The following is a 52,771-nucleotide window of genomic DNA, read 5'->3' on the forward strand; positions in this document are numbered from 1 at the left end:
GGTCGTCCCCCTCGCGCACGCTGAGACTACTGGGGCCGCAGGGCCCCGGGATCATCAGGCCGTGCCGACCCATTTTTTGGCAGGTATGTTTAGCCGTGGGAGTTGACCCGTTTCCATCCCGAACACGGTTGTCCCCCTCACGTACGCTGAGACTACTGGGGCCGCAGGGCCCTGGCATTATCGGGCCATGCCCGCCCGTCATTTCACGCCCGCTCCTCACGAGCGGGTTCTTCTTATGCCGTTGCCGATATTACGTACACGTAATATAATAATACCAAATCGAAACAAGGAGAATCGGATGAGCCGCGTAGACTTTCCATTGAATACGTTGCCGCTGCCCGCTGAGGATATTGTGGGGCGGGAAGATGTTCTAAACAACATGGTGGACCGCATGCTTCATCAGCAAAGCATCCTTATTCCCGGCCCACGGCGCACCGGAAAGACTGCCGTCGCACTGGAACTCTTGCGGCGTTTGCGTGATCAGCATCAGATGCTGGTGGCGAGCGTGGACCTGTTTGAGTGCGCGGACGGACGTGATTTGTCCCGAAAAATTGTGACCGCCTGTCTTGAGAATATTGATGCCAAATGGACGCGGTTTCGAAGCGTGGTGGATCGTGATCTGGCCGTCGGAATCCGCGAATCGTCGCTGACCATTCGAATCTTGGGCGTCGACCTGATTAAATGGGCCTACCATTTGGAAAAACTTGAGACGGGGGAACTGTTGGATCGCGCCCTCGATTTTCCCGAAGCCATGGCGCAACGGCTCGGCCGCCCCATGGCGTTGGTGTTTGACGAGTTCCAAGAGGCATCAGGGTTGGGCGGCGAAGCCTTGATGAAGCGGATGCGGGCCCATTGGCAGCGCCAGCGCCGAACCTCGTATTGCTTCCTCGGCAGTCAAGGCGGCGTCATGCGGGATCTGTTTGGTCAAAGTCGACAGCCCCTGTATCGCTTTGCCGATATCCTCCCCCTTCCGCCTATTCCAGTGGCGGATTGGATCGTCTATGCGCGCTCTAAATTTGAAGCTCAGGGAATCACGGTGCGGGAGGCATCATTGGAGGAGTTGGTGGTGCGGACCGGCGGACATCCGTTCGATACCATGAAGGTTCTGCAACATTTAGCTCGCATTCAGGATCGGGAAACTGCCCCCGTGATTACCCGCGATCTCTGTTGGTTGGCCCATCAGGAAGCCGCCGAGGAATTAGCCCGCTATTTCGAAGCCGAAATCGCCGGCCTGCAACTCCCTTATGCGAGGGCCATGCTTTTGCGGCTGGCTCGGGGAGAAGGCCTCTATGTGCCGGGCATTAATCCTGGTCAAAATAAGCGGACGGTGGATGGCTTGGTGCGCGCGGGTGTTTTGCGACGGGTCGCCCCTCGCCGCTATCAATTTGAGGAGCCCATGCTGGCCGAATTTTTGGCGCAACATTGACGGCTACATATTTAACAGATTTTTGCCCACGCTATAGACAGCGCTGGTTGTTATGCTATAATCAGGAAAGACAAAGTAAGTCAAAGACAAAGCGAGTGAGATTGAATGGCAAGCATGGCCGACGAAATTGAGGCCTACCTTCGAGCCCTGATACAAAATTCGCCGGATGGGGCGATCGTCATCCAACGGACGCAGATTGCTGAACGGTTCGATTGCGTTCCGTCTCAAATTAGCTATGTGCTGATGACGCGGTTTACTCCCGACCGCGGCTATGTCGTCGAAGGCCGACGCGGCGGCGGGGGGAATATTCGAGTTCGGAAGCTGGAGGCAGAGCAGCAAGAGTTGGTGGCGCTCCTGCACAAAGTGGAAGCGATCGACCAGGCTCGGGCGTTCGGCTTGATTGTCCGGGTGATGGAAGCCGGACTCATTTCAGAGCGCGAAGCCGGTGTCATGCAATCCGCCTTGAAGCGGGACGTGTTGCAAATTGATCTGCCGGAACGCGACCGCGTCCGTGCCCGGCTATTGCGGGCAATGCTGACTGCCGCGTTTGGCGAGTAGGGGGGAGACCAATGGGCGAGGAACTGATGATGTGTCAACGGTGTCATGAAAAGCCGGCCCAAGTGCACTTCAGCAAGGTGGTCAACGGCGAAAAGTCTGATCGCTTCTTGTGCGAGGACTGTGCGCGCGAGGAGGGCGCCTTTCATTTCATGTTGGGTCCGCAGTTCACGGTCCAGCAGGTGCTGGGCAGTCTCATTGGACAGGCTGGGGTGCCCGCCAATCGCACCGTCCCGGAGGGCCGGTCATGTCCCCATTGCGGCTACACATATCGCCAATTTGCGGAAAGTGGGCGATTAGGGTGCGATCGCTGCTATGAAGCCTTTAAAGAGGAGTTGGGCCCCCTAGTGCTAAGGCTCCATGGGAGGGCGGAGCACCGCGGAAAGCTTCCCAGACGGGGGGCCAAGCATCTTGCGGCAGTGCGTGAGTTGGAGCGTCTGCGGCAGAAAATGGCTGACGCCATTCAACGTGAGGCGTTTGAAGAGGCGGCCGAGATTCGCGACCAGATTCGTCGCTTGACGGGAGGTGAGGCTCAATGACCCCGGGGTTTAGTCAGTGGATGAATGGCCATGGACCCGAAGGCGAGATTGTATTGTCGAGCCGCATCCGTCTGGCGCGAAATTTGGCCGGCGTGCCGTTCCCGCATCGGATGGATGATCAACAAGGCCAACACATGCTGGAGCAAGTCGAGCACGCTGTGGGCCAGGTAGAGCCGGGCTGGGGCATTCGCTTTCGCCAATTGGATAGTCTGACGCCGCTGGAACGCCAGTTGCTCATGGAAAAGCATCTGGTGAGCCCTCTCTTGATTCAAAACCCGATTCGCTATGAGAGTGTGGCCTTGGACGAGCGGGAAAGCATTAGCATCATGGTGAATGAAGAGGATCATTTGCGCATCCAAGTGCTCTTGCCGGGACTACAGCTGGATGAGGCATGGCAGGCGGCCAACCGGTTGGATGATGCCCTGGAGCAGCATTTGGACTTCGCCTATGACGAAAGCCGCGGATATTTGACGGCATGGCCCACAAACTTGGGCACTGGCCTTCGAGCGTCGGTAATGTTGCACCTGCCGGGATTGGTCATGACGCGGCAAGCGTCTCAGGTATTCACGACCTTGGCTCAGGTGGGGATCGTGGTTCGGGGGCTATACGGGGAAGGTTCGGAAGCACTCGGCAACATCTTTCAAATCTCTAATCAGGTGTCCTTGGGATTAACCGAAGAAGAGTTGGTGCACAATCTCACGGTTGTTGCCCAGCAAATTGTAGGCCGTGAACGGAATGCCCGTCAGCACTTAATGTCCAGCGCGGGTCTCGCCTTGGCGGACCGCGTGGGCCGTTCCTGGGGCATCTTGACCAACGCACGGGTGATGACCTCCGATGAGGCCTTAAAGCTCTTGTCGGACGTGCAGTTAGGGAGTGACCTCAACCTCTTGGAAGGGCCACTGCCGTGCACTTTTTCTCAGTTGACCCTGATGACCCGGCCGGCCTACTTGCAAATTGAGGCGGGCCGTGAACTGAGCCCCGTCGAGCGGGATCAAATTCGGGCCCAGACGCTGAGACGCCATCTTTTGGGGAAAGATTAGGGGGACCGGGCTCTGCATGAGTTGTGACTTTCAACGTATTGTGAAGGGAAAGAGGGATAGCATGTTTGGACAGTTTACTGAAAAGGCACGCCGCGTGGTCATCCACGCGCAGGATGAAGCGCGCCGCATGGGCCACAACTTCGTCGGCACCGAGCATTTGCTCTTGGGACTTATTCGTGAAAGCAACTCGCTTCCCGCGAAAATTCTCCAATCTATCGGATTAGATTTGGAGACGGTTCGAGCAGAGGTGCTGAAGGCTACTGGGCGTGGTCCGGCCATCGGACCCAATGAGGAAGTCACCTTCACGCCACGGGCAAAAAAGGTGGTTTTGGAGTTGGCGGGAGAAGAGGCACGGGCCTTGAATCAGAACTATATCGGACCGGAACATCTTCTTTTGGGTCTCATTCGCGAAGGCGAAGGGGTGGCGGCACAGGTGCTTTTGGCTGCTGGTGCCGACCTAAACAAGGTCCGCCACCAGCTGATGCATGCAAATAGCAATGTTGGCACCAATGCTGCCTCGAGCGAGTCGCCGCAGCAAGTCAACACGCCCACGCTTGACCTATACGGACGAGACCTGACGCAAATGGCCCGGGACGGCAAGCTGGATCCAGTGATTGGCCGGGATAAGGAAGCGGAGCGCGTGATTCAGATTCTCAGTCGACGGACGAAGAACAATCCGGTGTTGATTGGGGAGCCAGGCGTCGGCAAGACGGCCGTGGTGGAAGGACTGGCGGAGCGCATTGTGGAGAACAAGGTGCCGGAAATCCTTAAAGACCGACGGGTCGTGGCTTTGGATCTGGGCGCCATGCTAGCGGGTTCCAAATACCGCGGCGAGTTCGAGGATCGCTTGAAGCGGGCGATGAACGAAATTCGCGAAGCCAAGAACGTGATTCTTTTCATTGACGAGATGCACACTATCGTGGGTGCCGGCGCGGCTGAAGGGGCCATTGATGCGGCCAATATTCTCAAGCCGGCCTTGGCCCGGGGAGAGCTTCAGGCTATCGGCGCCACGACTCTCGACGAGTATCGAAAATATGTGGAGCGCGATCCGGCGCTGGAGCGGCGATTCCAGCCAATCATGGTTGAAGAGCCGTCTACCGAGGAAGCAGTGCAGATCTTGATGGGGTTGCGCGACCGCTATGAGGCGCATCATCGCGTCAACATTACGCCCGACGCCATCGAAGCCGCGGTGCGCCTGTCCGACCGCTATGTATCGGACCGTTACCTGCCCGACAAGGCGATCGATTTGATTGATGAGGCCGCGTCGCGGGTTCGTCTGACAAGCTATGTGGCCCCGCCGGATTTGAAGGATCTGGCTGGAAAGTTGGAGGAAGTCCGCAAGGAAAAGGAAGCGGCGGTACAGGCGCAGGAATTTGAAAAGGCCGCGCAGATGCGGGACGAGGAGCAAAAGCTGCGCGAACAATTGGACCACGAGACTCAAGAATGGCACAACCGCCAGCGGGTGGAGACCATCAATGTCACTCCCGACGATATCGCCCATATTGTGTCGTCTTGGACCGGCATCCCCGTCGAGCGGCTGGCTGGCGAGGAATCGGAACGCCTGTTGCACCTGGAAGAGGAATTGCATCAGCGTGTGGTCGGACAGGATGAGGCGGTGCACGCGATTAGCCGAGCGATTCGGCGGGCGCGAGCGGGACTCAAGAATCCGCGGCGTCCCATTGGGTCCTTCCTGTTTTTGGGCCCGACCGGTGTAGGCAAGTCGGAGTTGGCCAAGGCATTGGCCGCCTCCCTATTCGGCGATGAAGATGCCATGGTTACCATCGACATGTCGGAATATATGGAGCGGCACGCCGTCTCCCGTTTGATGGGGGCTCCGCCCGGATATGTTGGCTACGAGGAAGGCGGTCAGTTGACGGAGGCCGTACGACGCCATCCGTACTCGGTGGTCCTGTTGGACGAGATTGAGAAGGCCCATCCGGAAGTGTTCAATGTGCTGCTGCAAGTGCTGGAAGAAGGCCGGTTGACCGAAGCCAAGGGCCGGACGGTGGACTTCCGCAATACGGTGATCATCATGACCTCCAACGTGGGAGCCGACGTCATCAAGCGCCAAGGCACCATTGGCTTCCGCAAGGACAGTGAAGACACCGCCTATCGCGACATGAAGGATCGCTTGATGGATGAGGTCAAGCACACGTTCCGGCCGGAGTTCATCAACCGTGTGGACGAAATTATTGTCTTCCATGAGCTCTCCGAACAACATCTGTCGGAGATAGTAGGAATTATGTTGAAGGAGGTCGAAGAGCGTATTGGGCAAAACGGGTACCATCTGAGCGTCACCGACGATGCCAAGGCGGTGATCGCCAAGGAAGGATTCGACCCCGTCTTTGGGGCGCGCCCACTACGCCGTGCCATTCAGCATCTGGTGGAGGACGAGTTGGCCGAACAGATTCTGGCTGGCAAGTTCCAAGAAGGTGCGCATATCCTGGTTGATGCGAAGGATGGTCGCCTGGTGTTCACCCAAATGGAAGAGAGCAAGCCACGGGCTGCCGCTTCCAAGAAAGGATCGTGACACTCATCCGGGAACGTACGCGCTATAGCTGCCAAGTGTGCGGCACCGGCAGCGCCCGATGGTTGGGGCGCTGCCCGGGCTGCGGTGGCTATAATACCATGGTTGAGGAGACTGTCGAGGATGACCGTCATTCTCGTTCGGCTAAAAATAGCGCCCGCGATCCCGTCCTCTTGAGCCACGTGTCAACCGACCCCATTGCCCGGCAAAGTACAGGCATTGCAGAGGTTGATCGGGTTCTTGGTGGCGGGATTGTTCCGGGTGCTTTTGTGTTGTTGGGGGGTGACCCGGGCATCGGCAAGTCAACCCTCTTGCTGCAAATCGCGGCCCACGTTAGCCAAGAGGGCCCGGTTCTCTATGTGACCGCCGAGGAATCGGAGGCTCAGACACGGATCCGTGCGGAGCGGCTCGGCGTTCAAAGCGACAACTTGTTCCTTTTGGCAGAGGGCGATATCGGCGTCGTGATTCAGGCCATTCAGTCGCGTCCTTGGTTGATGGCAGTGGTCGACTCATTACAAACCACCTTTAACCCCGAATTGGAGTCGGCGCCGGGCTCGGTGGCGCAGGTGCGCGATGTCGCGTCTCAGGTGATGCGGGCGGCGAAAAAAGGATGTCCGGTCTTTTTGGTCGGACATGTGAACAAGGAAGGGTCAATGCGGCCCGCAGCTTAAGGCAACTTAGGCTGAAGCACTGGGCTATATGCATGAAACGCCCAATGAGCCAAGCACGAGAGTCCTTGGCTGGGGCCAATATGCAGGAAACAAGGAGGGGCCTTGGATCCTCAGAGACAATATGCCCAGCTCCTGACCCTATGGTCGGAGGGCTCCAAGCTTTTTCGCCGGCAGAAGCATTATCGCAGCCGCAAAGACGATCGCTGGGATGGATGGTGGCGGTTGGGACGGCGTATGGTGGAACGGGGGCTTTCGGTTTTGCCGGTACCACTCGCATCACCGATGCTGGTGGCGGCGGTTGGGGAGCGCTGGTTTACCATTGCCGGGCTTTCCGACGTGGAGAAAGGTATTGCGCGGGATCCCGTCATTATTCTGAGACACCGGGCCGAGGCCGCCCTGCACTGGGACGGTCGTTGGTCTCTTCATCACGATTTAGCACTGCGGCTGGGACCCAAAGGCTGGCGCATGCTGCTCGAATGGCCCCGTCCGGGGTGCTGTGAGATCTTGACGGTTTCGAGCGTGGAGGCGTCCTTAACTCTTATCGGCGCTGTGGGACGGCACCCAGCCATGTTTAAGGAGCTGCCGCTGGCTGACTGGGAATTGGCCTCGCAAATGCTGCGCCACCCCGGTCGGCGGTTCCCTGCGTCGCACCCGCTACCCGTTGAGCTGGGATTTCGGTTTGATCGTCACCGTGAAGAAGCTTGGTACCAAGGTCAGGATGAAGACAGTGTCCAATGCGCTAGCAGGTCCTCGGGTGGTGGAACACCTGGTGGACGTGGTATTAATGTTTGAAGGCGATCGACAGCACGTGTTCCGCATGCTGCGGGGCATCAAGAATCGATTTGGCTCGACCAGCGAACTCGGATTGTTTGCCATGGAGGGTGACGGGTTGGTTCCCGTTGAGGACCCATCCCGGGCTCTTTTGGCGGAACGGCCGGAGGATGTGCCGGGGTCAGCCGTCGTGGCCGCCGTTGAGGGCAGTCGGCCGCTATTGGTGGAGGTCCAGGCGCTGCTGGTCCGTTCGTATGGGACGCCGCGCCGGGTGGTGTCCGGCATGGATCCGCACCGCGTCGCGCTGGTGCTGGCAGTCATTGAGCGGCATCTTGGCCTTCGGGTATCAGAAATGGATGCCTTCTTCAAGCTTACGGGTGGGGTATCGCTCGATGATCCGGCGCTGGATCTCGGCATCATGGCGGCAGCCGTCAGCAGTGTCACCGGCCATCCGGTGCCGACCGACTGGGTTGTGGCGGGCGAGATTGGATTGACAGGCGAATTGCGGCGGGTTAGCCGTATGGGTGAGCGTCTTAACGAGGCGCAAAACCTCGGGTTTCGCCGGGCCCTCATTCCTGGCCGCCTGTCCGAAATTCAACCCGGCCTCACAGTGGTGTCGGCGGACAAGGTGGATGTTGCCATGGCGCGTCTCGGCTTAAACGAGCGGGACTAGACGAGGGGAGGGGAAGTATGGACGGGATGTTCAAGCAAGTAGCCAAGGTGGCTCCGGGAACCCCGCTTCGGGATGCCATTGACCGCATTATTCGAGCGCGCACCGGAGCGATGATTGTTATCGGCGGGGAGCCGGATATTGATGAGGATTGCCAAGGAGGCTTTCGCTTGGACGTTCCGGTCCATCCGTCCCTCGTCTATGAGTTGGCCAAAATGGACGGTGCAATTTTGCTGGATAGTACCATGAGCCGCATTCGCATGGCCAATGTGGAGATGGTGCCGCATCTCGCTGCATCGACCACAGAGACCGGCATCCGTCATCGCACGGCCGACCGCGTTGCAAAAACACGCAACGCCTTGGTGGTGGCCATTTCAGAACGTCGCGGCACGGTTTCCCTCTACTTCCAAGGCGAACGCTTTGTGTTGCACGATTTGAGCTACATCTTGACCAAGGCACAAGGGGCGGTAAACTCGCTCTCGCGTTACGACCGGCTATTTCGGGGCGCAAGCCGCCGGTTGGCGGAGGCGGAATTATACGCCGGGGTGATGTTGGAAGATGTTGTGGAAGTGCTCCGCCGTGGGTTGGTTGCGCATGAAATCCGCCAAGAGCTCGAAGGCTACATTGTGGAGTTGGGAAAGGATGGCCATCTTATCGACTTGCAAATGGAGGAGTTTCCCGACATACTCCGTGAATGGCATTGGATTTGGCATGACTATCAGGCGGAAGACGGCGCGCCGATCAACCTGCGCGACAATGCCTCCCAATTGACCGATGATGACTGGTATCAAGCCCTTGGATACAGCAAAAGGTCTGGCGAGCGGCTCCTAATTCCTCGCGGATATCGGGTGCTGCATCAGGTGCCGCGGTTGCCGGATGGCATCATTCAACAATTGATCAAGCGCTATCAAGACGTTCGGGCGCTGGCATCGGCCAGCATCGCCGATTTGGATGAAGTCGAAGGCGTCGGTCCTCAGCGCGCCTCGCTCATCTACCGCGCATTGCATCCGCAGGACAACAATTAGCGTTTTGGGACCATTCTGCATGGGTCTGTGCCCAGAGGGCATTCTATCCTCATTCTTAGGCTAAAGGATGAGGGACATGCATATTCTCAGGCTGCTGCTGGCGTTCTGGCTCATGGCCCAGGGCGTGGTTGCGCCAGCGGCTTCAACGGCCTCCATACCCACTGTCGTCAACCAGTTAGTGCAGAAGCAGGACTCAGCCACGCTAACCGATAACCGTAGGATGTTGGAGCAAGTATATTGGCCCCAGAGCGACCAGGCCCACCGTGTTTATGAGAAAGCGTTGCAACGTGCCGCCTACCTGAAAGACTGGTCTCGAGCCCGACAAATTCAATTTGATGGGGTCTTGGTTCACGTGCGTACGGGCAAAATCCGATGGCTCGGCCCTGACGAGGTCCGCGTGTACGGTGCCGATCAGGCGCAGTACCGGTATCATCATAAGGTAGGCAACACGGCGGAGAGTCGGTTTGGCATTGGCGTGTACCATTGGTATATTCTCGCTCAGAAGGATGGCGTCTGGTACATCAAGGATGACGATTTTATCGATCCGCTAAATCAAGACACCCGTCTCAAGGGCGCGGCGGCTCCCGCCGTCATTCAGGTAAAGCCCGAGCATCGCCGTCAGGAACCGCTCTCCCAAGGCGCGAAGGATGCTATTCACTATGCTGAACGGTACTGTGGTGCTGCGCCTGGATGCGGCAATGACAATCGCTACCATCCGGAGTATGCCGACTATAACTGGAACGGCGGCGACTGCACGAACTTTATTTCGCAAGTGCTGCACGCGGGGGGATTTCCGGAAAACGGCGAATGGAATGGGCGTTACGGCGGAACGCCGGCCTGGATCAATGCCACCCGCTTTGCCCAATATCTTCGTCGATCCGGCCGCGCTACCGTGTTTGCCAGCGGGACGCTCCCAAGCTTAATACAGCCCGGGCCCGATGGTCGTTCGGCGCTCGACGACCTTAATCCCGGGGATATCATCGCCTATTTTGAAACCGGGCGGGTGGTACACAATGCGATCGTAGTCGGCTTTGACCCCGACGGCTATCCGGTGGTGATTAGCCATTCCGCCGACCGTTATCGGGTTCCATGGGACCTTGGCTGGGACCGTACTACCCGCTACCTTTTCTACCACGTGCATTATCCAGCCGTGGGCGCTAATAAAGACCAGGCCAGTCCCAACAGCACCGCGAGTCCCGTCATGATGAGCGTCGGATGCGAGAGATGAACGGTGAGAAGCGCGAGACCAGCCAGGGCCATGAGCGGCGGGAGAGGCCAGAGCGGGAGGCGATACGGCGCGGGGCTTCGGTCCCAGCGGCTTTTGAGGCTGGCAGCGACGACGCCGGCATAAATGATGATGATGAGGCTTCCGCCGAGCATAACCAGCATGTCGACTCCAGAGAGCGCGAGTACGGCAAGATTGAGCAACCCCAGAAGGCTGAGAGCCCCCATGGGCACGCCTCGGGCACTGATCCAGCCCGCCCAGCGATTCAAGAGGGGTGGCCATTGCTGATCGCGGGCGATCGCGAAGAAAATCCGGCTGTAGCTCATTAAGGTGGAGAGCCCGGTATCGAATAGGGCCACCACAATGCCGATCAACAGAAGGAGCCGCGCCCAGGGCCAGGACAAATTGCGGGTAACCAATGAGGCCAAGGGTAGGGACCCTGCGTCTAAATGCAGGGTGGGCAGGGCCAAGGTGGCGACAATCACCATGCTTAGTTCCACGCCGATGGTTGCGAGCGCCGACCCCCAAATGACGCGGCCCAATTGTCGGGGGCGAGTCGTGCTCTCTTCACTGTAATAGAGCGAGGCCTGTGGTCCATTGAGTCCGTAGAGGGCCGCCACCGCCGCCTCCATCCAACTGCCGGACAGGATGGGACCTGATGCGGTTTGGGGGCGGATGAGCACGGATGCCGGTTGATGGAGGTGGGAGAGAGCGGTCACCAAGAACAAGAGGAAAACAGCACATTCCACGGTAACCATGATCGATACCACGGCACTGGATGTCCGAATGTCGCGGCTCCCCAACAGCATCCAGAGGAGGAGCGCGGCCGCGGCGCCTAGTCCCGTGGGGAGATGAGGCCATGCTTGACGGGCATAGGTGGCCGTCGAGAGCGCCAGTAGGGCCGGGATGGCCAGCCCCTTGATGAAAAACAACACGGCGTAGACACTGCCTGCACTCCGCCCCAACGACCGGGCGGCGAGGGCGTAATCTCCCCCGGCTTCCGGGTATCGACTGCCCACTTCCGCGTACGAGAGCATGACCAACAGATTCATCATCGCACCCGCCGCGTAACCAAGCACAATCCCGGTACCGGCCGTCCGGTAGGCGGTGGAATAGGTGAGGAAGACCGAGGAGGCTGGGGCAATCAGGGCAAAGGTGAGACCGAGCAAGCGCCCCAGGCCGATGACCGGCCGAAGCCCGGAACTGGACATCCTGATCGCCTCCCAAAGGACATCCTATGCGGACGGCACGACCATTAGGATGCCTCGTCGTGGACGCAAAAGGAGGTTCTCGGAACGAATTATGTCGTATAAATCTTTGCTCCGAGGGCTGTTCTGGCAACAAATTGGGCGCCTCGGACGTTGATCGGTTTGGTATGATATGATCCTCCTGAGGCGCAAAAGAAAGACCCTGCACTTGTTAATTTTTAGTATTTTATGCGCGCCTCCGGGAAGACTAAAAAATGGGTTGCTTGGAAAGAACGACCCGAATAGTCGCATGAGGAGGTGGTCGATATGGACAGGATTTTGCGGCAAGTTTTAACGGCCGTGGGAGCGCTCGTTGGGCTCGGCGTCGTATTGCGCAACCATACCGCGTGGTCGGCATGGCCGATGCTACACGCGATTGGGCATGCCCGTGAAGGAGTTCTCATTGCGGCAGGCCTGGTAGCCGGGGGACTTGTCGGTTATCTGGTGGGCCCAATTTTGGTAGCCTGGGCCACTCGGGCTGTGGTGTGGGTGGAATCTCGCTTGCAACATACGCCGACCCAGGATTTGCTTTCCGGATCGATCGGGCTCATTGTCGGGTTGGTCATCGCCTTTTTGGTTGGGACCGACCTCAGTGGTCTTGGACCCTTTGGCACGATTCTACGTGTAGCCATCACCATCGGTTTTGGTTACGTGGGACTGCGCGTGTCGATTCGGCGGAAGGACGATATCATGCGGCCGCAGTCATGGCTGCCGGCCCGGATGAAGCACCGCAACGGGCCTGAGTCTATCAAGCCTAAAATTTTGGACACCTCCGTGATTATCGACGGACGGATTGCCGACATTTGCCAGTCGGGTTTCTTGGAGGGTCCGTTGGTGATTCCAGCTTTTGTGCTGGAGGAACTCCGCCACATTGCGGATTCCGCGGACGTGCTGAAGCGCAACCGTGGCCGACGTGGACTTGATATTCTCAATCGGATTCAAAAGGAGCAGAATTCCGTCCAGATCTATGAGCGGGAGGTCGACCCCAATATGGAGGTGGATTCCAAGCTCTTGAAGTTGGCCAAGATATTGGACGGCAAAGTGGTGACCAACGACTTCAATCTCAATAAGGTGGCAGAACTCCAAGGTGTTCCGGTACTGAACATCAATGAACTGGCCAATGCTGTCAAGCCGGTGGTGCTGCCCGGGGAAGAAATGGTGGTCCACATCATTAAAGACGGCAAGGAATCGGGACAGGGAATCGGGTACTTGGATGATGGTACCATGATTGTGGTAGATGGCGGTCGCAAGTTCATTGGACAGACGGTGGCAGTACTGGTAACGTCGGTATTGCAAACTGCGGCTGGGCGCATGATTTTTGCCAAGCTGAAGTCCCAAGCTGGAGTGGAAGCGGAAGCCCGCTAACCGGGTATTGGGTCCGCAATAGGGTGGATGGAAAGCAGGGTCCGGGTGAATTCCGGACCCTGCTTCTTGTAGAATGGAGGCGGAGGCGAGGGTCACGGACGCACAGGCCATCATTGTTGCTGCGGGACAGAGCCGTCGGATGGGCGGGACCAAGAAGATTTGGATGTCATTTGACTCGAGAACGGTGCTCGAGTGGACTCTTATGCGGTTCAAAGAGGCCGGGGTGTTAAATGGCGTAGTGGTGACCCGAGACGAGGATGTAAGGCGCGTCCAGGACCTGTTGGCGGCCTTACACCTTGCGTATGCGGTAACGCCCGGGGGCGAGGAACGCTTTCTGTCGGTTCAAGCGGGGCTTCGGGCGCTGCCCAACGTATCGCCTACAACCGTGGTGCTAGTTCACGATGCGGCTCGTTTTTTGGTTCCCGCCGAGCTTATCCGCCAGGTGGCGGAGGCGGCTCGACATCATGGCGCGGCTTTGCCCGTGCTAGAAGTCCCTGATACGGTGAAACGGGTCGATTCAGAAGGGTGGGTTGCCGCGACGGTGCCCCGGAACACCCTGCGGCTTGCACAAACACCCCAAGGGTTTCATAAGGCCGTCATTGAGGCAGCCTATAGCCGTCTTTTGGGGCAAGATGTTCCCACCGATGACGCGGAGGTCGTAGAGAGGGCAGGGTTTCCTGTGATGACGATTCCGGGCGATCCCATCAATCAGAAATTGACGCGGCCCCAAGACGTGGTCTTGATGACTGCCTTGTTGAATCAAGGGGGTGAACCCGATGCGCATCGGGCAGGGGTTTGATGCCCATCCCTTCGTGGGGGGCCGGCCTTTAATTTTGGGTGGGGTATTGGTGGCGCATCCCAAAGGATTGGACGGAGACAGCGATGGGGATGTGCTGACGCATGCCATCATGGATGCTTTGCTGGGGGCCTTAGCCTTGGGGGATTTAGGCACCTGGTTTCGGGCCGACGACCCGACGGTGCACGGCGCCCGCTCAACCGACTTGCTTATGCGTGTTATGGCAATGGTGCGTGAGCGAGGATATAGCGTGGCGCAAGTGGATACCACCGTCATTGGCGAGAAGCCCAAGGTTCGTCCGTTGGTCCCGAGCATACGCGATGCGCTGTCCCCGATTTTAATGGCGGCTCCGGAGGATATTTCCATCAAGGCTACGACCACGGATCAAATGGGTTGGCTAGGGCGAGAAGAAGGGCTGGCCGCATTAGCGCTAGTGCAGTTGCAGAATCATAACGACTGATGCCGTTGGCGATGGATTGCGCGAGGAGATTCTGATACCACGCTTGCTGCAATCGCCGCGCATCAGTACGGTGGGTGATGAATCCGATCTCCACGTTGATAGCGGGCATGCGGGCAACCCGCAAGACCCATTGCCGGATGGGGCGGGGGGCATGCACAAGACCTACCGCAGGGGCGAGGCTCTTGCTGACCGCCCGGGCTAACTGATACGACGAAGGGCTGACCGGATTATAGTAAACAATCGGGCCCGCCATGCTGCCAGTGGGCTCAGAATTGACATGCACGGTGACAAAAAGGGCCGCGCCGAGATTGTTGGCGAGTACAGCTCTCTGGGTTAAGTCGCGCATCACCGTATTGGACAGCGCCCGGTCATTCTGGCGAGTGTAATAGACGCGATAGCCACGCTGCTGCAATAGCGTTCCCAATTTTAATCCCACGTCCAGAGTAATTCGTTTTTCATAGACACTGCCGCGCACCGCACCCGGATCCCACCCGCCATGTCCCGGGTCAATCACCACCAGGGGCGTGGGGCTTTGCACCGCCGCGACCGTATTTGGCGCCCGATCAATCATCAAAAACGCGCCAAACAGCAATATCCAGGCTAAAATGCTCCATCGCTTGGACAACCGACATCCCCCCATGCTATCTATGCGGGGATGGGGTTGGACAGAATCGCAGCGTTGTGTGTTTATGGTATGATCGCCATGTAAGAATCGTTGCTGTGACGGCAATTATTTTCCGAAGGCGAGCCGAACGCGGGACTTTCTCGCGGCGTGATGCCTACCCGTCACGTCGATAATCGCCTGCGCTCGGGACCTTCTCTCGCCTCGGGGAGGAGGGACGCACCGCGATGGCTGAGGCTGCGATTTCTGTCTCGAGAACACGGGCCCAACGGCGAGCCCAACAACCCCCTGGCCCGAATTATAAGTGGATTGCGCTCACGAACACCACTTTGGGCGTGTTGATGGCGGCCATCAACCAAACTATTTTGATTATCTCCTTACCGGCAATCTTCCGGGGGATTCAGATCAACCCGCTTCATAGCGGGCAATCTAGCCTAAGCCTGCTTCTCTGGATTCTCATGGGATTTAACGTGGCCACGACCATTTTGCTGGTGTCCTTCGGCCGGGTCTCAGACACCTATGGACGCGTCAAACTGTACAATCTAGGATTCCTGGTCTTCACCATTGGATCCATTTTGCTGTTTCTGACACCCGGCAAGGGCACCTCGGGCGAGTGGGAGCTCATTATCTTCAGATTTGTGCAGGGCATTGGCGGGGCATTCTTGTTTGCTAATAGCGCTGCCATCCTCACGGATGCCTTTCCCGCCAACGAACGCGGGCTGGCATTAGGGCTCAACCAGATTGCCGGAATTGGGGGCGGCGTGATTGGGCTCATTGTGGGCGGTTTGTTGTCGGCGGTTTCTTGGCGAGCGGTCTTTCTGGTCAATGTGCCTGTGGGAATAGCCGGGACCATCTGGGCCTACCTCATGCTGCGGGAAACGGCCACGACGCGTGAGGGCAAAAAAATTGACTGGTGGGGGAATCTTACGTTTGCCATTGGACTTATGGGCGTGATGGTTGGGCTTACCTATAGCATTCGTCCCTACCAAACGCACTCCATGGGTTGGCAGAGCCCCTTGGTGTTGATAAGCCTGATTGGAGGCGTGGTGCTTCTCATCGCGTTCGTGATTATCGAGCATTATGTTGACGATCCCATGTTTCACCTGAATTTGTTTCGCATTCGAGCCTTCTCGATTGGCAATTTTACCAGTCTGATGGCCTCCATTGCCCGAGGAGGACTCTCCTTCATGTTAATTATCTGGCTGCAAGGGGTGTGGCTTCCGATGCACGGCGTCTCATTTGCCAACACGCCGCTGCAAGCCGGGATTGACACAATTCCGCAGATGGCCGGATTTTTGGTCTTTGGCCCCATCAGCGGACGGCTGTCGGACAAATTCGGGGCCCGGTGGTTCGCGACCGTTGGAATGTTTGTCAGCGCTTTGGGGTTTTTCTTGCTGAATACCTTGCCCGCGGATTTCTCCTATTGGCTGTTCGCTGTCTATATTTTTGTGGTGGGTGCCGGCATGGGGCTTTTTGCATCGCCCAACACCTCGTCTATCATGAGCGCCGTGCCCGCGCGATTTCGCGGCTCGGCTTCGGGAATGCGCTCCACCTTCATGAATGCGGGCATGATGCTGTCGATGGGTATTTTCTTCTCGATGGTCATCGGTTCGCTCTCGGCGGGTCTTCCCGGGTCTATGATTCGGGGACTGTCTCGGTTTGCCCTGCCGCATAGCGTGATTGTCGGCGTGGCGCATTTGCCGCCCCTGACGGTGCTGTTTGCTGCGCTCTTGGGGTATAACCCCCTCAAGACCTTGTTGGCTTCTAACGCGAGGGGTCGCATCATCTTGAGCCATCTGCCCCATCAGCAGGCGATACGGTTGATGAGCCCGCAATTTTTCCCCCACCTCATCGCTCATCCGTTCATGGAGGCACTGCGCGTGGTGTTCCTATTCGCGGCCGGGATGTCGCTGCTGTCATCCATCCTTTCGGTGTTTCGGGGCCAGCGGTTCATTTACGATGATGCTCTAGAAGAAAAGTCCCGTGAGGTACCCCAAACGGCCAGCGTCGGGTCTCTCTTGTTGGCGCTGACGGCCGCCTGGTTAGCCCGCGATGGGGCTCTCCCGGATGCCGCACCGGAGCGGGAGGATCAGCTGCGTCGCTCGTTGGCTCTGTTGGCCTTGACGTTAGGCAAAGAGCAACCGTCCGCCATTGCTTGGGACGAGTGGACGCGCATAGCCAAAACTACAGATCGGCCCATGAAAGATGGGATACCTGGGACGTTATAGCATGTGACAAACAGGGCGGGCCGAGCGCTTCTCGTGCTCGGCCCGTTTCTGGCGTTTAGGGTGAGGCGGACACACTCAAGGCGTGCGTTCGGCGGGCAAGGTGTGCAAAACCAACATCCGAGCTTCATTAGTTTCCCGCTCGGTTTCTTCACGTACCGCATCCGGATTAGCTTCTAACCCGGGTCCTTCGTCGAAGCGGGTTTCGATATTCCCCATGATGATGGCTTCGATGGTGTCGATAAAGTGCAGGAGCGGCTGCCTTTCTGGGGGACCATAACTCCCCTTCAAGACCTCCCTGACAAAGGGGATGAGCGTTTCGCCCTCCGCGGCGAATGTGTAATAGGCCTCTACCAGTTCGTCGGTTGTCACACCATCAACCTCCTCATTTATCAATCACCGTCTTCTTCACGAATTGTCCAATCCCAATCCAAGTCCCGTCTCCGACGATGGCGGATAGCGCCGTTCCCCCGCTCAAGTGGGGACTCGGCGGCCAATTGGGAGGCTCGTTGGAGCCGCTAATAGGCCAACTGGTGGCCGGATCGGTATACGCCGACTGCGGTTCTGCCCATGTTCGTAAGCGTTGATGGGGTTCCCAAAGAGCCAGATGATGCGGGGATATCATCCAAAGTCCCCCGTTGGGCGCACTGACGGCGTTCAAGGGGGAGATGTTGACCGTGGCGATGGGTTTAAGCTGTCCCTCTGCGGCACGGGCAATATTTCCATCGGCATCAACCGTCCACACGCTCGAACCCCAGAGCCCCATGGCGACAAAGAAATCGGTTGTGGGAAGCGTGGCTACCGGCGTTAACGTATGAGTCCCGGGCCGTACTTTCAACAAGCTTTGATTCGTCTCTAGCCATACCGTGGGCTGAGCTTGTCCAGATCCGGACGTTAATGATACCGCCACTGGCTCAGCATTGTCAGGCAACGTGATGGTTGACGTCTTCCGGGTGCGAACATTCATGAGGGTGAGGTGGCTTTGTCCAACGAAATTACTGGCTACGGACGCTGTCCAGGTGCCATTCGTGACGGTGGGGCCGGGCACATTATAGCCGCCCGGGACAAAGCGCCCGGTGTCGGCGGACCAGGCGCCGACATATCCCCAGGTTCGGTACCAGACATTGTGCGATCCGCTGACGATTAACGATACGCCACCCCAGCTGGCGGATTCTTCCGGACTCAGATTGTTTAGTCCCGAATTGGGGGGGAATGGTGGATTTGCGGAGGGAACCGATACCCATTGATTTCTGAGGGTGCTGGGATTAATCCACCCTAGAACATCGGCGTTGCCGAAGGGGTTGGTGGTGCCGTAATAAATGCGATTTTGCGGCCCCATCAGGACCGAGCTAATCTGAGCGCCCTCCGCGAGCAACACCGGATCGCCCACCGAAACGGGATACCATTTTACCTGCGGCACCAGCACGGTATGGCGCAATGGTTCCCGGGATGGGGTTGTGGTTGCCAGCGTGTCCGGCGGGGTAAACCAGCCGCAGCCGGATAGGAGGACAACGGGTAGTGCCGCCAGGGCAATGGTTCGAACCCGCATTACATCATGGCCCCTTTGGCTTCGGTGCCTGATATCCGAAGGGCCACGCGAAGTTTCTGCCGAACACGGAGTCAAACAAGGGCTTGGCGCTCGGATCCTTGACGTGGAAATACTGGTCATAGATCGCGCGCGCCACAAACCCGGAGTCGGCGCCCCAGTTCCCCGCTTTGACATAGACGAGAATCGCAATTTGGGGGTTGGGCATCGGGCCAAAGGTTAGGAAGACGGCGTTGTTTTGCTTGCCGTTGACCTGGGCGGTCCCGGTCTTCGACCCTAGTGGAATAGGGAATCCCTTAAGCGCCCCATAACCGGTACCGCTGGTGCCGGTGTTGTTGATGTTAGGGCTTTGGGCCGATAACTCCATGCCCGTATGGACCGTGTTCCAGATAGAGGTCGGCAGATTAATCTTCCCCTGAACCACTGGCTTAAACTTTTTGACTACTTTGCCGTTGGGCGTCGTAATTTCCGAGACCAGGTACGGTTTATACAACGTGCCGTCGTTGGCAATGGCCGCATCAGCTCGGGCCAGGGAAATCATGGTGAAATTATCCAACCCCTGCCCGATCACGGTGTTGAGGTTTTGTCCCGGAGTCCACGGCACACCTTGAACTTTTTTCAGCAATGCCGGACTGGGCAGGGCGTTCGTTATTTCCCCGGGGAAATCAATGCCCGTCGGCTTGTTGATCAGGAATTTCTTCATCCATTTATCCATGGTATTAATCCCCATGTCATACCCCAGGGTATAGAAGAACGTGTCGTCGGAAAGTCCGATGGCCTGCTCGACGTTCAGCCAGCCAAATGAGCCGGGGTACTCCCAACTGTGGAATGAGGGGATTTTGGGAAAATATCCGGGGTCGAAAATTTCCGTCGTGGCGGTAATGACATGAGACGCCAAGGCCGATACCGCCATGATTGGCTTGAAAGTGGAGCCGGGTGGAAACGGCACGTTGATAGGGACAAAGTCCCAAAGGGGTGCGTTAGGGTTTTTGTACAGCTGATCGTAGTACTTGGCCCGCGACGGGGCGTTGGGCAAAAGCTTGTTGGGATTATAGCTGGGCAGGCTGGCCATGGCGAGGATGGCGCCGGTATGCACGTTGATTACCACCACTCCGCCTTGATTGGCGTTGGCGGAATAGGAGTTCAAGGCCGGATTCGCGTGTTGCATTGCATACATGTCGTAGGCCAACGCATTATAGGCGGTCTTTTCCAAGTTCCAGTTGATGGTGAGGTGCAGGGTGTCGCCGGGTTTCGGCACCGTGTGTCCGAATAGCTTGACGAGCTGCCCCGTTCGCGTGACTTCTGCGTATTCACCACCCGAGTGGCCGGACAAGTATTTGTTGTATTCGGCTTCCAACCCCGTGAGGCCCTTATCGTTTGTCGCGGTATTCTGTTGCAAGAATCCGATGAGATTTCCCGCTAAACTACCATACGGATCCCAGCGAACGGCCGTTGGCTGCACACGAAGATAGGGGAGGTTCGCAATGTTCTCCTCGATGACGGTCATTTGCTTGGGTGTGAGGCTGGAGTCAATAACCAAGGGCTGGTACGACGGCAGTGCCACCAGCTGCTTCTTGACCTCTTGATCAATGGTTTGGACGGACATGCCCAGGTATTTGGACAATTGGCGAACCTCACTGGCAGGCAACGGAACGCCTTGGTTAATGTAATAGAGCGTCCAGGATGGCTTTGACGTGGCGATTTGCACTCCGTCCGCCGTGACAATATTGCCTCGGGGTGCGGGAATGGGAATTTGGCGCAGCTCGTCTTGCTGGGCCAGCGCCTGGTAGTGGGCTCCGTGGGCCACCTCAAGATCCCAAAATCTCCAGCCAATGGCGGCAAAAGCCGCCGTAATAAACGACAACAGAAAAATGGCCCGGCGGCCGGTGAGCTTTTGGGGCATTGCGAAAATCTCTCCCTTAAAATCCTTGTGCCCAGTTTAACAAATGCGTGCCGATCCCGACACATATAAAACGCCCCAAACATGGGAAAAGCTACATTGAGGAAATTTTTTTGGGGAGGCGGGGCATGGGGTGGAGTAACGTGACGCACCGCCAGTTAATGGGTATCGGGGCGGCTGTGCTGTTGTGGACCACGACAGCCCACGCTGCGGACCAATCCCGGGTGGTGACATTGGGGGCTAATCTGACGGCAGCGGAGCAACGGACAATGATCCAAAGCTTTGGGACGGCCTTTCAGTCGGCGCGCCGCATTACCATCAATCATAGCCAGGAAGAGACCTTGTTGCGCGGCGTGGCACCGCAGTCGGAAATTGGCACGCGGTCTATTTCTTCGAGCGCTGTCGAAACTGAACGGTCGGGTTATGGGATTCGGGTGACGACCAAGAACATCACCTGGGTTACGCCCGCTATGTATGCCAATGCATTGGCCACAGCCGGCGTGACCAATGCCCGCGTTCAGGCCGCCGCCCCCTTTCCTGTGTCGGGAACAGCGGCCTTGGCGGGGATTCTCACCGCCTACCAGTCGGCGAGCGGCCATGTTATTCCCTATGGTCAGGAACGGACAGCGGCGCAAGAGATGATGACCACCGGGAGTTTGGGTGACCAAATTGGCAGCAAGGCGGCCGCGGCAACCCTGATGCGGCGCGTCAAAACTATCGTGCTGCAGCAGCACTTGACCACGGCGTCAGCCATTCGGCCGGTGGTGATTCGGGAGGCTAATAATCTCTCCATTAAGCTCTCCGATACACAAATCAACGAAATCACCAATTTGATGGTGTCGATTAGCCGGTTGCCAATTGACGCATCCACCTTGTCCACGCAGTTGCGCGCATGGGAACAACAAGCCGCCAGAATTGCACCGCCAGGGTTTTGGCAACAACTGGTCATCTGGCTCAAACGGATTTGGCATGCGATCACCGCGCTGTAAGGCGCGTAATTGACGACTGGGGCGCGGTTCGATACAGTGAAAAAAATTCCAGAGGTCTAAAGTCGCCTCATCAGGCGGCTTTTTGGCGACCAAGGGAGATGGGAAAATGGCCATTCAGGTCTACGACAGCCTGACTCGCCGTCTGGCGCCTTTAGTCACTCGGGTTCCGGGGCGGGTGAGCATCTACACCTGTGGCGTGACCCCGTACGACACGAGCCACGTAGGCCATGCTCGACCCGCGGTGGTATGGGATGTGATCCGGCGGCATCTCCGCCGTCGGGGATATGTGGTCACCTTTGTCCAGAATTTCACCGACATTGATGACAAGATTATTCGCAGGGCGGAGGAATTAGGGGTGCCACCCGCCTCGTTGGCCGATACTTATATTCAAGAATATTATCAGCTGTTGGATAGGCTAGAGGTGATGCCGGCCGATTTTACCCCGCGAGTGACGGAAAACATGACCGATATCATTCAATACATCAACGCGCTGGTGTCACGAAAGGCGGCTTACGAAGCGGACGGCAACGTCTTTTTTCGCGTTCGTGAGGATCCCGAATACGGGCGGCTCTCGGGACGCCGCCTGGATGAAATGCTGGAAGGGGTGCGTGTAGACGTTGAGCCCGGCAAGGAATACCCGGGCGACTTTGCGCTGTGGAAGAAAGGGCGTCCGGGTGAGCCCAGTTGGGACAGTCCCTGGGGACCGGGACGTCCGGGTTGGCATATTGAATGCTCTGCCATGTCGCTTCGCTATTTAGGCGAGCATTTCGACATGCACGGAGGAGGTATGGATCTCATTTTCCCGCATCATGAAAATGAGCGGGCCCAGTCGCGGGCATACCTTGGCCAAGAACCGGTAGGATTCTGGGTTCATAACGGACTCATCACCCGAGGCGGGGTGAAGATGTCCAAGTCGCTGAAAAATGGCGTGACGCTCGCGGAAATCTTAGGCCGTTATCCCGCCCATGTTGTCCGCACCTATCTCATCAGCGTCCATTATCGCTCCCCGCTAGACTTCGAGGAGCGCTTCATTGCCGATTGGGCGACAGGTTTGGAACGGATTGAGCGTCTATGGCAAGAGGTGAAAGACGCCCCCTCGGCTCGCGAGATCGTGGATGCGGAGTGGGCGGCGGCGCTGGTGACCTTCGAGGATCGCTTGCTCGACGCGTTGGACGAGGACTTTAATACCGCACGGGCATTCGCCGAGGTGTTCGACATGGTCAAAGCGACGTATCGCGGTGTGGAAAGCGGGCATCGAGTGACGGCTTTTGGCCTCGCGCGCCGCAATCTGACGTTGGCTAATGAGCTTTTGAGATTTTTGCCCAAGGAGGTTGAGCAAACGGCCGCCGATGACTGGGCGGAAGATCTGGTCAAGGCACGTAACCGCGCACGCCAGCAAAAAAACTTTGCCCTTGCGGATAGTATCCGGGCTGTGCTGATTGATCGCGGTTACGAGGTGTTGGATGGGCCGGAAGGGACCCGGATTCGGCGCGTGATGAGAGGAGGCCGAAGCGATGGGGCGTGAGCGACGGGACAACCATAAGCGGCGGAAAAATCCCTCAGGCTCCAATTCTTATAACAGACGACGCGACGAGGATCGGCGGGCAATGCCTCGACTGGCCGACGATCGGCAGCCACTCGAGGATTTAGAAGATACCCCGGTGCTGGTGGGCCGCCATCCCGTATTAGAGGCGCTACGAGCTGAGCGCGCCATCACCCGGCTCTGGCTTCAAGAGGGATTGAAAGAGGGGAGCCTTCGAGAAATCGTCTCCTTGTGTCGGGAACGTCATGTGCCAGTAACTGAGGTGCCCAAGGCCTTTTTGGATCGTCTTGGCGGAGAGCTGCCCCATCAGGGAGTTGCCGCCCAAGTGGCGTTGAAACCGACCTTAAGTTTGGATGATTTGCCGGAAATTATTCAGGCATTACCAACCCCTATGCTGTATATCTTGGATGGTATCCAAGACCCGCACAACGTCGGCGCCATTCTAAGGACCGCCGATGCCACCGGTGCCGCTGCTGTCGTGATTCCGGAGCGTGGCGCCGCTGGGCTGACAGCTGTGGTGGCGAAGGCGTCGGCGGGCGCAATGGAATATGTACCCGTGGTGAGGGTGACCAATCTCTCCCAAGCCATCGACAAGATTAAACAAATGGGGGTATTTGTTTACGCGGCCGACCCAGAAGCGACGGCACTGTACACAGAGGTGGATTGGACAGGGCCGGTTGCCGTCATTATTGGTGCTGAGGGGCGTGGCATTCGGCCCTTGGTCAAGCGCAGGGCGGACGGGTTGATTAAACTGCCCATGTTGGGACATGTTTCGTCATTAAACGCGTCCAATGCTGCGGCTGTGATAGGATTCGAGGCGGTTCGACAACGGCTCCGCAAAAAGTCTTTGTTGACGCGCATTTAAAGCCCCGACTATAATGGCACATAGATTCTGGATTATGTTCCGATGATGGCGAATGTCAGATCGGGAATTCCGGTTGTTGTAAAAGACTGATTTTTGCAACGATGTCTGCATGCGATGGAGGCGATGTGGGTGAGCGTTGGCCCTGTGCATAATCTGACTAGTAGCTACGAGACAATGTTGGATGAGGACATTGTCAACGAGGCGCGCGAGGGCAACGGCGAAGCGTTGGAATACCTTATCCACAAGTACCGCAACTTTGTGCGAGCCAAGGCCCGTTCTTATTTTCTTATTGGGGCCGATCGCGAAGACATCATTCAAGAAGGTATGATTGGCCTATATAAAGCCATTCGCGACTTTCGGAATGATAAGTTGGCGTCGTTTCGGGCGTTTGCCGAATTGTGCATTACGCGGCAAATCATTACGGCGATAAAAACCGCAACCCGGCAAAAACATATTCCCCTGAATTCTTATATCTCGTTAAACAAGCCGATTTATGAGGAAGACTCCGATCGTACCTTAATGGATGTCATCTCGACCTCGCGGGTGTCGGACCCCGAGGAGATGGTGATTAATCGTGAGGAGTTTGGCGATATCGAGGAGAAAATGGGCGAAATACTGAGCGACTTGGAATGGAAGGTTCTCATGTCTTACCTGGACGGTCGGTCGTATCAGGAAATCGCGGTCGAATTGAAGCGCCACGTGAAGTCGATTGACAACGCTTTGCAACGGGTGAAACGGAAGTTGGAGCGGTATCTCGACGGTCGCCTGGCGTTGCCGCTGTCCTCGTTCCGGCCTGCCGACGACGATCTATAACGGTCTTATCTTCTTTTTTGGATCCCGTTGTCAGGGCTTAGGCGCCCCGGCGGCGGGATCGCTTCAGTTCCATCCACAGCGAGTGAAGCGTCTCCCGTTCACGGGCGTCTAGCGGCTTGTGACGATAAAAAGCGGCTTCCATCAAAAGGACCATAGGCCAGACCTCTTGGGCGTCCTCAGGGAAGTAGCGGACCCAGGCTTTCCCCCATTGACGGGGACTTTGGGCGATGGGGACGCGGATGCCCAGCTTTCGATGGGCGTGACCTTGCATTTGGCGCCAGATTTTGGCTTCCAGCGGCAGACGGTTTTTCCATCTTGCTAATCCGATTCCGGCAAGTATTATCGCTGCAACAATGGCCGCGACCGTCAATCGCACCAGGAGAGCGACTTTTGGCTTTGCACGGTGCTGTTTCGTGACTGTGACGCCAGATGGCCCGCCCGGGTGGTGAATGTGGGGAGCCGCGGCCGGTTTAAGATTGGGCGGCTTGGCCGTGTTGGTCGGGTGTGACAAGACTCCCGCAGGCGTAATGATAGGCCGTTGACCGGCGGGTGAAACGGTGTTTAAGGTGAAATGGAATCCGGGGGTTGGATCGAATGGCACCCATCCTTGCCCCTTAATCCAAATTTCTGCCCAAGAGTGGGCATCCACCGCGCGCACCATATATCCGTGCTTGGTTGGATCCCATGTTCCGGGAGCATAGCCGACCACCCACCGCGCTGGAACCTTAAGAGCCCTCATCATCATAATGAACGTGGTGGAAAATTGGTCGCAATAGCCTTGGCGGTCAACAAACAAAAAGTGGTTGACCACGTTTCCGCTGGCCGGTGTAACGTGATACGAATAGCGATAATGGGTGTCCAAATAGTGTTTGATGGCATTAGCGGCTTGCCAGGGACCGACGGTGCCACGCGTCACGCGCAACGCCAGCTTCTTGACTTGCGGGGATTCGTTAGCGGGTATCTGCAGATCCGCTGCCAAACCGGGAGGTGGACTGGTGAAGGGCGTAGTGGCTAGCCCAGTAGCACCATAATCGGGCATCAAGGCGGACAGTGAGTAGCGTGATACACCCTGGGCGCGGAAGCGCTCGGATCGGGGGTGGACGGTTGCCTCGACGGAAAACTTTGTCGGTGTGCCGGCGTAAAACAGGGTCGTTAGCGGTGTGGAGGAGGCGTCCACAATGGTGGCGTGTACGGTTTCCGTCATGAGGCTTCCGGCGAATGGCGCGGCGATCAGCGGCAGCAGCGAGGATTCGTTGCTGGGTATGGCGTCATACGAAGAGACGGGCCCCGTGTTGGACCAGGAAGATCCGTTGAAATGGGTATAGATGGCGGCTTGCCAATATTCGGGTTTGGCGGTTTTCGCGATGAATACGGGAGCTCGGCTGGCCGTGAGGGAATGGCCGATATTGGTGACCCCGGCGCCGTATCCGGTAATGGCCGTGCCTCCGCCGCTTAGTCTTGCCAATACGGACGCCCCGGAAAAGAGGCCCAGCGGATCCGTGGCGGCTTGGGCTGGCATCTGAAAACCGATTGCCACGGGAGCGGCCAAGGCAACTCCCCAGAGCACATAGTGCGTTTTGGGGCGCGGGAGGCGATACGCCCCGGCTGCGAGCCGCTGATTATGAAACACCGCCAAAATCGCGCCACTCAATAGCAAATAGGCGGCTAGCGGGCCATTTCCCGGCAACTGCCAAAAAACATGGTTAACAGCAATGATGAAGGCTCCTAGAACTGCTAAGGCAATCGCCTGGCGATACCCGCGGCACTGACGGAAGAGCAACCACCCGAGAAATCCTCCAGCCAGAATCAGGGGCGCCGCCAAATGGGCACTTAGCTGATTCCAGTCTTGAATCGGCAGTTCCAGCAATTTGCGCACCCCACCGCCAATCACTTGACCCAAAAGGTGCCAGGGTGCAGCAACGTTCCAGGCCAGCGCCAATTCGCCCCACAGTACCATGGCCCAGTGCAGGACGCGAAGGGCCCAATGGGGCCAGAGCTCGGCCGTACTTAACAGTAGCGGCGTCAGCGCCAAAATGGCCGGATGCAGATATCCGCCGGCATGCGCGTACGGCCAGAAAAGAGCGGTTAGCCAAGCGCCCAACAGCAACGGAATAAGCGCTTTCATGACGTGACCCCTCCTTGTCCCCCGACTCGGGCGGGGCGAATCAAATGGGGAAGGTCAGACAAATGGGTCAGTCCCCCCATGCCGATGGCGATAAGAATGTCGGCCTGGCGGGTCCAACGCTCCGCTCGAGTGCTAGGAGTAATGACGACCCGGCGGGCGTCGGGTAGGACGATTGTAGATTGGCTCGAATGCGGATCCCAAGCCAAGTCCGCTAAAAGGTTCATCATTGCGGCGAGATGGGTTTGTCCCAGAGCCGGTGGATAGACCAACTCAGGGCGGTCGAGAACGGCCAGTCCGATGGCTTCTCGTGCGCTGTGGGCATAACGCACGAGCGAGGCGGCGGCGGAAATGGCCAGCTCCCAATCCTGTTCCGAAAAATAGTGGGCTGCATCCAAGACCACGGTGAATTCCGGTTTGGTTTCGGGCTCAAATTGTTTGACTTTAAAATCTCCGGTGTGTGCAGACGTCTTCCAATGCACATGCGATAAGCGATCGCCCGGGACATATTCCCGAATTCCTCGAAGATGGGCGGACTCTTGACGGGTGGGCTGAGGCGAGAGATTCTCTCCTCGCCAGGCCCGGGAAAAGAGATCTGACCCGGTTAGGGAAACGGTTTGAGGCCACACCACCAGACGTGATGGCAGGCTGACTTGCCGATTGCGAGGGAACAGACCGAACACATCACTGGTGGAGAGCACCACCTGATCCCACTCAAAGACTCCGCGTTTCAATTGGGGAATCTGGTAGGCGAGGGAAGTGAGCTTTCCCACGCGCGCTAAGAGAAATTTAGGCTGAGCCACCCCGAGTTCGGCCGGCAACTGGTCCGTCACCGTTAGCTGGGGCCAAAACCATCGCCTTTTAATAGAGACTTCTAGGTCGACCGGTGCGGCGTCACCAGCGAAATAGGGGCCGGGTCCGATGCGGCGGCGAACCTCGACGGAGGAGAGCGGTCCTCCTTGTGTGACGGCGACCACCAATGCAAGCATGATTAGGAAGCCCAGGAGATGCCAAGCAACCCTGCCTCCCTGATAGACAGCATAGAGGACGGTGGCGGTACAGACCGCGCCGATTACCGCCCAGGTCGCTCGGCTCATCGTTCTGGTCCAGGCACCGGGATGCTCCGTAAGATTTCCGAAAAAACCTCGTGAACCATATCAGGGCTAGGAGCGGCGGTGCTGCGCGATAATATCAACCGGTGCTCGACAACCGTGGGCGCCAGAGCGATGACATCATCGGGGATTACGTAATCTCGGCTGTGCAAGAGTGCCCAGGCCTGCGTGGCCCGATACAGGGCCAAGGTAGAACGGGGGCTCATGCCCAGATAGATACGGGCCGAATGACGCGTGGCGTAGGCGATTTCCGCCATATACCGCCGAATTCCCTGGGACACGTGCACAGCACGAGTCTCGGCCATGAGCTCCAAGAGTCGCCCCCGATCCATAACCACAGGAACCGGCTGTGATTCACGTGCCTCAGCGCGCGCCAAGATGGTCGTCTCTTCATCCACGGTTGGGTAGCCAATGTTCAAGCGAAACAGGAATCGATCCAATTGGCTCTCAGGCAGGGGAAAGGTCCCCTCGTATTCAATCGGATTTTGGGTTGCAATGACCACAAAAGGCTGGGCAAGGCGATGACTGACCCCATCGACCGTCACCTGCCCCTCCTCCATGACTTCCAGCAAGGCGGACTGAGTGCGGGGCGAGGTGCGATTAATCTCGTCCGCCAGCACCAGGTGGGCAAATACCGGGCCGGGTTGAAACTCAAACTGGTGGGTGCCCGGATGGAAAATGGTCACACCCGTAATGTCGGTCGGCAACAGGTCCGGTGTGCATTGGATGCGCCGATAGGTGAGGTCGACGCTCTCTGCTAGTGTCTTGGCTATGGTGGTTTTTCCCACGCCAGGAACATCGTCCAGCAAGACGTGCCCTCCGGCGAGAAGAGCTGTTATCAGGTGCTCCATTACGTTCCGTTTACCGACAACCACTTTCTCTAGATTCTTTATTATGCCATCAAGTTCCGGATTCAATGCATCCAGCGGGTCCGTAGCCGTTGGGCGGTTCACCATGTGCACTCCCTCATTCGTCGCATTTAAATAATTATTCGGGGTGTAGTGAGAAAATCCTGTGCCCCGCTCTAAAAACGCCAGCGAAAAGCAAGGGGTTTCAAAAAAAAGGCCCCGGCGCCAGCCGGGGATCTTGGGACAATAGACATTATTCGGTTCTGAGTGCTTCTGCAGGCATCAAACGGGCGGCGCGCATGGCGGGTAGTACGCCAAAGAGCGCGCCCACCCCAATGGAAAAGAGGACGGCGGTCACCACTGAACTCGTGGTTAAGTTGGCAGGGATGCCAACCGCTTTCCCCACCACGTGCGTGGCCAAACCCGCTAGTATGGTTCCGATGAACCCTCCGATTAACGCCAGGAGCACCGATTCGGTCAGAAACTGGACAAGGATGTCTCCGTCACGAGCTCCGAGCGCTTTTCGAATGCCGATCTCGCGAAAGCGCTCACTCACCGTCACCAGCATGATGTTCATGATGCCGATTCCACCCACTAAGAGCGAGATTCCTGCGATTCCTGCCAGGAAGTCGGTTATGACTTTCGTTGTGCTTGTCACCGTGTTAAGAATTTCCTGCGCGGTGATAATATGGAAATTATGGCTAGGATGGTTCTTTAGCAAAATGTGTCGTGCATCCGTTACCGCCTGACTGACAGTTTGTGGGGACGAGGCGGCAACGATAATCTCAGAGACGGTTTTCTGACCCGACACTGAAAGAGCCTTGGATAAGGGGAGATAGGCCGTGTTGTCGGGGTCTGAACCGGGAGATCCCTGAGCTGACTTTAATACCCCTGTCACGATAAAGGCTTGGTTGTTCACAACCACCGTTTTGTTCAAAGCACTCTGGCGGCCGAACAATTCTTTGGCGGCTTTCTGACCCAACACAATTCCCGAGCCCGTTAGCGAGCCCGTTTTCACTGTAAGCTTTTGCATGCTAAAGTAGGGCGAGGAGACTCCCATAATGCTTGCCGATATCGGCTGCTGATGGGGTCGATTGAGTAAATCAGGAACCGTTATGACCCCCGCAGCCGACCGAATCACAGACTTGCCGCTGTGGTTTAGATCATGGACGTCGGTGGGTGTGAGGGCACTCGGTACGCTGGCGAATCCTCCGCCGCCGCCAAATTTGTGCTGGTGCCCTTTTTGGTGCACACTGGGCAGCACTGGCATCACGGTTATGAGGTTAGCTCCGACTCCGGCAAACTTTTGGTTAACATACTTTTGCACGCCACCTCCTAGCGATGTGAGCGTGACCACGGCGAAAACGCCAATAATGATGCCGAGCGCCGTTAGAAAACTGCGGGTGCGATGATGCCAGATGGAATCCCAAGCAATGGCAAAGATATTCATGACTGACCTCCCTGGGGCCGCAGCCGGTCTGTTACGGGGCGGTCATCAATAATTTGTCCGTCTTCTAATGATACGATGCGAGCTGCGTGTTGTCCTACGACCGGATCGTGGGTGACGATGACGATGGTGACGCCCGTTTCTTCGTGTAGTTGCTGAAATGCCTGCAACACCAACTCACCGGATTTGCGGTCCAGCGCACCGGTAGGCTCGTCAGCCAGCAACAGGTCCGGACCCGGCGCAATGGCCCGGGCAATGGCGACACGTTGAGCTTGTCCGCCGGACATCTGACTGGGGTAACGGTCCTTAAGATGGGCAACACCCAAGAGCTCCAAGGCATGCATGGCCGCATCGTGCCGATGACCGGCACCCATGCGAGCATAGCTCATGGGCAGCTCAACATTAGCCAAGGCTGACAAACGCGGCAGCAGGTGAATCCCTTGAAATACGAAGGCAATACGGCGCCCCCGATAACTCGCCTGCTGGCGAGCGGAAAGACGCGTCATGTCTTGTCCGTTTAATCGATACAAACCACTTGACGGGCGGTCGAACAAGCCCAAAATGTTCATCAAGGTTGATTTGCCGCTGCCTGACGGCCCCATCAGGGCCACCATTTCTCCCGCAGCAATGGAAAGGCTTATCCCGCGAAGCGCATGGACCGCGGCCTCCCCTTCGCCATATTTCCGGGTCAAGTCGCTGACAAGAATGAGCGGCTCCGTTTGTGTTTCAACTGCCATGCATGGAACTCCCTTCAGACGAATGGACTTGCCACAGGCTAATAGCTTTGTCCAACAACCGGATTAATTCGGCCCGATCTTCGGGACTAAATTCTTCGAGCACCCGCTTCACGTCGCCTAGACGTTTTTCTATTTGTTGGTGTAACCAATGCCGTCCACTTGCTGTAATATGTACTTCATGGCGGCGACGATCAAGTGGCGACAGGGCTATGGAAAGATACCCTTTATCAACTAATCCGTTGACCAATTGGCTCGCGGTGGGGGCGGACACACTTAAGGAGTGGGCCAATTTCGAAATGGAAATGCCGTCGTGGTCTTGTACCATACGCAGCACGTACGTTTGAAATCGGGTCGGCGCCTCCGGTTGACGCTCTCCGCGGCGTTCAATAAAAAAGGCAAAGGCACGCTTTTGCATATCGAGGACACGTGTTATGGCGTCTTCAACGGTTAACGGTTCAGGAAATTCCATTAGGACCTCCTAACCTTTAAGTCATACAAAAACAATAATTAAGCAAAATAAGTATGTCAAATGCGTTCCAGCTATTGAGAGATGGGGCGACCCGTGATATTATAAAGTCTCGAAGGTGCTGGCGTAGCTCAATTGGTAGAGCAGCTGATTTGTAATCAGCAGGTTGCGGGTTCGAGTCCCACCGCCAGCTCCACTTCAAACCATTTCGTAGCAAGGCTTTCGGGATTCGTTTGGGACCATGGTTCTTGGAAATCCGGAAAATAGTCCCGAAAATTGGTCCCAAATGGGACGGGTTTCTTAGTCGATCCACGGGTCGAAATGGGCCATGCTGGGGACGTAATCCAGAGCCGCGAAATCTTGGGACATTTGATAGGTGCCCATCTGAATGGACGACGTGTCCCACAGTCGGCGATATCCCGCGGCAATCATCGTCTCGTGTGTCTGCATCTCAGTTCCTCCTCGTATGTTCTATGTGACTACTGCACTATGGTACTAGTACCCAGTCAATAGGACGGGAAGAAATTTTTTCCGGCCGCTTGTTCTTATACCTATTTCCTGATGCGCTGCGCACATTTCGTGAGACACGGAAGACATAACGCGGCTTTTGTCCTCTACTCAGACCTGACGGGTTAGCGCGGCCAGACGCTCAGGAATCGCAAAAGAAAAAAGGAAAAAGTTTTTTTCGTTTTTGTTTTTGCTTGAACGCGAGAAAGGATACTAGTACGATAGTCAGAGAGGACACATTATCCGTAGGAGGACGATGCCGCATGATAGCCCGATCCGAAATCCCTTGCCCGCGGTGCGGCGAGCCCGCGCCCGTTCATGCTTCCTTCTGCCCGTCGTGTGAGTGGCTGCTGTCCACGCCGTACCCGATGCCCCGCCGGGCCCGTCCCGCGAACCAGCGCCGGGGGCAGGTGGTGCCATTGCCGTCTGTGGCCTCCAATGCTCGGTCGGCCGCCCCGCCCGCCAGCGCCGACGCCGCGGCCCCGACGCCCCCCAGCGGACGCCGGCACGGTTTCCCGTGGAAGGCGCTGGTGTATGCCGCGTTGGGGTACGGGGGAGCGGACGCCCTGGTGCATGTGCTCACCGTGCTAGGGTGGTGGCATTAGTGCCCCGACGTGCGGACAGTGCGCAGGTGAGTCTCTCCAACTTCGACCCGGAACTCTATGAGCAACTGCGCCGCTATGCCTTTGAGACCCGGCGACCGATGCGGGACATTGTTGAGGATGCCCTGCGGGCATTCATGACGGCCCATCCGTGGGAGGAGATGGTGGAGGAGGATAGGGGCCGCTGACATCACCTATCCAAGGCAAAACAGGGCGGGGCACGCGCCTGCGCCCCGCCCATATAGCATCGGGCAACTGAGAAGTACCGATCCCCGCCGCCCGCGTATGCCATCAACTCGGCATGTCACCCGCTGTTCGCAATACCGCCTGAAGTTGTTTCATCTCTTGAGCGGTCGCGTCGGTGAAGGCCCGGATGCGTGCTTGGGCAGTCTGATGAACGGTAAATCCTTCACGGCGTCCGACGGCCCAGATAATCACATGGTCTACACTCTCATCGGATTCTACCTCATAAATTAAACGAATGCGGTGGCCCGCCCGAATACTGAACCAACCGAATAAATTGATACCCGCCTTATTCCCCAAGGGATCGCCATACCCACGGGGATCGCGTTCCAGCTTTTGGAGCGCCTTCTGTACCTCAAGACGGATAGTGCGGTCCAATTTGATGTATTCTTCGGCGGCCTCAGGCACGAAGTCAATCGTGGTCACGGGCCCGCCTTTCGACCTCGACGCGTGATACCAGAGGTTTCGGCGATTTTATAAACTCGAGGCTTCTGCGTAAAGCGACAACCGTCCAATACAGGTCTTCAGCCTGATCCTCCATGTCCAACAGCGCCCGATATTCCGCAAAGTCCACGAGGACGGCCACCGGCTCTCCCCTCTGCGTCACGGTGACGGGACCATCCTTGATGTCATGGACGTACCGACTCAACTTGCGATTGAGATCCGACAATGACACCCGGTGTTCATCATCCACGGCGGTTGCCCCTCCCGTTGGCATGCTTTTTCACCTCTCTTATCTACAATGGTTAGTATGATCTATCCACCGCTATTATATACAGTGATGGGTACAGTGGCTACAGGGAATTAAAAATAGGCAAGGGGCATCGTTATATCGCCCAAGGTCCCCCGACAACGGCGGTCCTCATTTTGTCAGAAAGCCACCCGCGGGAACGGGGCAAGCGGGCGAAAATCGGAGGCGAAACAGGCAATCATACGCGAAACGCGCCGACTGCCTCAGCGGGGCTCTCAGCGCGTCTCATGGCGTGCGTGTCTAAATGGGTGGAATATACCGTCCGGAGCGGGGCCCGGGCTGCAGGGTGAGGTAAACGCGGGTCGTGTCGAGCCTCGCATGCCCCAACTGCTCCTGCACCTCGAGGAGGTTCGCGCCGGCCTCGAGGGCGTGGGTCGCATGGCAGTGCCGGAGCACGTGCGGACTGACGATGTGATCTTGGAGCCCGGCCCCCTTCGCCGCCTTTTGCATCATTCCCCATGCCCACTGGCGATGGTGGGGCCACAGGCGGTCGCCGGCCGCGTGTCGGCCAGGCAGGGCATGCACGTCGTCCCAGAGGTCATTCGGAATCCAGAGGGTCCGGACCTTGCGGCCTTTCCCCACGACGTCCCAGTAGAACTCCCCATCATCGCTCAACCGGATGCTGCCCCAGGTGGCGGAGAGCGCTTCGCTAATCCGGGCCCCCGTGCGGTACAACCACTTCAAGAGCAGCTGCACCTCATGCGTCGGGGCGGCGTCGATGAGCCGTTTGACCTCATCCATTGTGAGGATGCGTTCCCCGCGGACCTGTGGGGGCCGGGCGGGCTTCGTCCCCGCGAATGGATTCGGCGCCGACAGGTGCCCGGCCATCGCCATGTCGGACCAAAAGGCTTTACAGGCCTCAAGGGTGAGGTTGACGGTGGCCTCTGACCATCCCCGCTGCCGCCAGCGCTGCACGAGGGGCCCGACGGCCGTGGGGGGAATCGTGCCGCCATGCTGCTGAACGGCATCGAGGAGGTCCGGCCAGGCCTGCTTGAGGCGGGAGAGGTACGTCCGGCCGGTCTCCGCCGACCGGAGAGACCGCCGCTGCTTCCACGCCAGAATGAGCGCATCGAACTGCTTCAGGCGGACGTATTCCTGTTCCGTGGGGTCCATGGGGACCAGATGGCGGGGCATGGGGTCACCGTCCTTCCCGGGTCGCCCGATACGTGTCCATCCAACGGCGGAAGCCCTGGTAGGACCAGCCCGGGGCATCCCGCTGGACATAGGGCCATATCTCCCGGAACATGTAGTCTCGGAGCGCCTCACCGTCGTAACCTTGGCGGTGGCCGCGCCAACCGAACTTCATCAGCAACCAGTACAACTTGAGACGCTTGGGGAAGGTCATTAGGGCATCTCCGTTCCGTCCTCAAGCACCGCGCTCAGGTCGCCGGTCTTGTAGAACTCGACGGCGGCGTCGAATTCCTCCGGCGAGAGATCACTATATCTCGTCGTCAACTGTTGGACGTGGAGGAGTACAGCCTTCGCCGTTTCGACGTCCGGGACCGCGCCACGCCCCAGCAGATCGCCGGGAAGTACTTGGATGAAGAAGGTTGCCTCACCGATCTGCTCCGGATCGCCCGTGGCGCAAGTCTCGAGAAACACCTCGCGCAGGGCGATGAGTGCCTTCTGCATTTTCTTGGACAACATAGGATATCCCTCCATTTCTATGGGTTCTGGTGGTTGTGGGGGATGGCCGGCCAGTGCAGGTGCCACGGCCCGTACCCGTGGTCCCAGAGATACCACGCGATGCGGGAGTCTAAGTTGTGCCATGGGCCTGCGGCCCAGTCGGGATTCACCATCCGCTGCACGCCGACTTCGATCTTCGTGAGGCCTAAGGCGGCAAGGTCCGCCCAGCGTTCGCCGGTTTCCACCCAGCGTTGGGTGCCAATGGGATCGGCCGGGTCTTCGATTACCCGATGGGGCCATGTCCAATACGGCGGGCCCGGGGCCTTCGGGGCGGTGCCATGGAGTGCGGCGTTCTCCCGGATTTCCCGGCCCAGCTTGTCGATGAGGGAATGCGGCGACTTCTTCGTCGCCCCCCACAGCTCCGCGAGGGCCGGCCAGTCCACGGCATCTCGGCGGTGCCAAAGGGGATAGGCCCACGCACAGAGAGGATGGGGGCAATGCTCGAGATGCCAGATCGCCATCGGCGGCGGGGCAATGTCCTGCTCACAAATGATGAGACTGTCCCGGCCCCACCAGTGTTTGACGGCTTCCTCGTACCGCGTATCGTCCCCGACCGGGGCATGGATGATGCGATGGTCCCGGTCCAGCCACACGGGGCTGAGACGGCGCAGGGCCGCCCACGTGGGTGCTTGGTCAGCACTCTGGCGGGTGGCCCATGCGTACGGGTGCAGCAGGATCACATCCGAACACCATCGCGCTCCAGAATGACACAGCCGCATAGGGCTTGTTCGCCCCGGGCGAGTTTCGCCCGGCACGTGTCGCACAGGAACAGTTTCTTAGGAAGTGCCCCGCGTTGCGTCACCCAATAGGGGGCAGGATCGGGATCATCCCCGATCCAAGGCTTCGCCGGCTTGGTCTTCCACGGGCCGGCCGAATCCCCGGGGTTGGGCAACGGAAGGCATTGCATCCGTTCCCGCGCCGTCTGGTATGCTGCGAGTTCGTCCGGTGTGCCTTCGACTGTTCCGTCGGGATGCAGCGTCATTCCGCTACCTCCTCCGGGACCGCCGGCGGCAAATCGGTCATCTCAACCCGGTCGATGCGCACATCGACGTTGTAGTGCCGGGCGTCGGCATGGCCGCTCGCATTCAGGTAATACCAGCTGCCCGCGTCCATCTGGTCCAGCCCGTGCCCGACGACGTGGCGGATGACGCCCTTCTCATCGGCGGACAGGTCTTGGTTGTAGTGATGCAGGTGCCGTTTGACGTACTCCTTCAGGTGATTCGGGTCCCCAGTGGCCGCAAGGCTCCAGCTCATGAAACGTCGCCTCCTCAGGATCCGGAAGACGCCGCGGCGGGCTTCGCGGCAGCGGTCTTGCTCGCTTCCACGACGGCCGAGGCCTGCACGTGCTTGCCTTGGACGTAGGCGTCGCCGGCGAGATACGAGAAAATCAAGCCGATGACGCTCAAGACGACATCTTCCTGCTTCGCGGTCATGGGGACGCCAAACGCCACCAAGAGACCGAGAATCGCGGTAATGAGGGTGATGACCGCCCGGCGGGCGCCGACTACCTTCGCTAAAATGGAATGATCCACGTTATTCACTCTCCTTTGGGGGTGTGGCCGGGGTTACCGGCGTGGATGCCGCGGGCGCTTCGGACGTCGCGGCGGGTGTCGCGCTTCCCGCATGCGGGTCCACCAGATGCTCGACGTCGGCGACCACCTTCTTCTCCTCTCCCTCGAGGGCATGGATGTAATTGACCAGGGCATCTTTGAACCGGGCCCAGAGGGTGGCATTGAGGTGGACATCCGGATGCTCGAGGGCCGACAACACGGCCTTGGCTTCTTCTCTCACAGGTAGCCTCCTAACTTTCGTGGGCGAGACCCAAGGCCACCACATGCGCCCGGGCCTGCTTCAGGACCGTGGGGGACGCCATGCTCATCACGGTATCGAGGACCGTGGGCGACCCCGTTTGGTCGTACTCGAGGAACGCTTCGCAGAGGCGGACGTCCTGTCCATAGGTACAGGCCGCCTTCAACAGATGCCAGCAGGGTAGGCAGGAACTATCGGTCACGGCCGGTCACCTCCCGGGATTGTTGGGCGGCTAGCTGCACCAAGGCTTGGTTGTACTTCCGCCCCACGCCGGCGATGCACTGGGTCGGCGTCAGGCCGAACTTGGCGAGGCTCTGGCAGTAGCGCCACGTCGCCGGCAGGATGATGGAGTCGTTGGGCCGGGTTGCCATGCATATCCCTCCGCAAAGCAAAATGGGCGCGGTCGTGTGACCGCACCCATCGTCTTTCGTGCTACTGACATTATACACCAGAGCAACGCCGATACAAGCAGAGGCAACAGAAGAAGGGACCCGCTTAGGCGGATCCCTCAATCCGGCAATGAGCTAGCGGCTAATGCCCTTGAGGTAGTTCTCCGCCCATTTGGTAGCAGGAGTCGAGTTGATCGCCTGAGCGAACGCCGCGGGCGACTCCTGCGTGATCCCTTGGTTGTAGCGGGCTCCGATGCCGGAGGCACACTGGGCGGGGCTCAGACCGAACTTGGCGAGCCCATTGCAGAACGCTTGGGCGTTGCCGTGCCAGTTCTGGGCACCGGCCTCGGCATTGCGCTTCCATTTGGCAGCAGCTTGCTGGAGATCCATGGTATTACCTCCTTGTGTCCAAATGCGAAATGGGCGCTCCCCCGTCGGGAACGCCCATCGTCTTGGCTATTCTCCTGTATTATAGCACAAATGCCGACATACCATGTGAGGCGCGCTAAGGGCTACTTGTTCCGGCCGCAAACCAAGCTCCCTGCGGCGGGTTAGCTTGCAACCACTTATCCGGGGTTAGGGCGGGAATGTGGAATGTCCTGAAGTGGCGAACGTTGTATGTAATAATCGCGTCGCAGTTATAGTGTTCGGCAATCAGCATAATTGGGGCGTCGCCCGGGTCGGGTACCGTGGCACCTAACGCCGCGACGGCGGCCCGGTCTGGAAGCCAGTCCCCAACTTGAACGCTTCCCACTGCAATGCCGCCCGTGATGAACCCCACAACCTGGGCGAGATTCTTGAACGGGTCGCGCCACGTGGGCAATGCCACCGTACGAAGGTATTCCCGGATGACATACTCACTGATGAGAACATCGGCTTGATGATTGATCACACAAGCCATCCCCAAAATGGCTCCTGCCGATTTTGATCCCGGTACCGTGATCAGAACGTTGGTATCGAAGAGCAACCGAGGGCGACTATTTGCCATAGTACTCCTGGAACACCTGCGCAGAACCTACCTCAACTAGGGCCATCACGTCGTCAAGCGTCATGTCTTCCGTAGATACATCAGGCTCCTCGACGATGGCCGACAGTTTCGACAAGTGACCAGCCGATAGGGTAATCCGCAATGATCCATCAGCCATAACCCCGACTTCAACGGGGGCTTCTTTGGGCAACATGGACCGGATGGGATCTGGTAAGATTAACCGCCCTTCGTCGTCAATGCGTGCGGCGATGGCCATAATTACCGTTCTGATGGACTTATTCATTTCTAATCATTCCTGATCAAATCTGTTGCCACCTTCCTGCTTCACCGTGTCACCGCTTCTTAGGGCCATTGGCCGGTCGTCCACGGGCGGACACTCCACAGGCTTAACATCCGGCAGAACTTGCCGTACCGAAGGGGAGTCGGGTTGACTACCACCGGATTTATACGGTACGTCTCGCGTACCGAAACCGTCGAACACCCCTGATGGCATCGATTTTACAATATCTTCATCATCGAGACAATCCGCCCCACGGGTTTTGGCGAACGAATTTTCCTCTTCACGGATCAGGCAAAGCTAAGTATGATCATAAATAGACAAATTTCAGCGAAACTGCATAAGCCCTCCTCCGCATACTTTTTCCCTTTTTGCGACATAAACATATCACCTCTTTACCTCTTATTCAATTGCTATGTCCAATTTGCCATGATTTCAAACGTTGCGAGCCCCCGGGCATTGGTACGCGGGGGCTCATGGGGGCTAAACTAAATCAGCTTAAGGATTGAGTCGAGAACCCGAGCAACCGCAGCATCTTCAGGGTGGCGGCGAGGCCGTCCTGCCCGTGGCCCACGGTGCCGCACTGGGGCGGGGCATCCTTGGGGACGCACCAGTTCAGCACGCCTTCGGCATAGGTGAGCGTGCCCAGGTCTTGGCCGTGCCGGCCGGTGACGCGGTATCGGGCGAGCTGGGGTGGGTCGGCATTCACCCCGAAGTCCTCGAGGACCTTCTGCTCGACGGCGCCGCCGACCCGTTCCACACAGGCCCGCTCCTCGGGGGTGAGGTCGCTGAGCGGGGTAAATTCGCGCCCCGGAGCGAGGCACAGGCTGGCACCGTAGTCGCGTCCGAATTTCGACAGTTCCATAACTTTCCTCCTCTCCTACACCTGCGGAATCGGGCACGTCTGGCAGGTCGGAATGTCCCCGGCCAGCGCCTCGAGCACCCAGTCCGTCGCCCATTTGAGATTGGTCGTCGCATCGTGGCCCCATTCGGCCTCAATAGCCGACCAGTCCACCGTGCGGCCGCCCGGGTCAATCACTGTACCATCCCGCGTCTCGAGCGGAAGGCCCGCCTGCACCATCGTCGCAATGACGCCATCTTCCACCTGCCGCTCGGCCGTGGAGTGATCCGCGGGTGGGTGGGGGAGACAGGTCGGATTCTGGAGCAGCGAATGTAAGGATTCGTGAATCAAAGTTTGGACGGCGTACGAGTCCTTCGACAACGCTGCCGGCGCGAGCTGAATCGAATTCGTGTCCGGGTTGTACTGCCCCTCGAGGATGTACTCCGGCGTCGCCGGCAGCGCCCGGTACCGAATCGGCACCCCACAGCCTTCCACGGCCAGGGCGAGTCGGTCATAGGCCGTGGCCGCGTTCACCATCCGGGTCGTGTCCTTTACCTCGCCGGCGGTGGGCTGGTGGAGCTTAAATACACGGCTCTTGTCCACCCGCACCGTTTCGTGACCACCGGCGGGGGGTTGCCCGGGCTTCACGACCGCGTGATACGTCCGGTTGGCCGGGAGTGCCTGGTCATAGGCCGTCCGGAGCGCGTGCGCCTGCTGGGCCACCTGCTTCAGCGCCTCCGGGGTCGTGGCCCGCTTCGAGGCCTCAAAGAGCGCTTCCACCTGCGGGCGGAACTGCTCCAAGACCTTGCGCTCGGTCTCCGGATTCCGGGCAATCTTTTCCGGCGTCCAGTCGTACTGAAAGAGGGCCGCGAGCTCCTCCTGCGCGAAGGCGAGGCGGGCTTGCACGTCCGGATGGTCCGCACCCTTCACGGCCGCATCCTCGGTCGCTTTCGCCAGCACCGCATCGACCCCGACCAAGTGTCCGCGCCCACATTCGACACAACCCGTGTCGATGCTCATCTCCGGGGCGTATTGGCTGTAAGGACCGTCTTGGGGGGGCGGCACGGGTGATTGGGCCTCGGAGGGCGGCGGCGTCCAACCTGGGCCCTGTGCGCCGGTCGCCACGGCCGCCACCTGCAGCTGGGTCCCGAGCGTGCCGGCGAGCGCCGCGGCTTCCTCCAATCCCTCGGCCGTGCCAATCTTATTCAACCCCGCCTGCCGGAGTTTCCGAATCGTCGGCAGCGTAGCCTCCCAGACCTGTCGCTCCGCGGGCGGCAGGGTGGCGAGGCGTTCCGGGGCGAGGTCGAATCGTTCCAGCGCGGGGAGTTCGCTCAGGAGCCAGGCCTGCGCATCCTGAATGCGCTGCTGGGCCTCCGGATGCTGAATGCCATCCTCCCGCGCAAATCGGAGGGCTTCCTTAAGCGCCCCCGACGTCGCCATCACCTTGTCCCGCATCACGGTGAGGGACGGGCCCGACGTCGCGGTGGCGGTAAACGACGGCATGGCCGAGGCCTTGGGCTTATTCTTCGACCCGGGCGGCCGTCCGCCCGGCTTCTTGGTAGTCTGGGCCTCAATGCGATCCAGCTGCGCCTGCAGCCGCTCATAGGCTTCCACCGTCTCCGAGGTCTGCCCGCTTTGCTTCGCAAGCCAGCCGCCCACCGTGTTGACGACGGCGGGGTGGGTGGCCCACTCCAACAGATTGTCGATTAACATGACCGGTCACCTCCTGCGTTACAACAGCGTGCTGGCGCCCCAGACAAGGGCGGCCACGGCCGCGGCCCCCGCCACCAACAGCACCGTGGCCGAAGGGCCGGACGACGGGGCGGGGGAACCGGACGACGTTCCCGAGCCCCCGGAGGCGGGGGCCGTGGTCGCCGGTGGGGTGGAGGCACTGGCTCCCTGCCCACCGCTCACCGCCTTCACGGCGGCCTCCGCCTGCGCCTTATATCGGAGCCACGCGCCCCCTTGAATGTCGGCATTCCACGCGCTGAGGCCTTGCGTCTGATAAATGTGCAGGGCGGCTTTGGCGCTATTTAGGGGTATCGCAAGCCATGACGCCCAGTCGCAAGGCTTCGTGCTGCCCGTGACCTGTGTCAGGTACGACTGCCAAGCATAGAAATGCACTTGCCAGTACCCGTAGGACGTGTAACCGCGGCAATCGGGATAGATACAAGTCGAACACGTTCCGAGGGCATCACCTGCTGCCGTCGCCACCCAGCTGGACTCATTTCCCGCAATCGCCACCATCAAGACCCGCAGGTTCACCGGCCCCTGCGGGGTATGGACCGTCACGTTCGGAAACGTCTGGACGGCGGCCAACGCACAGGCATGAATGTGGCTCATGGCCTCAGCCCCACAGGTGGCCGAGCAGGAGGGCGATGGTCGGTCCCACCAGCGCGGCCACGGCGATGTACCAAATACGCCCCTGTAGGGTCTGGATCTCCTGCCGTACGGCTCGGAGCCCCTCGGCCATCTCTTTCCGGATATCATCCACGTCCCGACGGAGCGAGACGGTCCGCTCATCCATTTGTCCGGCCCATGCGAGGGTCAACAGACCGAGATGGTTGTCCTCTTCAGGCGGCATTGACCATCCCTCCTTCTCCCCATTATCGCAGTTCGAGCAGCGCCCCCGCCACCCGCACCTGATTCGCCGTGCCGGCTGTGACGCTCACCGTGATGGCCTGCCCGGCTTGGGCCGTAATGACCCCGTTCACCGGGGTGATGCCTACGGGTTCGGAGACGTCGTTCACCAGCGTGACGGTCGTGGCCCCGGTGTCCGGGTCGGTGTAGCTCACCGAGACCGTGACGTCGGTGGCCGCCGTCTTGACGTTCAGGGACAGCACCAGCAGAAAGAGGCCGGTGACCGCCGGCGTCCACGTGAGGACGTCCGTGGCGTTGGTTGTGTCCAAGAGAGTCCGGATGTTCCGATCCGGGACTAACGGTGTGCGCGGAAACGCGACTTCTGCCATTTAGAGCACCCCCGCTTCGACCCGGCTGTAGACCTGTTGGCCCGCCGATGTGCCCAGCGCCTGCTGGAGCTCGGCGAGCGAGGTCTGACCCAGCCGTGTGGTCCACAGTTCCGACAGCGCCACGCGTTGGATGCCCAGTTGCACCGGGATAGCCGCACTAGGCACTTGGGTGGCGCTCACATGCACCGTGATGGTCTCCAGCGCCGGGACGAAACAGGCCATCGGATGGTCGACGTCGCCCGGCCACGCATTCACCACAACATGGCCCGGGTCATTGTCCCGGTCCACCGTGAGGGTGACGCCATCTTCGGGGTTCGCCCCCACCGCGATGGAGCGGAGCACCAGCATCTGATTGGCCGCGGCGAGGTACGCCGGGATGGTGGTCTGTTGTCCGGCCTGAATCGTGGTCATGAGCCCGTACGGGCGGTTGACGGCCACCTGCCGGTTGTCCACCGAGGTCCGGATGATGCCGTCGATGTTGAGGGGGACGTGGCCGCGGCCGATAAAGAGGCTCGGATTTTGCACGCCCAGCATTCGGAGGACTTGTTGGTCCTGCGAGGTCAGCCGTCCGCCGCGGAGCAGCTTCATCGCCACCGGATCCCGCCAGACCGTCACAACGTAGGTGAGATACAGGGCGGGAATCGTGGTCTGGGTGGGATTGGTGACTTGGACCGACAGCTGGTCGAAAGCGCCGGCGCCGACGGAGACGGGCTGGAGGTTCGCCGGAAAGGTGGCGAGGTCGTAGCGCTGCTGAGCGCTGTCCGCCCGGATGACCAGTTGAGCGCCAGGCCAGGGGCTGGCGCCGACGGCGGTAAGTTCGACGTACACACCGGCCGGGTTCGCCGGGTTGTTCCAGTTTCGGACCGCGAAGAGGGGTTCCGAAGCCCCGGCCGCGAGGTTGTTGACCTGTACGGTGTAGGGGATTTGTTCGAGCCAATATTTCGCCGCATCTTTAATCGTGCCGGCGCCAAAATTTGAGGCCATCGTCCTCCTCCTTTAGTTAAGGACCCGCGGGGCGGCACCTCTTACGAGGTGCGCCCCATCTGTCCGACTTCGAACCCGTTCATCAGAAACACCGTGCCGTCGGTGGTCGCCGACCCGTACTGCCACGCGTTCGTGGCGGTATCGAGGTAGAAATCGGTCGCCCCGAGACCGCCCGCGGGGATCGCGTCCACCACGGTCGCCTGCACGGGGCTGGTGGTGGAGGCGGTGCCGCCCGTGGCCTCGGTCAGCACCACCACGGAGGTGACGCTGTAGAACGCGGGGGCATCGCCCGGCATGGCGGTGGCGGTGTTGGCCGCCACCGCCCCGGGAACAAATGCATAATGTGCCATTCCTGACCCTCCTTATTGCTCGACCAGGACGCCGGTGATGCCGACGGCCACCTGATCCGCGGGAATCGGACTACCGTTGGCCGACACGTACGGGGCGGCTTGGTCCTTGTAGATCAAGAGCTCGCCGGGCACGCTGGGCAGGCGGTAGAACACGTTGTCGAGCGCAATTTGCGGCTTCACCGACCCGAAGGCCAAGGGCTGCACGCCGGCGGTCATGAAGATGCCGTCGCCGCCAATCTCCTCCGGAATCTGGTCCCCGTTGATGAACCAGCCGGCGGCCCGCAGGTTCTGGCCGGCCACTCCGGGAGCCCCCGTCTGGCCGGGCGGGAGCGGCACTCCCTTGACACCCCAGCCACGGACGATGAGCGCGTCGTTGTTCGCGCCAAACGCGAAGCCGAGGTCTTGGAAGGTGTCTTCCACGTGGCCCGTGCCGCCGCCGAGGCCGTTCAGGTCCGACAGCACGAAGGGCCGGCTGGCATCGGTCGCCTTGGCGTTCCGAGCGTAGTGCCAGTAGGGGTTGATTTTCTGGTTCAACTGCCCCTGACCGCCCGGGTAGCTGGTGAAGGTGGCCATCGAGAGGGGGCCCGCCGCTTCGTGCGTGAAGCTCAGGGCCGGTTCGCCGGTCACGGTCCGCCGTAGGGTCTGCACCTGCACCTTGGGGTTCCACTTCTTCGCCAGCTCGGTGAGCTCGGCGTTGGTGTACTGGTACCCCTTCAGCACGATGCGGAATCCGCCCGAGCCCGCGCCGGTCACCCCGTACTGGCTGCTGACGGAGACGGCCACCGTGCTGTTGTACTTGATCCCAATCGCCCGCAGCGGCATATTGGGGTTGGCGGCGCCAAACGAATGCACGACCTTCCACAACGGCTCGCCGATGGGGATGGTGAAGTGCGGGCCACCCCAGATTTGCGTGCGGGGCGGCGTCATCAGAATGTCGCCTTGCCCCGGCAGGGTGAGGTAGTGGCCGATGGGCTTCCCGTCGATGATGAGCTGCACTTCGCGCAGGTCCTCATAGTTGCCGTTGGCATCCTGCGGGGGATAGATTTCGATGGAAGTAATCTCCCGTACGAAGTTCCCGCCCGTGGACGAGCTGGTCACAGTGCCCGGAGTCATGTAGTTCACTTGGTCGCTCGACAGTCCCGACGCGTCGTAGGTCTTGGTCTCTTTGGCGTTCAAGCCGACGGTGTCGGTGATGTCGAAGAACGTGCGCAGGATCTGAAACCGATCCATGCTGGATCCCTCCTTAATCGTCTCAATGAATGAAGGGGTGTGCCCTTGGGGTTAGTAGCCGCCGGCCGGCATGTCAAACGCGGCCGAGCCGCCACTGGCCGGAACCCCCGTCACGCCGCCCGATGTGTTTGCCGGGTTCACCGCCGTCGACTTCGTGGTGGTCGTGGGGACCGGGGCTGTGGTGGTGGGGGGCAGCAAATGACGCCGGGCAATGCCGGCCGCCAGAATGCCCGCCGCCCAGCCGGCGGCGCCGTTCACCGCTTGGGCATAGAGCGGCTTCCGCTCCACCGCGGGGAAATGCATGGCCTGCGCCACAATGGCGGCACCGGCCAGAAGCTCCGAATTGGTCACCCGGGTGGAAAGCGGCGTGGTTTTGACGTCTAAATAATCGGCCACCACACCCGCTGCGGCACCGCCGCCCAAGAGGCCGTAGTCGATACGCATCCTGAATCCCTCCTCGCATACAAAAAGGGGCGCCCAGTGTCAGTGACACTGAGCGCCCCATCGTCCGGACGCTGGCGGGCTGTTTTTCGGATCAGCCGCCCGCCGGAGCCAATCCGTCCTTCTCGGAACCATTATAGCACATCAGGGACATAGACCGCCCGGAACCCCTGCACAGTGGTCTGGGTGGAGACGCTGATGACCAGCTGGTCCCCGGGCGCGACGGTCACCTGCGCCTCGAACCAGGCGCCGGTCGCGAGATTGGTGCCGCCATTCAGGGCATAGGCCGACACCCCGCCATCCAGCGATACCGTAAACGTGGCGGCGTCCTGGACGGCCCCGGCGAGGCGCACCAGACCCGGCGCATCAGGCCGAAATTGGTCTAAGAGCAGGTTGTCGCCTGGACTCACGGGCTGCGCCCCGGCATCGCGGACCAACGTCACCGGGTAGTGGTTGGTCCGGACGGCCGCGCCCGGGGCGACAATGCCCGGGGCCCCGACCGCCGGGGTGCCTTCACCGAGATAGGGGTCGTGGATCGGCCCACTTGCGGGAGCGCCCGGGGTCAGGGGCGCCGGAGCGACGCCCAGGCCCGGGGCGACGGGGGGGCTCACCTCCACGTCGATGCCGAGAACGTTGTCCATGACAGAACCCTCCTTGTCAAAGATTGCTCACAATGAGATACCCGCCCACCACCACCGCCGCGACCCCGATGAGGAGGCCATACGGCGAATGGGCTACCGGTTGGATGATGTGCTGCTGCACCCAGGCCATCAGCTGCCAGGCATGCACCGCCACATAGACGCCGACCGAGACCAAGAGCCCCGTCACCAGCGCCGCCACCGCGTCCCCAATGCCGCTCGCCGTGAGCAGCCCCAACGCCGCCGTCCCGACCCCCGCCAAGGCCGACACCAGCGTGGCTGACCACACATGGCCTTTGACCCAGCGGATGTGGACCTGATTGCCCACCGCGACGGCGAGTTTCTGGCCCGGCCACGTGGTAATGCCGGCGAGGGCATGGCCCACCCCGGTCAACGCATTGAGGAGGGCCGCGAAGCCGGTGGCAATCTGATGGCCGCTCACCACCTGCACCGAGGGGAGGTGAATGGGTCCCACCTGCACCGCCGGCAGCTTCACCGACTGACAGGTCCAGATCCACTCCATCTGCGTCCCTTCCGCCTGTTGGGACTCCAGCTGGTTGACGTGGCTGACGGCTGACGGGGAAAACCCGGTCCCGGTCGCAATCACCGTCTTCGTCGTACTCACCTCATCACCCCCCAATGAGTGCGGACCACGTCGCCGGGCCCACCACGCCGTCCACCGCGAGGCCGTGGTCCTGTTGGAAAAGCCGCACGGCGAACTCGGTCAGCGGCCCGAATTGGCCGTCCGTCGCCAGCGGCGTGTTGAGGGTGCCCGACTTATTGAGCAGCTCTTGAATCGTTACGACACAGGTACCCGAGGAGCCCACGGCCCACGTGCGCGACTGACAGGCACGGCTCACGTAGTTGGCGCTGGACCCGGACGGTGGGGCGGAGGCCTTCAGGATGGGCGTTCCCCGAGATGTGAGGCCCTTCAATTGCCCCTCCCGCGCCAGCGTAATGAGACGGCCCATTTCTGCCGCACTCACCCCGGGAATACTCACCCCGGGGAACTGGTTCGGCACCAGATTGGCGAGAAGACTGGGCACCCCCGCATTGGCGGGGTTCAGCTGCAGGATGCCGTTTGCCAGCACACCGGAGATGGCCCCGGCGAACCCTTTCGCCAGGAGCTGCAGGCGGCCCACTTGCGCCGCGCTAAGGCCCGGCAGGGAGACCGCCGCGTCGTGCTGCAGGGCCGTGAGGCGCTGCTGCGGGGAGGCGCTGGCCGGGACCGCGGGCACGGTGGACGCGGGGTGCCCCGTCGCACGGCTCGATGTCCCGGCCCCGGCAGCACTCCCGGGTGTCGATGCGGCCTGGGCCGAGGAGGAGCGCGTCAGCATATATGCCACGGCCCCAATGCCTGCCAACCCGAGGAGCATATCGCCCGCTTTGGACATGGGTCGGTCCCTCCTTTACGCGCCGAGGGCCTTGAGGTCCTCTTGAATCTTCGTGAGAATGGTGCCCGTGGCCGTCTTCTCGAGCGCCCTCAAATGCGCAATCGCCGACGTCTTCGCTTGCGGCACGGTTTTCCCGGTCATGTACCAGAATTCCGCCTCCGCGGCCGTCGCGACGCCCGGTTGGGCGAGCAGGTCCGTCGCCCCGACCGCCAGCGCAATGCCCAGCGCCAAGGCAATGGTGCTGCCCGCGCCGCCATGCGCTTGGTCGTTCGCACTGCCAATGGGCTCGAGGATATACGCCTGTGCCATGTCCCGTCACCCCCTAGGTAATCGCCGTGCCCGACGCCGTGACACCCTTCAGCTTGCCTTCTTTGGCAAGCTGTTGGAGATACGCCACATACGCGGCCGACCGGCCGGGGATGGAGACGGGGGCACCCGAGGCCAGCAAACTCACCTTCTCCGCATTGCTAGCGGTCGAGCTCAACTGCACCACGCCATTCGGCAAGACACCGCTGACGGCATTCCCGTGCTGTTTGACGATGCTGACCACCTTGCCCGCTTCGGCGGCCGAGAGACCCGGGAGGCTGACGCCTTCGCCCACAGCATTCGCCCGGGCAATGGTCTGGGCCCGCGCTTGGCTCCCGACCTCCGCCCCAATGTGAACCACCCCCGAGGGCAGCTTGTAAATGGGGTTCTGCAGGTTGGTTGGGGTAAAGGGCTGGTTCGGTTGCACCGACGGGTAATCATTCGGATTCGTCGGGTTCGCCGGTGGCGTATAGGGTACCGCGGCTGTCACGCCAATCGACCCCTGACCCACCGTCCTCCCTCCGACGCTGCAGGTGACCGTCACCGCCCATTGCCCCGCCGAATTGGGCGTAAAGGTCTCCTGCGACTGGGCCGTGGTATTGGTCAGCGTCTGGTTGACCGCCACACTCCCGGAGGGCGAGCGGATGATCCATTGCCAGCTCACCGAGGGGGCCGAGTTGCCCGTGCTGGTCACCTGTGACAGGTACGTCGCCAACGCGGTCGATGAGGCCGTGACCGTGGTGCTCTCGCTGGTGGTCGGGGATGCCGGATTGGCCGCCATGGCCAGGGTCTGCCCCGTCGGCAGGGTGGGCTGCGTCGGGGTGGTCGTGCTGGGGGCCGGTTGGGTCGTCTGCGAGCTGCCCGTCCCGCTGCCGCCGTAGTTGTTGACGTACACGACCGGGCTTCCGGCGCCCGTGGTGACCAACAGCGGCTGGGATGGCGGACTTTGCTGGCCGTTGATGTTGACCGCCGTGCAATACACTTCGTACCCCGTGTTGGTCTGGAGCCCGTCGATGACCGCCACGTTGCTGGGGCTGGTGGCCAACAACAGGTTGGTGCCGTATTGGTACCAGTTATACTGCGTCGCCCCGGTCACCGCGGCGCATTCCACGGTCACGCTGGTGGCCGTCCCGCCGACCTGCTGCAGTTCCACCGGCGCCCCGGGCACCCCGAGCGACGGGGAATAGGACCCGCTGCCGGTGGACGTGGTGGTCGTGCTGGTGGATGCCGTGCTGGCCGCGGACGACCGGCGCATCAAGACCAGGGCGCCGAGGCCCGCCGCCCCCAGCAAGAGGAGGCTCGGGCCGTGCCCGGCCGCCGGATTCGGCGCGTTGTACTTCGTCGTCGTGGAGACCGCCGCCGGTCCCAGATTATCAGCTGCCACTGGTTGTCGCCCCCCCGAGATTAAATTTCTGCTGGATGTAACTCTTGACCTTCGCCACATCCTGCTGCCCTGTGGGTGTGAACAGCGCCCAGATGACCCCGCCGGCCACCAGCAAGGTCATGAGGGGCGACCCATGCGGGGCGCTGGGGTTGGGGGCCTGATACTTCATCTCCGTCACGACCGACGCGGGTCCGAGATTATCCGCCATCCGTGTTCCCTCCTTACCCCTTCGCGGGTGTCGTCTGCACGGTGCCGGCCTGCCGGGCAATCGGGTGCGTCGCCGGCACCGGGGTGGACCCGGTCGGGGCGACGTTCGGATGGAGCAGGAGATACGCCGCGGCCCCGAGGCCGACAAAGACCCACGGGCTCCCGTTGGTGACGCCGGAAATCGTGCTGGTGACCCCGGCGCCAACCCCGCTAATCGTCTGGCCGATGCCACCTCCGATACCGCCGACCAACCCGCCCAGACCGCTACCGAGGCCTCGACCGATATCGCTCAGGTGCCCGCCGAAACTCATTTGCTTCTTCGCCACATCCGGTCCCCCCTATCACGCATCAAAAAACGGCGAGCCCGAAGGCCCGCCGTCGTCCGCGGTTCATCTACCGCCATTATAGCACAGACCCCCGGGTTAGCCGTGCAGGAAGAGGTCCCGCGCCTGACCGAGTTGCCGGCGAAACCAGACATCGTGCGTGAGGAGGACCGACCCGACGTCGGGACGCTGCCAGGCGATGGCGTTGATCAGGGCATCCCACTCGGGATCCCCCGCCTGCTGCAGCTGTCGGATGCCCTCCGGCCCAATATACCCCCGGGCGAATTTCCGGGCCAACGCGGAATACTGCCCCATGATAATGGGCGCCACGGCGGTCTCCGACTGGGCCATCTGCTCCAGCTGGGGCACGGACTTGTCCTTCAGCCACTCCAGGACCACGCGCAACATCCACGGCGGGGTCAATAGCCCACCTCCTGCGGCCAGAGATCCATGCCGGACGGATCACTGACCGGGGGGACCATGGCCGCGTCCGGCGCGGCGGGGGCGGGACCCGCCGGGGCGGGTGTAACCGGGGCCGCGGCGGGCCCGGCGTTCGGGTCCGTAAACGAGGCGCCGCACTGGGGGCAGGTGCCCTGCGCTGTTCGCTGTTGGACGAACTTCGCCTTACAGGCGTGGCATTCGTAGCGCACCAGATTGTCCGGGGTGCCCACGGTCCTGGGGGCCGCGGCAGCCGGCTGGGCGGGGGCTCCGCCCGGTTCCGGCTTAATCATTTCCGTAAAGCCGCCAAAGAGCCGCTGGGTGTTCTCCTGCTGCGCTCGGCGCTCCTCCCGCTCCGCCTGAAGCTTCTCCCGCTCGAGCTTGAACTGCTCTTTGGTCTTCCATACCTCGATGTCGATGACGTTCTCCCGGTTGCCCTCGGACTCCAGCTCCTCCTTGATCATCTTCCGCATTTCGAGATATCCCTGCAGCGGGTTGGATTGCAGCTTCTCGAGGAGGGCCGTCTGCGCCAATTGGTCGAAGGCCTGCGACCGCTGGTCCGCCTCGGGCTTCAGCTCCCGCACCAGCTGCATGGCCTTGGTGAAGGATTCCATGGGGTCGGCCGGGGCGTTGCCCTTGAGCAGGGCGGTCAGGAGGGCCGTCTGGCTCTTCTGCTGTTCGGCGAGATACGTCCATATGCCCTTATCGGCGGGGGCGTCGCCCTCCGAGCCGCCGAAGACCTCTTTCAGGGCCTTCATCCCCATGGCGTACTTCATGATTTGGTCCATCATGTCGGGCTGGCTGGCCTGCGCCCCTTGCCCGAGGTTCTGCACCTGTTTCGCGAACTGGTCCATCAGGCTGCCCATAAGGCTTTTGCCCAGTTGGCTCCAATCGTCGGCCGGGGCCGTCTTCTCCGGGATGGCCCCTTCAAGGGCGTCCGCCAGCCGCATGCCCCGCTTGTCGTCCATTCGGTCTACGCTCCTTCCTGATGGGTTCGGGCCTGCATCCGCAGCATCCGGGCCCAGACCGGGTCGTTGGCTTCCACGTGTTGGGCCATCTGCTCCAGAAACTGGGACGCCGGCATCGCTTCCGCTGTACTAATCATCGACTGCACCATGAGCGTGCGTTCGGCGGCCGTGTACTGATGCATGCGATCCTCCGCCATTTTCCGCACGAGCGTATGGCACGCATGCCGGTACACGTCCAAGACAAAGCGCACAAAGTCCTTGGTGGACCAGGCATAGGGCTGGTCGTTCTCATCCCGGAAGTCCCCGCGGAGAATATTGAAAAAGCTCAGGGCCCAGAGCGGCCACTGCACCTCGAATCCCACCACTTGGTCCTTGGGGTCGCCGGGTCCCAGCGACTCGACCGACTGCCGGGTTTTCTTGATTTCCCCGCTCATGGCCGGGTCGCTGCCGCCCAGGGGTTGGGGCTGGCTCATGGGGCGCGGACTGGATGGGGCTGGGGTCTCCGCATCCAGCGGCATCGTCTCGGCATCCGGTGGGGCGGGCTTATTCTTCTTGCGGCTCCGGTCCGGCCTCTCGATGATGCCCAGTTTTTCGGCCGCGTTGCGGTTGATGGATCCACTCACCAGAATTTCGCCCGTATCGGTGTCGATGAGGCCCAAGGGTTGATGCTCTTGGCGCTTCATGTGCTGGCCGGCGGTGAGAACATAGCTGCCGCGGCCTTCCTCCGGCCACGCCTGGCCACAGTCGGCGCAACGCCACTCATAGGCCATGTTTTGCCTCCTCTCAACGACAAAAGGCCCGCCCCCTTCGGGGCGAGCCGTCGTCTACTCGCAGTTTCAGTATAGCACCTCTGGCACATCAGGGAAGTCCCCAGACCGGATCAGGTGTTCACCGGGTTTTCGCCAGACGCGGGCATGGGCGTCAGGGCATCGGCGGTCGGGGCAGACACCGGGACGTCTCTGGGGTTATCCCGGTGCGACCCACCTCCCCGGCGTCTGGGCCGGATACCAGACCGCCGTTGTCCCGTTGGACTACAGTGTGGCATCACGGCTCTGATTTGGGGCAAGTCCCGGGTGTGGAGTCTGAGGGACCCTGAGCGGGGTCCTGACCCTGCTACGACGGAGTGATAGGGGTCCCGTTTACCCACTTGAACCCTCGCCACTTGGCTATCGGGTCGTAGGGAGGCGTATTGCGCTCGCTTAACGCATTCGTCAGCACCGGGTCGAGCTGTTGCAGTGTGTCGGCCAGCCATGTGTCGAAATTCCCTCGGTGAGGGGGAGGAGCCGGAACCGTCTCGGTCACCACAAAATGCCGGTCGGGATTCCCATGGGCGTCAACCTTGGTGTCATCCAACAGGATGGTTACTTTCGCCTCGGTCTTCGTATACGTCACATTCAACAGCTGGAACATGGAATTGCCTCCTCCCTAAGTCGCAAAGACATCGACGGTCACGGTATCCTCCGGCACATAGTTGCCACTGATATACGCATTGGA

68 protein-coding genes, 1 tRNA gene and 1 pseudogene (1 of these 70 cut by a window edge) are annotated in these 52,771 nt (G+C 59.8%); 22 read left to right on the forward strand and 48 right to left on the reverse strand.

Going from position 1 to position 52,771, the window contains the following annotated elements:
* The first annotated feature begins 298 nt into the window (after window positions 1-298).
* The 11 genes and pseudogenes from HIJ39_RS07270 to HIJ39_RS07315 all read left to right on the forward strand — a co-directional run bounded on the left by HIJ39_RS07270 (window position 299) and on the right by HIJ39_RS07315 (window position 10,452).
* On the forward strand, window positions 299-1,426 hold the full coding sequence (locus tag HIJ39_RS07270; RefSeq protein WP_169098191.1) for an AAA family ATPase: 1,128 nt from the start codon (window positions 299-301) through the stop codon (window positions 1,424-1,426).
* Window positions 1,427-1,531: 105 nt separating this feature from the next.
* Complete coding sequence (locus tag HIJ39_RS07275) at window positions 1,532-1,984, forward strand: CtsR family transcriptional regulator (RefSeq protein ID WP_169098192.1); 453 nt, start codon at window positions 1,532-1,534, stop codon at window positions 1,982-1,984.
* Between the two features lie 11 nt (window positions 1,985-1,995).
* Entirely contained in the window at window positions 1,996-2,520 is a 525-nt protein-coding gene (locus HIJ39_RS07280; protein WP_169098193.1) for a UvrB/UvrC motif-containing protein, read from the forward strand.
* Window positions 2,517-3,560, forward strand: coding sequence for a protein arginine kinase (locus tag HIJ39_RS07285; protein ID WP_169098194.1), 1,044 nt, complete (start codon window positions 2,517-2,519; stop codon window positions 3,558-3,560). The genes HIJ39_RS07280 and HIJ39_RS07285 overlap by 4 nt, the downstream gene beginning before the upstream one ends.
* A gap of 61 nt (window positions 3,561-3,621) precedes the next feature.
* Window positions 3,622-6,090 carry an ATP-dependent Clp protease ATP-binding subunit gene (locus tag HIJ39_RS07290; protein ID WP_169098196.1) on the forward strand — a complete coding sequence of 823 codons (2,469 nt, stop codon included), beginning with the start codon at window positions 3,622-3,624 and terminating at the stop codon, window positions 6,088-6,090.
* A gap of 35 nt (window positions 6,091-6,125) precedes the next feature.
* A pseudogene (locus HIJ39_RS25115) lies at window positions 6,126-6,185 on the forward strand (hypothetical protein); the annotation flags it as partial.
* Between the two features lie 3 nt (window positions 6,186-6,188).
* Window positions 6,189-6,758 carry a DUF7125 family protein gene (locus HIJ39_RS07295; RefSeq protein WP_243239419.1) on the forward strand — a complete coding sequence of 190 codons (570 nt, stop codon included), beginning with the start codon at window positions 6,189-6,191 and terminating at the stop codon, window positions 6,756-6,758.
* A gap of 102 nt (window positions 6,759-6,860) precedes the next feature.
* Window positions 6,861-7,550 carry a hypothetical protein gene (locus tag HIJ39_RS07300; protein ID WP_169098199.1) on the forward strand — a complete coding sequence of 230 codons (690 nt, stop codon included), beginning with the start codon at window positions 6,861-6,863 and terminating at the stop codon, window positions 7,548-7,550.
* Window positions 7,486-8,202 carry a S16 family serine protease gene (locus HIJ39_RS07305; protein WP_338055108.1) on the forward strand — a complete coding sequence of 239 codons (717 nt, stop codon included), beginning with the start codon at window positions 7,486-7,488 and terminating at the stop codon, window positions 8,200-8,202. Before HIJ39_RS07300 ends, HIJ39_RS07305 begins: the two co-directional genes overlap by 65 nt.
* Window positions 8,203-8,219: 17 nt before the next feature.
* Window positions 8,220-9,224: a DNA integrity scanning diadenylate cyclase DisA gene (gene disA / locus HIJ39_RS07310; protein ID WP_169098201.1), complete on the forward strand. Its 1,005-nt coding sequence runs from the start codon at window positions 8,220-8,222 to the stop codon at window positions 9,222-9,224.
* Between the two features lie 76 nt (window positions 9,225-9,300).
* Window positions 9,301-10,452, forward strand: a complete 1,152-nt coding sequence (locus HIJ39_RS07315) for an amidase domain-containing protein (RefSeq protein ID WP_169098203.1) — start codon at window positions 9,301-9,303, stop codon at window positions 10,450-10,452.
* On the opposite strand, the gene HIJ39_RS07320 is transcribed toward HIJ39_RS07315, so the two are convergent.
* Window positions 10,365-11,660, reverse strand: coding sequence for an APC family permease (locus HIJ39_RS07320; RefSeq protein ID WP_169098205.1), 1,296 nt, complete (start codon window positions 11,658-11,660; stop codon window positions 10,365-10,367). The two genes, HIJ39_RS07315 and HIJ39_RS07320, sit on opposite strands and share 88 nt — an antisense overlap.
* A gap of 303 nt (window positions 11,661-11,963) precedes the next feature.
* Here HIJ39_RS07320 and HIJ39_RS07325 point away from each other — a divergent pair, with 303 nt between their 5' ends.
* The 3 genes from HIJ39_RS07325 to ispF all read left to right on the forward strand — a co-directional run bounded on the left by HIJ39_RS07325 (window position 11,964) and on the right by ispF (window position 14,317).
* Window positions 11,964-13,061 (forward strand): PIN/TRAM domain-containing protein, encoded by a 1,098-nt coding sequence (locus tag HIJ39_RS07325; RefSeq protein WP_169098207.1) that lies wholly within the window; start codon window positions 11,964-11,966, stop codon window positions 13,059-13,061.
* A 73-nt stretch (window positions 13,062-13,134) separates the two neighbouring features.
* Complete coding sequence (gene ispD, locus HIJ39_RS07330; protein WP_169098209.1) at window positions 13,135-13,860, forward strand: 2-C-methyl-D-erythritol 4-phosphate cytidylyltransferase; 726 nt, start codon at window positions 13,135-13,137, stop codon at window positions 13,858-13,860.
* A complete protein-coding gene (gene ispF / locus HIJ39_RS07335) occupies window positions 13,838-14,317 on the forward strand; it encodes a 2-C-methyl-D-erythritol 2,4-cyclodiphosphate synthase (protein WP_169098211.1) in 480 nt (159 codons plus the stop codon). Before ispD ends, ispF begins: the two co-directional genes overlap by 23 nt.
* On the opposite strand, the gene HIJ39_RS07340 is transcribed toward ispF, so the two are convergent.
* The gene (locus HIJ39_RS07340; protein ID WP_243239421.1) at window positions 14,229-14,942 is read right to left on the reverse strand and encodes an N-acetylmuramoyl-L-alanine amidase family protein; all 714 of its coding nucleotides are present in this window, start codon (window positions 14,940-14,942) and stop codon (window positions 14,229-14,231) included. The genes ispF and HIJ39_RS07340 overlap by 89 nt on opposite strands.
* A 224-nt stretch (window positions 14,943-15,166) precedes the next feature.
* Between HIJ39_RS07340 and HIJ39_RS07345 the strand changes: the two genes are divergently transcribed.
* Entirely contained in the window at window positions 15,167-17,167 is a 2,001-nt protein-coding gene (locus HIJ39_RS07345) for an MFS transporter (protein ID WP_169098215.1), read from the forward strand.
* A gap of 75 nt (window positions 17,168-17,242) precedes the next feature.
* Here the strand turns inward: HIJ39_RS07345 and HIJ39_RS07350 are convergent, their stop codons facing one another.
* The 3 genes from HIJ39_RS07350 to HIJ39_RS07360 are packed head-to-tail and all read right to left on the reverse strand — an operon-like array spanning window position 17,243 to window position 20,613.
* The gene (locus tag HIJ39_RS07350; RefSeq protein WP_169098217.1) at window positions 17,243-17,536 is read right to left on the reverse strand and encodes a hypothetical protein; all 294 of its coding nucleotides are present in this window, start codon (window positions 17,534-17,536) and stop codon (window positions 17,243-17,245) included.
* A gap of 13 nt (window positions 17,537-17,549) precedes the next feature.
* Complete coding sequence (locus HIJ39_RS07355) at window positions 17,550-18,713, reverse strand: hypothetical protein (RefSeq protein ID WP_169098219.1); 1,164 nt, start codon at window positions 18,711-18,713, stop codon at window positions 17,550-17,552.
* Between the two features lie 4 nt (window positions 18,714-18,717).
* Entirely contained in the window at window positions 18,718-20,613 is a 1,896-nt protein-coding gene (locus HIJ39_RS07360) for a peptidoglycan D,D-transpeptidase FtsI family protein (RefSeq protein WP_169098221.1), read from the reverse strand.
* Between the two features lie 125 nt (window positions 20,614-20,738).
* Between HIJ39_RS07360 and HIJ39_RS07365 the strand changes: the two genes are divergently transcribed.
* The 4 genes from HIJ39_RS07365 to sigH all read left to right on the forward strand — a co-directional run bounded on the left by HIJ39_RS07365 (window position 20,739) and on the right by sigH (window position 24,820).
* A complete protein-coding gene (locus HIJ39_RS07365) occupies window positions 20,739-21,599 on the forward strand; it encodes a DUF1002 domain-containing protein (RefSeq protein WP_169098223.1) in 861 nt (286 codons plus the stop codon).
* A 106-nt stretch (window positions 21,600-21,705) separates the two neighbouring features.
* Window positions 21,706-23,124 carry a cysteine--tRNA ligase gene (cysS, locus tag HIJ39_RS07370; protein WP_169098225.1) on the forward strand — a complete coding sequence of 473 codons (1,419 nt, stop codon included), beginning with the start codon at window positions 21,706-21,708 and terminating at the stop codon, window positions 23,122-23,124.
* Window positions 23,114-24,007: a 23S rRNA (guanosine(2251)-2'-O)-methyltransferase RlmB gene (rlmB, locus tag HIJ39_RS07375; RefSeq protein ID WP_169098227.1), complete on the forward strand. Its 894-nt coding sequence runs from the start codon at window positions 23,114-23,116 to the stop codon at window positions 24,005-24,007. The genes cysS and rlmB overlap by 11 nt, the downstream gene beginning before the upstream one ends.
* Window positions 24,008-24,130: 123 nt before the next feature.
* Window positions 24,131-24,820 (forward strand): RNA polymerase sporulation sigma factor SigH, encoded by a 690-nt coding sequence (sigH, locus tag HIJ39_RS07380; protein ID WP_169098229.1) that lies wholly within the window; start codon window positions 24,131-24,133, stop codon window positions 24,818-24,820.
* A gap of 37 nt (window positions 24,821-24,857) precedes the next feature.
* On the opposite strand, the gene HIJ39_RS07385 is transcribed toward sigH, so the two are convergent.
* The 6 genes from HIJ39_RS07385 to HIJ39_RS07410 all read right to left on the reverse strand — a co-directional run bounded on the left by HIJ39_RS07385 (window position 24,858) and on the right by HIJ39_RS07410 (window position 31,555).
* On the reverse strand, window positions 24,858-26,945 hold the full coding sequence (locus HIJ39_RS07385) for a transglutaminase TgpA family protein (RefSeq protein WP_169098231.1): 2,088 nt from the start codon (window positions 26,943-26,945) through the stop codon (window positions 24,858-24,860).
* Entirely contained in the window at window positions 26,942-28,039 is a 1,098-nt protein-coding gene (locus HIJ39_RS07390) for a DUF58 domain-containing protein (RefSeq protein ID WP_169098233.1), read from the reverse strand. Before HIJ39_RS07390 ends, HIJ39_RS07385 begins: the two co-directional genes overlap by 4 nt.
* The gene (locus HIJ39_RS07395; protein ID WP_169098235.1) at window positions 28,036-29,010 is read right to left on the reverse strand and encodes an AAA family ATPase; all 975 of its coding nucleotides are present in this window, start codon (window positions 29,008-29,010) and stop codon (window positions 28,036-28,038) included. The genes HIJ39_RS07390 and HIJ39_RS07395 overlap by 4 nt, the downstream gene beginning before the upstream one ends.
* Before the next feature lie 145 nt (window positions 29,011-29,155).
* Complete coding sequence (locus tag HIJ39_RS07400; protein ID WP_169098237.1) at window positions 29,156-30,352, reverse strand: ABC transporter permease; 1,197 nt, start codon at window positions 30,350-30,352, stop codon at window positions 29,156-29,158.
* On the reverse strand, window positions 30,349-31,086 hold the full coding sequence (locus HIJ39_RS07405) for an ABC transporter ATP-binding protein (protein WP_169098239.1): 738 nt from the start codon (window positions 31,084-31,086) through the stop codon (window positions 30,349-30,351). Before HIJ39_RS07405 ends, HIJ39_RS07400 begins: the two co-directional genes overlap by 4 nt.
* Complete coding sequence (locus HIJ39_RS07410; RefSeq protein WP_169098241.1) at window positions 31,076-31,555, reverse strand: MarR family winged helix-turn-helix transcriptional regulator; 480 nt, start codon at window positions 31,553-31,555, stop codon at window positions 31,076-31,078. Before HIJ39_RS07410 ends, HIJ39_RS07405 begins: the two co-directional genes overlap by 11 nt.
* 117 nt (window positions 31,556-31,672) lie before the next feature.
* On the opposite strand from HIJ39_RS07410, the gene HIJ39_RS07415 reads away from it, so the two are divergent.
* A tRNA-Thr gene (locus HIJ39_RS07415) sits at window positions 31,673-31,748 on the forward strand.
* Window positions 31,749-31,852: 104 nt separating this feature from the next.
* On the opposite strand, the gene HIJ39_RS07420 is transcribed toward HIJ39_RS07415, so the two are convergent.
* The gene (locus tag HIJ39_RS07420) at window positions 31,853-32,002 is read right to left on the reverse strand and encodes a hypothetical protein (RefSeq protein WP_169098243.1); all 150 of its coding nucleotides are present in this window, start codon (window positions 32,000-32,002) and stop codon (window positions 31,853-31,855) included.
* Between the two features lie 320 nt (window positions 32,003-32,322).
* On the opposite strand from HIJ39_RS07420, the gene HIJ39_RS07425 reads away from it, so the two are divergent.
* Window positions 32,323-32,664 (forward strand): zinc ribbon domain-containing protein, encoded by a 342-nt coding sequence (locus HIJ39_RS07425; RefSeq protein ID WP_169098245.1) that lies wholly within the window; start codon window positions 32,323-32,325, stop codon window positions 32,662-32,664.
* Window positions 32,664-32,849: a hypothetical protein gene (locus HIJ39_RS07430; protein WP_169098247.1), complete on the forward strand. Its 186-nt coding sequence runs from the start codon at window positions 32,664-32,666 to the stop codon at window positions 32,847-32,849. Before HIJ39_RS07425 ends, HIJ39_RS07430 begins: the two co-directional genes overlap by 1 nt.
* A 103-nt stretch (window positions 32,850-32,952) precedes the next feature.
* Here the strand turns inward: HIJ39_RS07430 and HIJ39_RS07435 are convergent, their stop codons facing one another.
* From HIJ39_RS07435 to HIJ39_RS07610, 36 genes are all read right to left on the reverse strand, one after another.
* On the reverse strand, window positions 32,953-33,330 hold the full coding sequence (locus HIJ39_RS07435; protein ID WP_169098249.1) for a type II toxin-antitoxin system RelE family toxin: 378 nt from the start codon (window positions 33,328-33,330) through the stop codon (window positions 32,953-32,955).
* The gene (locus HIJ39_RS07440; RefSeq protein ID WP_169098251.1) at window positions 33,317-33,598 is read right to left on the reverse strand and encodes a type II toxin-antitoxin system prevent-host-death family antitoxin; all 282 of its coding nucleotides are present in this window, start codon (window positions 33,596-33,598) and stop codon (window positions 33,317-33,319) included. The genes HIJ39_RS07435 and HIJ39_RS07440 overlap by 14 nt, the downstream gene beginning before the upstream one ends.
* 297 nt (window positions 33,599-33,895) lie before the next feature.
* The gene (locus HIJ39_RS07445; RefSeq protein WP_169098253.1) at window positions 33,896-34,789 is read right to left on the reverse strand and encodes a tyrosine-type recombinase/integrase; all 894 of its coding nucleotides are present in this window, start codon (window positions 34,787-34,789) and stop codon (window positions 33,896-33,898) included.
* A 4-nt stretch (window positions 34,790-34,793) separates the two neighbouring features.
* Window positions 34,794-35,000, reverse strand: a complete 207-nt coding sequence (locus HIJ39_RS07450; protein WP_169098255.1) for a hypothetical protein — start codon at window positions 34,998-35,000, stop codon at window positions 34,794-34,796.
* Complete coding sequence (locus HIJ39_RS07455; protein ID WP_169098257.1) at window positions 35,000-35,302, reverse strand: hypothetical protein; 303 nt, start codon at window positions 35,300-35,302, stop codon at window positions 35,000-35,002. The genes HIJ39_RS07450 and HIJ39_RS07455 overlap by 1 nt, the downstream gene beginning before the upstream one ends.
* 17 nt (window positions 35,303-35,319) lie before the next feature.
* Window positions 35,320-36,021: a hypothetical protein gene (locus HIJ39_RS07460; protein ID WP_169098259.1), complete on the reverse strand. Its 702-nt coding sequence runs from the start codon at window positions 36,019-36,021 to the stop codon at window positions 35,320-35,322.
* Window positions 36,018-36,323 (reverse strand): hypothetical protein, encoded by a 306-nt coding sequence (locus HIJ39_RS07465; protein ID WP_169098261.1) that lies wholly within the window; start codon window positions 36,321-36,323, stop codon window positions 36,018-36,020. Before HIJ39_RS07465 ends, HIJ39_RS07460 begins: the two co-directional genes overlap by 4 nt.
* Window positions 36,320-36,595 carry a hypothetical protein gene (locus HIJ39_RS07470; protein ID WP_169098263.1) on the reverse strand — a complete coding sequence of 92 codons (276 nt, stop codon included), beginning with the start codon at window positions 36,593-36,595 and terminating at the stop codon, window positions 36,320-36,322. The genes HIJ39_RS07465 and HIJ39_RS07470 overlap by 4 nt, the downstream gene beginning before the upstream one ends.
* 14 nt (window positions 36,596-36,609) lie before the next feature.
* Complete coding sequence (locus HIJ39_RS07475) at window positions 36,610-36,873, reverse strand: hypothetical protein (RefSeq protein WP_169098265.1); 264 nt, start codon at window positions 36,871-36,873, stop codon at window positions 36,610-36,612.
* Window position 36,874: 1 nt separating this feature from the next.
* Window positions 36,875-37,132 (reverse strand): hypothetical protein, encoded by a 258-nt coding sequence (locus HIJ39_RS07480; protein WP_169098267.1) that lies wholly within the window; start codon window positions 37,130-37,132, stop codon window positions 36,875-36,877.
* Between the two features lie 10 nt (window positions 37,133-37,142).
* The gene (locus HIJ39_RS07485) at window positions 37,143-37,352 is read right to left on the reverse strand and encodes a hypothetical protein (protein ID WP_169098269.1); all 210 of its coding nucleotides are present in this window, start codon (window positions 37,350-37,352) and stop codon (window positions 37,143-37,145) included.
* A complete protein-coding gene (locus HIJ39_RS07490; protein WP_169098271.1) occupies window positions 37,342-37,521 on the reverse strand; it encodes a hypothetical protein in 180 nt (59 codons plus the stop codon). The genes HIJ39_RS07485 and HIJ39_RS07490 overlap by 11 nt, the downstream gene beginning before the upstream one ends.
* 153 nt (window positions 37,522-37,674) lie before the next feature.
* On the reverse strand, window positions 37,675-37,929 hold the full coding sequence (locus HIJ39_RS07495) for a hypothetical protein (protein ID WP_169098273.1): 255 nt from the start codon (window positions 37,927-37,929) through the stop codon (window positions 37,675-37,677).
* A 115-nt stretch (window positions 37,930-38,044) separates the two neighbouring features.
* Window positions 38,045-38,527: a PIN domain-containing protein gene (locus HIJ39_RS07500; protein ID WP_169098275.1), complete on the reverse strand. Its 483-nt coding sequence runs from the start codon at window positions 38,525-38,527 to the stop codon at window positions 38,045-38,047.
* Window positions 38,517-38,810, reverse strand: a complete 294-nt coding sequence (locus tag HIJ39_RS07505) for a hypothetical protein (protein ID WP_169098277.1) — start codon at window positions 38,808-38,810, stop codon at window positions 38,517-38,519. Before HIJ39_RS07505 ends, HIJ39_RS07500 begins: the two co-directional genes overlap by 11 nt.
* Before the next feature lie 487 nt (window positions 38,811-39,297).
* The gene (locus HIJ39_RS07510; RefSeq protein WP_169098279.1) at window positions 39,298-39,669 is read right to left on the reverse strand and encodes a hypothetical protein; all 372 of its coding nucleotides are present in this window, start codon (window positions 39,667-39,669) and stop codon (window positions 39,298-39,300) included.
* A gap of 15 nt (window positions 39,670-39,684) precedes the next feature.
* Window positions 39,685-41,358 carry a hypothetical protein gene (locus HIJ39_RS07515; RefSeq protein WP_169098281.1) on the reverse strand — a complete coding sequence of 558 codons (1,674 nt, stop codon included), beginning with the start codon at window positions 41,356-41,358 and terminating at the stop codon, window positions 39,685-39,687.
* Between the two features lie 18 nt (window positions 41,359-41,376).
* Complete coding sequence (locus tag HIJ39_RS07520) at window positions 41,377-41,988, reverse strand: hypothetical protein (RefSeq protein ID WP_169098283.1); 612 nt, start codon at window positions 41,986-41,988, stop codon at window positions 41,377-41,379.
* A gap of 4 nt (window positions 41,989-41,992) precedes the next feature.
* Entirely contained in the window at window positions 41,993-42,229 is a 237-nt protein-coding gene (locus HIJ39_RS07525; protein ID WP_169098284.1) for a hypothetical protein, read from the reverse strand.
* Between the two features lie 22 nt (window positions 42,230-42,251).
* Window positions 42,252-42,614, reverse strand: coding sequence for a hypothetical protein (locus HIJ39_RS07530; RefSeq protein WP_169098287.1), 363 nt, complete (start codon window positions 42,612-42,614; stop codon window positions 42,252-42,254).
* Window positions 42,615-43,598, reverse strand: coding sequence for a hypothetical protein (locus HIJ39_RS07535; RefSeq protein ID WP_169098289.1), 984 nt, complete (start codon window positions 43,596-43,598; stop codon window positions 42,615-42,617).
* 41 nt (window positions 43,599-43,639) lie between these two features.
* Window positions 43,640-43,948 carry a hypothetical protein gene (locus HIJ39_RS07540; protein WP_169098291.1) on the reverse strand — a complete coding sequence of 103 codons (309 nt, stop codon included), beginning with the start codon at window positions 43,946-43,948 and terminating at the stop codon, window positions 43,640-43,642.
* A gap of 12 nt (window positions 43,949-43,960) precedes the next feature.
* Window positions 43,961-45,178, reverse strand: a complete 1,218-nt coding sequence (locus HIJ39_RS07545) for a hypothetical protein (protein WP_169098293.1) — start codon at window positions 45,176-45,178, stop codon at window positions 43,961-43,963.
* Between the two features lie 51 nt (window positions 45,179-45,229).
* Entirely contained in the window at window positions 45,230-45,622 is a 393-nt protein-coding gene (locus tag HIJ39_RS07550; protein ID WP_169098295.1) for a hypothetical protein, read from the reverse strand.
* A 131-nt stretch (window positions 45,623-45,753) separates the two neighbouring features.
* A complete protein-coding gene (locus HIJ39_RS07555; protein WP_169098297.1) occupies window positions 45,754-46,260 on the reverse strand; it encodes a hypothetical protein in 507 nt (168 codons plus the stop codon).
* A 16-nt stretch (window positions 46,261-46,276) separates the two neighbouring features.
* Complete coding sequence (locus HIJ39_RS07560) at window positions 46,277-46,882, reverse strand: hypothetical protein (RefSeq protein WP_169098299.1); 606 nt, start codon at window positions 46,880-46,882, stop codon at window positions 46,277-46,279.
* A gap of 4 nt (window positions 46,883-46,886) precedes the next feature.
* The gene (locus HIJ39_RS23665; protein WP_207711534.1) at window positions 46,887-47,651 is read right to left on the reverse strand and encodes a peptidoglycan-binding domain-containing protein; all 765 of its coding nucleotides are present in this window, start codon (window positions 47,649-47,651) and stop codon (window positions 46,887-46,889) included.
* A gap of 15 nt (window positions 47,652-47,666) precedes the next feature.
* Window positions 47,667-47,960 carry a hypothetical protein gene (locus HIJ39_RS07570; protein WP_169098301.1) on the reverse strand — a complete coding sequence of 98 codons (294 nt, stop codon included), beginning with the start codon at window positions 47,958-47,960 and terminating at the stop codon, window positions 47,667-47,669.
* 13 nt (window positions 47,961-47,973) lie between these two features.
* Window positions 47,974-49,341 carry a hypothetical protein gene (locus HIJ39_RS07575; protein WP_169098303.1) on the reverse strand — a complete coding sequence of 456 codons (1,368 nt, stop codon included), beginning with the start codon at window positions 49,339-49,341 and terminating at the stop codon, window positions 47,974-47,976.
* Window positions 49,331-49,549: a hypothetical protein gene (locus tag HIJ39_RS07580; protein ID WP_169098305.1), complete on the reverse strand. Its 219-nt coding sequence runs from the start codon at window positions 49,547-49,549 to the stop codon at window positions 49,331-49,333. Before HIJ39_RS07580 ends, HIJ39_RS07575 begins: the two co-directional genes overlap by 11 nt.
* 13 nt (window positions 49,550-49,562) lie before the next feature.
* Window positions 49,563-49,874 carry a hypothetical protein gene (locus HIJ39_RS07585; protein ID WP_169098307.1) on the reverse strand — a complete coding sequence of 104 codons (312 nt, stop codon included), beginning with the start codon at window positions 49,872-49,874 and terminating at the stop codon, window positions 49,563-49,565.
* A gap of 96 nt (window positions 49,875-49,970) precedes the next feature.
* Window positions 49,971-50,294 carry a hypothetical protein gene (locus HIJ39_RS07590; RefSeq protein ID WP_169098309.1) on the reverse strand — a complete coding sequence of 108 codons (324 nt, stop codon included), beginning with the start codon at window positions 50,292-50,294 and terminating at the stop codon, window positions 49,971-49,973.
* Window positions 50,291-51,277 carry a hypothetical protein gene (locus HIJ39_RS07595; RefSeq protein ID WP_169098311.1) on the reverse strand — a complete coding sequence of 329 codons (987 nt, stop codon included), beginning with the start codon at window positions 51,275-51,277 and terminating at the stop codon, window positions 50,291-50,293. Before HIJ39_RS07595 ends, HIJ39_RS07590 begins: the two co-directional genes overlap by 4 nt.
* Before the next feature lie 5 nt (window positions 51,278-51,282).
* Window positions 51,283-52,047 carry a hypothetical protein gene (locus tag HIJ39_RS07600; protein WP_169098313.1) on the reverse strand — a complete coding sequence of 255 codons (765 nt, stop codon included), beginning with the start codon at window positions 52,045-52,047 and terminating at the stop codon, window positions 51,283-51,285.
* 343 nt (window positions 52,048-52,390) lie between these two features.
* Window positions 52,391-52,687 (reverse strand): hypothetical protein, encoded by a 297-nt coding sequence (locus HIJ39_RS07605; RefSeq protein ID WP_169098315.1) that lies wholly within the window; start codon window positions 52,685-52,687, stop codon window positions 52,391-52,393.
* Between the two features lie 15 nt (window positions 52,688-52,702).
* Window positions 52,703-52,771, reverse strand: partial view of a hypothetical protein gene (locus HIJ39_RS07610; protein WP_169098317.1) — the 3' portion only. It continues 1,881 nt past the right edge of the window; 69 of the gene's 1,950 nt are visible here — the last part of the coding sequence; its start codon lies off the right edge, out of view; the stop codon is at window positions 52,703-52,705.

The organism is Sulfobacillus harzensis, from assembly GCF_012933365.1.
GTDB classification, from domain to species: domain Bacteria; phylum Bacillota; class Sulfobacillia; order Sulfobacillales; family Sulfobacillaceae; genus Sulfobacillus_B; species Sulfobacillus_B harzensis.

What these genes read in the sequence shown, in the direction of transcription:
- HIJ39_RS07285 (WP_169098194.1), top strand. Translation starts at nt 2,517, where the DNA reads ATGACCCCGGGGTTTAGTCAGTGGATGAATGGCCATGGACCCGAAGGC.
- sigH (WP_169098229.1), top strand. Translation starts at nt 24,131, where the DNA reads ATGTGGGTGAGCGTTGGCCCTGTGCATAATCTGACTAGTAGCTACGAG.
- HIJ39_RS07465 (WP_169098261.1), bottom strand. Translation starts at nt 36,323, where the DNA reads ATGACGCTGCATCCCGACGGAACAGTCGAAGGCACACCGGACGAACTC.
- HIJ39_RS07445 (WP_169098253.1), bottom strand. Translation starts at nt 34,789, where the DNA reads ATGCCCCGCCATCTGGTCCCCATGGACCCCACGGAACAGGAATACGTC.
- HIJ39_RS07510 (WP_169098279.1), bottom strand. Translation starts at nt 39,669, where the DNA reads ATGGAACTGTCGAAATTCGGACGCGACTACGGTGCCAGCCTGTGCCTC.
- cysS (WP_169098225.1), top strand. Translation starts at nt 21,706, where the DNA reads ATGGCCATTCAGGTCTACGACAGCCTGACTCGCCGTCTGGCGCCTTTA.
- HIJ39_RS07470 (WP_169098263.1), bottom strand. Translation starts at nt 36,595, where the DNA reads ATGAGCTGGAGCCTTGCGGCCACTGGGGACCCGAATCACCTGAAGGAG.
- HIJ39_RS07355 (WP_169098219.1), bottom strand. Translation starts at nt 18,713, where the DNA reads ATGCGGGTTCGAACCATTGCCCTGGCGGCACTACCCGTTGTCCTCCTA.
- HIJ39_RS07425 (WP_169098245.1), top strand. Translation starts at nt 32,323, where the DNA reads ATGATAGCCCGATCCGAAATCCCTTGCCCGCGGTGCGGCGAGCCCGCG.
- HIJ39_RS07525 (WP_169098284.1), bottom strand. Translation starts at nt 42,229, where the DNA reads ATGCCGCCTGAAGAGGACAACCATCTCGGTCTGTTGACCCTCGCATGG.
- HIJ39_RS07315 (WP_169098203.1), top strand. Translation starts at nt 9,301, where the DNA reads ATGCATATTCTCAGGCTGCTGCTGGCGTTCTGGCTCATGGCCCAGGGC.
- ispD (WP_169098209.1), top strand. Translation starts at nt 13,135, where the DNA reads ATGGAGGCGGAGGCGAGGGTCACGGACGCACAGGCCATCATTGTTGCT.
- disA (WP_169098201.1), top strand. Translation starts at nt 8,220, where the DNA reads ATGGACGGGATGTTCAAGCAAGTAGCCAAGGTGGCTCCGGGAACCCCG.
- HIJ39_RS07395 (WP_169098235.1), bottom strand. Translation starts at nt 29,010, where the DNA reads ATGGTGAACCGCCCAACGGCTACGGACCCGCTGGATGCATTGAATCCG.
- HIJ39_RS07570 (WP_169098301.1), bottom strand. Translation starts at nt 47,960, where the DNA reads ATGGCACAGGCGTATATCCTCGAGCCCATTGGCAGTGCGAACGACCAA.
- HIJ39_RS07360 (WP_169098221.1), bottom strand. Translation starts at nt 20,613, where the DNA reads ATGCCCCAAAAGCTCACCGGCCGCCGGGCCATTTTTCTGTTGTCGTTT.
- HIJ39_RS07500 (WP_169098275.1), bottom strand. Translation starts at nt 38,527, where the DNA reads ATGGCAAATAGTCGCCCTCGGTTGCTCTTCGATACCAACGTTCTGATC.
- rlmB (WP_169098227.1), top strand. Translation starts at nt 23,114, where the DNA reads ATGGGGCGTGAGCGACGGGACAACCATAAGCGGCGGAAAAATCCCTCA.
- HIJ39_RS07410 (WP_169098241.1), bottom strand. Translation starts at nt 31,555, where the DNA reads ATGGAATTTCCTGAACCGTTAACCGTTGAAGACGCCATAACACGTGTC.
- HIJ39_RS07345 (WP_169098215.1), top strand. Translation starts at nt 15,167, where the DNA reads ATGGCTGAGGCTGCGATTTCTGTCTCGAGAACACGGGCCCAACGGCGA.
- HIJ39_RS07535 (WP_169098289.1), bottom strand. Translation starts at nt 43,598, where the DNA reads ATGGCCTCAAATTTTGGCGCCGGCACGATTAAAGATGCGGCGAAATAT.
- HIJ39_RS07365 (WP_169098223.1), top strand. Translation starts at nt 20,739, where the DNA reads ATGGGGTGGAGTAACGTGACGCACCGCCAGTTAATGGGTATCGGGGCG.
- HIJ39_RS07325 (WP_169098207.1), top strand. Translation starts at nt 11,964, where the DNA reads ATGGACAGGATTTTGCGGCAAGTTTTAACGGCCGTGGGAGCGCTCGTT.
- HIJ39_RS07290 (WP_169098196.1), top strand. Translation starts at nt 3,622, where the DNA reads ATGTTTGGACAGTTTACTGAAAAGGCACGCCGCGTGGTCATCCACGCG.
- HIJ39_RS07495 (WP_169098273.1), bottom strand. Translation starts at nt 37,929, where the DNA reads ATGGATCTCCAGCAAGCTGCTGCCAAATGGAAGCGCAATGCCGAGGCC.
- HIJ39_RS07270 (WP_169098191.1), top strand. Translation starts at nt 299, where the DNA reads ATGAGCCGCGTAGACTTTCCATTGAATACGTTGCCGCTGCCCGCTGAG.
- HIJ39_RS07320 (WP_169098205.1), bottom strand. Translation starts at nt 11,660, where the DNA reads ATGTCCAGTTCCGGGCTTCGGCCGGTCATCGGCCTGGGGCGCTTGCTC.
- HIJ39_RS07385 (WP_169098231.1), bottom strand. Translation starts at nt 26,945, where the DNA reads ATGAAAGCGCTTATTCCGTTGCTGTTGGGCGCTTGGCTAACCGCTCTT.
- HIJ39_RS07605 (WP_169098315.1), bottom strand. Translation starts at nt 52,687, where the DNA reads ATGTTCCAGCTGTTGAATGTGACGTATACGAAGACCGAGGCGAAAGTA.
- HIJ39_RS23665 (WP_207711534.1), bottom strand. Translation starts at nt 47,651, where the DNA reads ATGTCCAAAGCGGGCGATATGCTCCTCGGGTTGGCAGGCATTGGGGCC.
- HIJ39_RS07295 (WP_243239419.1), top strand. Translation starts at nt 6,189, where the DNA reads ATGGTTGAGGAGACTGTCGAGGATGACCGTCATTCTCGTTCGGCTAAA.
- HIJ39_RS07490 (WP_169098271.1), bottom strand. Translation starts at nt 37,521, where the DNA reads ATGGCAACCCGGCCCAACGACTCCATCATCCTGCCGGCGACGTGGCGC.
- HIJ39_RS07280 (WP_169098193.1), top strand. Translation starts at nt 1,996, where the DNA reads ATGGGCGAGGAACTGATGATGTGTCAACGGTGTCATGAAAAGCCGGCC.
- HIJ39_RS07455 (WP_169098257.1), bottom strand. Translation starts at nt 35,302, where the DNA reads ATGTTGTCCAAGAAAATGCAGAAGGCACTCATCGCCCTGCGCGAGGTG.
- HIJ39_RS07580 (WP_169098305.1), bottom strand. Translation starts at nt 49,549, where the DNA reads ATGGCGGATAATCTCGGACCCGCGTCGGTCGTGACGGAGATGAAGTAT.
- HIJ39_RS07400 (WP_169098237.1), bottom strand. Translation starts at nt 30,352, where the DNA reads ATGAATATCTTTGCCATTGCTTGGGATTCCATCTGGCATCATCGCACC.
- HIJ39_RS07390 (WP_169098233.1), bottom strand. Translation starts at nt 28,039, where the DNA reads ATGAGCCGAGCGACCTGGGCGGTAATCGGCGCGGTCTGTACCGCCACC.
- HIJ39_RS07595 (WP_169098311.1), bottom strand. Translation starts at nt 51,277, where the DNA reads ATGGACGACAAGCGGGGCATGCGGCTGGCGGACGCCCTTGAAGGGGCC.
- HIJ39_RS07405 (WP_169098239.1), bottom strand. Translation starts at nt 31,086, where the DNA reads ATGGCAGTTGAAACACAAACGGAGCCGCTCATTCTTGTCAGCGACTTG.
- HIJ39_RS07600 (WP_169098313.1), bottom strand. Translation starts at nt 52,047, where the DNA reads ATGGCCTATGAGTGGCGTTGCGCCGACTGTGGCCAGGCGTGGCCGGAG.
- HIJ39_RS07545 (WP_169098293.1), bottom strand. Translation starts at nt 45,178, where the DNA reads ATGGATCGGTTTCAGATCCTGCGCACGTTCTTCGACATCACCGACACC.
- HIJ39_RS07450 (WP_169098255.1), bottom strand. Translation starts at nt 35,000, where the DNA reads ATGACCTTCCCCAAGCGTCTCAAGTTGTACTGGTTGCTGATGAAGTTC.
- HIJ39_RS07420 (WP_169098243.1), bottom strand. Translation starts at nt 32,002, where the DNA reads ATGCAGACACACGAGACGATGATTGCCGCGGGATATCGCCGACTGTGG.
- ispF (WP_169098211.1), top strand. Translation starts at nt 13,838, where the DNA reads ATGCGCATCGGGCAGGGGTTTGATGCCCATCCCTTCGTGGGGGGCCGG.
- HIJ39_RS07555 (WP_169098297.1), bottom strand. Translation starts at nt 46,260, where the DNA reads ATGGACAACGTTCTCGGCATCGACGTGGAGGTGAGCCCCCCCGTCGCC.
- HIJ39_RS07515 (WP_169098281.1), bottom strand. Translation starts at nt 41,358, where the DNA reads ATGTTAATCGACAATCTGTTGGAGTGGGCCACCCACCCCGCCGTCGTC.
- HIJ39_RS07505 (WP_169098277.1), bottom strand. Translation starts at nt 38,810, where the DNA reads ATGAATAAGTCCATCAGAACGGTAATTATGGCCATCGCCGCACGCATT.
- HIJ39_RS07530 (WP_169098287.1), bottom strand. Translation starts at nt 42,614, where the DNA reads ATGGCAGAAGTCGCGTTTCCGCGCACACCGTTAGTCCCGGATCGGAAC.
- HIJ39_RS07550 (WP_169098295.1), bottom strand. Translation starts at nt 45,622, where the DNA reads ATGCGTATCGACTACGGCCTCTTGGGCGGCGGTGCCGCAGCGGGTGTG.
- HIJ39_RS07540 (WP_169098291.1), bottom strand. Translation starts at nt 43,948, where the DNA reads ATGGCACATTATGCATTTGTTCCCGGGGCGGTGGCGGCCAACACCGCC.
- HIJ39_RS07520 (WP_169098283.1), bottom strand. Translation starts at nt 41,988, where the DNA reads ATGAGCCACATTCATGCCTGTGCGTTGGCCGCCGTCCAGACGTTTCCG.
- HIJ39_RS07275 (WP_169098192.1), top strand. Translation starts at nt 1,532, where the DNA reads ATGGCAAGCATGGCCGACGAAATTGAGGCCTACCTTCGAGCCCTGATA.